We start from the raw sequence: 57,671 nt of genomic DNA on the forward strand, positions 1-57,671 counted from the left end.
CCGCCGTTAACCCTGGGTGGGCGTAAAACGAATAAAACGCGTGCCCTGCAGGGTAAGCTCCCCTTCCGTGCCCTTGTCCATCAAATGATAGTCGCCCTCGCTCACCCGCATTTTGATATCGCTTTCGCCGTTCAGCGGATGAAACCAGGCTTCATAGCGCATTTCGTCTCCGGCGATGACTTCACGCTCACGCGACCGGCGGCTGGAAACCGAAAACTCACGTTTGGTTTTCACTTCGACCGCCAGCGTACGTACCGGCGAAGCATCGTTAACGGCGGCCTCACGCCGCTGCTTGATGAACTGGCGGGTTGCTAAAACCGCAATAACAGCCAGTACAATAATTAAAAGGAGCGGTGGTTTCATACTATCCCAGCTTTATCAGGTTACAGAGGGTGTAGGTTACGTGCTAAAGCATACAACCAGACTTCACCGATTGTCACATCGTGCTGGCGTAACCTAGACTGATAGGAGTTTTTCAGGAACTGTCACCATTTTTGGTAAAAAGGGAGAAGCAATGCTCTGGTCCTTTCTCGCTGTACTTTTCTCCGGCTGGCTGTATGTGGATGCCTCTTACCGGGGGCCGCAATGGCAACGCTGGTTATTCAAACCGGTCACCTTACTGCTGTTAGTCGGGCTGGCCTGGCAAGCGCCGACGCGTAGCACCTCTGACTATCTGATTGTGGCCGGACTGGTCGCCACCCTCATCGGCGACACGCTGACGCTGCTGCCACGGCAGCAAACGCTCTATGCGCTGGGGGCGTTTTTCCTGTCGCATCTGCTCTATACGCTGTGCTTTGCCGCCAACATGACCATGAGTTTCTACTGGCCTATTCCGCTGACCTTTTTGATTATCGGGGTTGTCGTGATTGGTGTGCTGTGGAGTAAGCTGGAAACGCTACGCTGGCCGGTCTGTACGCTTATCGGTATGACGCTGGTCATGAACTGGATGGCAACAGAGCAGTATTTTTTCCGCCCGAGCGATTACAGCTTCTCGATTCTTGTCGGTTCTGCTCTGCTTCTGCTGGCCAATATTGTGTGGTTTATCAGCCATTACCGCCGCCGCTTTAGCGCGGACAGCGCCATCGTCGCCGCCTGCTATTTTGCCGGTCACTTTATGATTGTCCGTTCCCTGTGGATCGCCTAAGAAACCGTCACAATAAATCTGGAGATGGATGAAACCGTCGGGTGTAAGATAAGCTGTGGGCATGTTGCCCACGACTTCCGGAGGTTATATGCATCAACATCATGCTTGTGGCTGCGGTAAGCCCTGCGGCACGCACCGTGCCGCGAAACCGCTTTGTGCGATTCGCCCTGTCCGTTCCGGCACTCTCTCTATTATTGCTGCGACGCCCGAAACCGCTGACGGCAACGGTGGTGGTAGTGACTGCCCGTGTGCTGGCTCATCCGGCAGCGAAGCCGATGATGAAGGTGACCGACGACGGTCCTCTGATGCCTTTCAGTTCAGCTGGCTGGTCAGCGGTATGGACTGCCCCAGTTGCGCCCGCTCCATCGAAACCGCCGTTCGCCAACTGCCCGACGTTACTCAGGCCCGCGTACTGTTCACCAGCGAAAAACTGGTCGTTGACGCCCGTGCGCCGGTTCAGTCTGCAATAGAAGACGCCGTTAGAAAAGCCGGCTTCCAGCTCTCCTCAACCTCGGTTTCCGCCCCTGTGCCATCCCCATGGCAAACCTGTTTCCCCCTGATACTGCTTGCCGGGTTGATGCTAGCCAGTACGGCGCTCAGCCAGGTCAGTGCTGTGTGGGGCGATCGATTATTTATTCTGACCACGCTGGTTGGTCTGATTCCGGTAGCGCGTAAGGCATGGCAACGCCTGCGAACGGGTTCCGCCTTTACCATTGAAACCCTGATGACCCTGGCATCGGCAGGGGCGCTGTTGATTGGCGCTCATGCGGAAGCGGCTATGGTCCTGCTGCTGTTTCAACTGGGTGAACGACTGGAAGCCTATGCGGCAACCCGCGCACGCAGTGGTGTGAGCCAGCTGATGGCGCTGCGCCCCGAATCAGCCGTGCGCCTGCAAAACGGCATTCGCACTGAGGTTCCACTGACGGCGCTGCAGCCCGGCGACCGGATTGAGATTGCCGCCGGTGGTCGTCTGCCGGTAGATGGATGTTTAGTCGCTGAAAGCGCCAGTTTCGATGAAAGTGCCTTAACCGGGGAGTCGTTGCCGGTTCTGCGCTCGCGGGGCGAAAAGGTGCTGGCAGGCGCCACCAGTGTGGATCGCCTGGTGGAACTGGACGTGGTGTCAAAACCCGGCGAGAGTGCCATTGACCGCATCTTGCAACTGATTGAGGAAGCGGAAACCCATCGCGCACCGGTGGAACGTTTTATTGACCATTTCAGTCGACTTTACACGCCAGCGATTATGCTGTTGGCCCTGCTGGTCATGGTGTTACCGCCCCTGTTCGGCGCGGGCCCCTGGCTGCCATGGATCTATAAAGGCCTGACGTTACTCCTGATTGGTTGTCCCTGTGCGTTGGTGATCTCAACGCCCGCCGCCATTACCTCCGGCCTGGCGTCGGCGGCACGTCGTGGCGCACTCATCAAAGGTGGCGCGGCACTGGAGCGCCTGAGTACGGTGCAGACGATTGCGTTCGACAAAACCGGTACGCTGACAGAAGGTAAACCGCAGCTAACCCAAATTTTGCCGTTCGGCGATCTCACTGAAGAACAGATTCTGCTGCTGGGCGCAGCCGTGGAGCAGGGTTCAACGCATCCGCTGGCGACGGCCATCGTGGCCGCCGCACAGGCCCGAGGCTTGACTATCCCGTCAGCCACTCACCAACAGGCGATGGCCGGAAGCGGTATCAGGGCAGAGATTGAAGGCCAGCGCGTTGAACTGCTGGCACCGGCGCGCGTCAGCCTTCTGGACCCGCAGCAACAACGCCTGATTAGTGAGCAGGAAGCGCAAGGCGACACGCTCGTTATCCTGCTGCGTGAGGGCAAAGCGCTGGGTGCGCTGGCGTTGCGCGATCGCCTGCGCAGTGAAACCCCTGCCGCTTTGCAGGCGTTAAAAGCGCTTGGCATCAACAGTATTATGCTGACAGGGGATAACCCACGTGCGGCAGCCGTGGTGGCGCAGCAACTGGATATCGCATGGCACGCGGGCTTATTACCTGCCGACAAAGTTGAGAAGGTTCGCCAGCTCAGTCAGCAGCAGGTCGTCGCGATGGTGGGTGACGGCATCAATGATGCACCTGCCATGAAGGCGGCAACGCTGGGCATTGCGATGGGCAACGGCACCGATGTCGCGCTGGAAGCGGCCGATGCGGCTTTAACGCGCAATCAGCTTAGCCATCTGGCTCCGATGATCAGGTTGGCACGTCGTACCCGGGGCATTATTCGCCAGAATATTGGTATTGCACTGGGGCTTAAGGCACTGTTTCTGGTCACGACGCTGCTCGGTCTGACCGGATTATGGCTGGCGGTACTGGCTGATTCAGGTGCCACCGCGCTGGTCACGGCGAACGCGTTGCGGCTGTTGCGCTCGCGGGATTAACCCTCTGACGGCGGCAAACGCCGCCGTTATTCGCCCATCCCTTTCTTGATCAAAAACTGATAGGGCAGCGTTTCCGTTTGCGCGGCCAGCAGGCGATGTTCCATAAAACGGCAAAAACCGGGAATATCCCGCGTGGTTGCCGGATCGTCAGCGACGATCAGCAGCGTTTCCCCCTCCTGCATGCCGCGTACGGTTTTGCGCACCATCATGACCGGTTCGGGACAGCGCAGGCCTTTGGCATCCAGTTGATGGTCGGCGGAAGAAAATACATCACTCATGACGATCTCAATTCAGGTTGGCGGGCGCCTATTCTAGCGCGTCGGCCCTCTGACGCAAGGCGGTAACGATTGCGTTAAAATTAGCCATTGCATTAATAGCACAACAGGGTAAGATGCGGCCGTTTTTTGTTCATGAAACCGCCGGGCGCTGAATCCTCTACGCACGGCAATGGGTTCCCTCACCCCACCATTAAAAAGGCTTATTATGCTCGCATTTACACCGCGTCAGCGCACCTACGCGCTTCTTTGGCTGTCCCTGTTTCACCTGTTGGTGATTACCTCCAGTAATTATCTGGTGCAGTTGCCCGTTTCCCTGTTCGGCTTCCATACCACCTGGGGCGCGTTTAGCTTCCCGTTTATTTTCCTGGCAACCGATCTGACCGTTCGCATTTTTGGTGCGCCGCTTGCACGACGGATTATTCTGGCGGTGATGGTTCCTGCCCTGTTTATCTCCTATACCATTTCCAGCCTGTTTTATCAGGGCGAGTGGCAAGGCTGGCAGGCACTGCAACAGGTGAATCTGTTTGTCGCCCGTATCGCCTGTGCCAGCTTTATGGCTTATGCACTGGGCCAGATTTTGGATGTGCACGTATTTAATCGCCTGCGCCGTTTGCCGCAGTGGTGGGTAGCGCCGGGCTGCGCCATGTTTTTAGGAAATATCAGCGATACGCTGGCGTTCTTTTTTATCGCCTTTTACAAAAGCTCCGACCCGTTTATGGCGCAGCACTGGGTGGAAATCGCCCTGGTGGATTACAGCTTCAAGGTGCTGATCTGCATGGTGTTCTTCCTGCCCGCCTACGGTGTGTTGCTGAATGCGGCGCTGAAACGTCTGGCCGAACGCCAGGCTCAGCCACAGATACATTTCGGCTAACCGGCCATTCAGCCTTTCCTGACAATCCGCTAAAATCTTCTGACAATACTCAGGTTGCGTTTGCAACCTGATTCCTGTTGTATAAACGCCTGAGCGGAAATTTAAAAAGGGATTCTGATGCGTAATTTAGTGAAATATGCGGGAATTGGTTTGCTGGTCCTCGGCCTCGCGGCCTGTGACCAAAAGAAAGATGAAGCGGCAAACGACAACGGCGCATCTGCCAGTCAGTCGGCACAAACCGTGACGCTGATGGATGGCAAGTTAAGCTTCTCCTTACCACCGGGCATGTCCGACAAGAGCGGCAAGCTGGGTTCACAAAGTACCAACATGCACGTTTATGCTGATGAGAGCGGCGCGCGGGCAATTATCGTGATTGCGGGTGATCCCACCAACGAAGGTCTGGATGTTTTATCTCAACGTATGGAACAGCAGCAGCGTAACCGCGATCCGCAGCTACAGGTTGTCTCGAACAAAGCGGTGACGCTGGGCGGCGAACCCGCACAGCAGCTGGATACGGTGATTTCAGCTAACAACCAGACTTCATGGTCTTCGGTCGTGTTGGCCAAGGTGGACGGTAAGCTGATGACCATGCAGATTACGCTGCCGGGTCAGAATCAGCAGCAGGCACAAAGTGATGCTGAAACGGTAGTGAAGAGCATTGCACTGAAATAATTGCGGACGGGCGCTTGCCCGCCCTGCGCGTTATTGCCTGTTCCTGAACGCTAAGCCACGCACCGTGCGGAAGATATCACTCCGCACGGTGCGCTCATCATCTTGCCTGCTTTGGCTATCGCACCTGCTCGCGTGCCATGCGCCAGTATTCAATCAAACGCAGATAATTCTCTTTTACCGCCGTCACCAGCGCGTCGTCACCGATCTCATCCTGCAACCACTGGCGTGAAGGCTGAGCAAAGATAGTGCGTCCCACCGCGAAACCTTTTACCCATGGCGCTTGCGCAGCCTCGGCAAAACCGGCTTTCAGCTTCTCCTCTGGCGCATCCAGCCCAAGTAACAGGATGCCGCGACAGTGAGGGTCCTGCTCCTCAATCAGGGTGCCAATGGCCTGCCAGCTTGCCGTCGACAGAGGGGGTAATTTCCACCAGTCCGGCTTAATCCCCAGTCCATAAAAGTGGCTCATCAGCATCTGATAAAAGGCTTCATTATGATCCGGCTGGCTGTCTGGCAGAATCACCTCAAGCAGCAGTTCGTGCCCGCTTTTGTTGCAGCTTCTCCAGACATCCAGTAACAGGGCATCCTGCTCTTCCCGCAGTTCTGCACTGTCGTGAGGATGATAGAACACCAGACATTTCACCACGTGCTCTAACGGCCAGCTAATAAGCTGGGTGCCGATATTGCCGTGTTCAAGACGCAGGGGGCGCGATCCCGGTAGCTCTATCGGCCGCCCGATCCATCTGTTCTTGCCGGTAATGGCGTTAAGCGCCCTTTGACCAAAGGTCGTATCGGCCAGAATCCCGCTTTTCGTCTCTATGCCCGCCTGCTTTACCGCCTGCTCTGCGGCCTGCAACAGCAGAAGCTTGAGCTGCGAAATGCGGCTAACGTCAGCGCCCGCGGCCAGGGCCATATCGACCAGTTGCTTGCGATGGTCAAAGGCGAAAATATTGAGCTCAGGCCAGGCTTGCTGCCGGGACGTTACCCGGTGCAGGTGGGTCAGTTGGCTATCCAGATCAGGGCGTTTTACCGCCTTTTCACGGCTCAGGAAATCGTCCAGTTCCTCTCGGGTTGGCATCGCCGGGGCGCAACCGTGGCGTGAAACCACCAACGCACCACAGGCGTTGGCATAACGACAGGCCTGCTCCCAGCCCTCATCGTTTAGCCAGCCACGCAGCAGACCCGACATAAACGCGTCTCCCGCCCCCAACACATTTAACACCTCGACGCGTACGCCGCTGTGCAGCTTAACCTGATCCCAGCTTTCCGGAATCTCGTTTTCAAAGACAACGCATCCCATTGCGCCCCGTTTACAGACCAGCGTGGCACGGCTGACCTCGCGCACCTGTCTGAGTGCCGTCAGCGTGTCAGTGCTGCCGCCCGCAATATGAAACTCTTCTTCGGTGCCGACGATAAGATCGAAGTAATGGACGACCTCCTGCAGTTGCGCCGTCACCTCGGACGAGGCAATGAAACGTGTTTCACCATCACCCAGCGAGGTTAATCCCCACAGCACCGGGCGATAGTCGATATCCAGCGCCGTGCGCAGACCGTTTTTGCGGGCAAAATCCAACGCTTTCAGCACGGCGGCACGCGTTTGAGGATGCGATAAGTGAGTGCCGGTTACCGCCACTGAGCGTGAAGAAGCAATAAAGGCCTCATCAATGTCCTCTGGCACCAGCCCCATATCGGCGCAGTTATCGCGATAAAAGATCAGGGGAAAGGTCTCTTCATCTTTAATACCGAGAATGACCAGTGCGGTCAGACGCTTTTTATCGGTTATCAACGCATCCGTATTGCAGCCCACACGTTGCAGGCTCTCACGTAAAAACCGGCCATTATGCTCATCGCCAACGCGCGCCAGCATGGCCGATCGCAACCCCTGAATGGCCGTGCCGTAAGCGACATTACCCGACGAACCACCAAGATATTTGGCGAAGGACGTGGTGTCCTCCAGCCGCGCGCCAATTTGCTGACCATAGAAGTCGACGGCGATGCGTCCAATACAAATCACATCAAGACGCTTCTGTTGTGTACTCATACTTCTGGTTTCCTTCTGTGATGAGCAGACACTGCGGACAGGTTGAGGATCGAGGTCTGAAGGTGTCTGGTTAACGATAAATGCAGTATGAGGAACAAATATTCCAAATTCAATTCAAAATGAAACTTACAATGCGATTATGTGAACCAGTTAAAAATCTATTATTCCCTGACGACCGATCGTGCAGTCGGGCAACTTATCTCGCGATGCCCGTGCCACAAGGCGAGCGGCTTTGCGCTCGCTTTCGTGACGCGACAGCGGGGATGAAATGAAACGCCATAAAAATATGTAACTATTACTAAACATTCCAGTTCCCCCTGTAATCTGATTCGCCACAGATGATTCAGGAATGTAAATTTGATCCCACTCGCAAAATGAAATATTTCTTCTGTAATGGTGTTTTATGAAAAATGCATTTGTTTATAATCCACTGACATTTCAGTTTTCCAGATCGCGTTCTCCGTTCCGCCTCACCCGTTGCAGCGGATGGGCATAAACCGCCGGGCAAGAACGAGCACGGCATGTGGCATACGCATCTGGCGCAGGCCAAAAAAGCGTGATTTCCGGGCCGTTTAACGGCTCATGTGTCTTATCTCCGATTTAACCCTACAGGTGTAATTATGACGTTGAAACTTGGTGTGATTGGAACAGGTGCGATTGGTCAGGAACACATTCGCCGCTGCAACAATGTCTTACAAGGGGCAAAGGTAGTGGCGGTATCCGATATCAACGTTGAAGGGGCTAAGGCTGCACTGCAACGACTGAATATTGATGCAGAAGTGCACCAGGATGGCTTTGACGTGATTCACTCACCCAATGTCGATGCGGTGCTGGTGACCTCATGGGACCCGACCCATGAAGAATTTACCCTGGCAGCCATTGCGGCCGGTAAGCCGGTCTTTTGTGAGAAGCCGCTGGCGATGAGCGCAGAAGGCTGTCGTCGGGTGGTAGACGCAGAAATCCAACACGGCACGCGGCTGGTTCAGGTCGGGTTTATGCGACCTTACGATGCCGGTTACCGTGCGTTGAAGAAAGTGATTACTGACGGTGAAATCGGCGAGCCGCTGATGCTGCATTGCGCGCACCGTAACCCGACGGTGCCGGAAAATTACAATACCGAAATGGCCATCACCAATACCTTAATTCATGAACTCGACGTCCTGCGCTGGCTGACGAGTGACGATTACAAAAGCGTGCAGGTGGTTTTTCCACGCGTCACCGCCAAAGCCCATTCGCATCTGAAAGATCCACAAATCGTCCTGTTTGAAACGCAGAAAGGCGTGCGCATTGACGTAGAAATCTTTGTGAACTGTGCCTATGGCTACGATATCCAGTGTGAGGTTGTCGGTGAGGAAGGCATCGCCAGACTGCCAGAGCCTTCATCGGTGCAGCTGCGTAAGCAGGCCAAACTGTCCAACACGATTTTAGTCGACTGGAAAGACCGCTTTATTGAGGCTTACGACGTCGAGCTGCAGGCGTTTATCAACGACGTGAAAGCGGGCCAGTTAACCGGTCCTTCTGCCTGGGATGGCTTTGCTGCCTCGGTGGCTGCGGATGCCTGTATCAAAGCACAAAAAAGCGGTGCCATTGAACCTATTGAAATGCCCGCCCGTCCGGCATTTTACAACTAATCCCTATCGCCATAAGCAGGTAACCGATGAACAACGATAACGTTAAGCTGGCGATAGCGCCCATTGGCTGGACAAATGACGATATGCCGGAGCTGGGCAGTGAAAACACCTTCCAGCAAACCGTGAGTGAAATGGCGCTGGCAGGCTTTACCGGCAGTGAAGTTGGTAGCAAATACCCGCGCGATCCTGCCATTTTGAAACCGATGCTCGACATTCGTGGCATTCAGATCTGCAACGCCTGGTTCAGCACTTTCTTTGCTCAGGGGGATAAAGCTGAAACCCTTGAGGGATTCACGGCCCACATGAATTTTCTCTATGACATGGGTGCCCGCGTCATCGGCTGTTCCGAACAGAGTAAAAGTATTCAGGGCACAACGCTTGCGGTGCTGGACCATAAGCCTGTCTTTAATGACGATGAGTGGCAGCGCACGGCGGAAGGTTATAACGAGCTGGCCGCGCTCGCGGCCGCCAAAGGTATGCGTGTCTGCCTGCATCATCATATGGGTACGGCTATTCAGACGCCCGCCGAAATCGATCGTTTTATGGCGTTAACCCATGACGAGGTGGGCTTGCTCTATGACACCGGCCACATCTACTACTCCGAAGGTTCACAGGACGTCATGCTGACGGTGCTGAAAACCTACCTGCCGCGCATTTTTCACGTTCATCTGAAAGATGTGCGGGATGAGATTGTTGCTGAAGTACGGGACAAGCATCTGTCATTTCTGGATGGGGTAAAAAAGGGCACGTTTACCGTACCGGGCGATGGTGTTATTGATTTCAAACCGGTTTTCAAAATTCTTGATGACTACGGCTATAAAGGCTGGATGGTCGTTGAGGCCGAGCAGGACCCCGCGCTGGCCAATCCGTTTGAGTACGCGATTAAAGCCAGAAAGTATATTCGCGAGAACACCGGGCTGTAAGCCGGTATCGGTGCCTGAGCAACGCGTTATACGCTTATCAGGCTGCGCCCAATGTTGTCTCCGGGCGCAGCCTTTTCACGTCGGTAGAGCTGAAACCGCCGCTTTCGCCAGTGACGGCGAATCTGTGAGTCATTTCATAAACTAATGAAATAAATTCCGCCTATAAAACAAACAAATGAAATTTTCCAACCATCTGATATCATAACGTCCATTATCCAGCCACGCGTTACGCAAATGAGCAGACTTCATGAGCAATAATCCTTCCCAACTTTCACAGCTGCAGGACGAAATCCGCCGCCGTTATGAAACGCTGAGCAAACGGCTGAAGCAGGTGGCTCGCTATATTCTTGATAACAGTAACAGTATTGCTTTTGATACCGTGGCCTCCATTGCACAGCAGGCGGATGTACCGCCCTCTACCCTGATTCGCTTTGCCAATGCGTTTGGCTTTAGCGGTTTCAACGAAATGAAACAAGTTTTTCGTCAGCACCTGATGGAAGAAACCGTTAACTATACTGAGCGTGCGCGGCTATTCCGTCAGACGGCGGCCGATGATGCCGCCAACTCACCCGAAAGCCCAGCCGAAATCCTGAATGTGTTCACCATGGTTAACAGTCAGGCACTTCAGCAGTTGGCGATGCAGGTGAGTCCTGAGCAGTTAAACAAAACCGTAGAACTCCTGAATCAGGCCGAGAACGTTTACGTTATCGGCCTGCGCCGTTCGTTTAGCGTCGCCTCCTATTTGGTTTATGCCCTGCGCCATCTGGAACGCCGTGCTTTTCTGATTGACGGACTGGGCGGCATGTTTACTGAACAGCTTAATCTTGTGACCCCAAAAGACGTGGTGATAGCCATCAGCTGTTCGCCTTATGCCAGGGAAGCCGTAGAAGTGGTGGAACTGGGGGCGAAACGGGGTGCCAGCTTAATTGCGATTACCGACAGCCAGGTTAGCCCGCTTGCAGCGTTTAGCGACGTCTGCTTTGTGGTACGCGAAGCCCAGGTCGACGGCTTCCGCTCTCAGGTTGCCTCGCTGTGCCTGGCGCAGACGCTGGCAGTGTCCCTGGCATTGGCTAACGCCCAGACCGGTCAAATTTCCTGACAGGCCGCCGTCTGCGACGGCGTGGCTTGCCTGTTATACCTGTACGACTGACCCCACCTGAATAAAGCCGGGCGCATCCTGCCACCGCGCGTACAGCCTTTTGCGTCACAAAAAAGGCAGCCCGCAGGCTGCCCGTTGCTATCCGCAGTGATTAACCCGCCGGATAGTGATCGCTGTTAATCCAGGCGTGATCGCTTTCCCAGCTGAATTTCCACAAGCGAACCGGCCCTGCCATCACATTAAGATAGTAGTTGTTGTAGCCCGCTATCGTCGCCACGGGATGGTAACCGCGCGGCACCGTGACCACATCCCGGTTGTAAACGGCCATGCACGCATCCAGCGAACGATCGTCCGTGTAAACGCGCTGCATAGCGAAGCCCTGTTCGGGTTCAAAGCGGTGGTAATAGGTTTCTTCGAGATAGGTTTCGTTCTCGCTGTTTTCCTGATCGTGTTTGTGACTCGGATAGGAACTGGTGTTGCCCTCGTCGGTAAACACCTCTACCACCAGCAAGCTGTTTGCCGGTTCACTGTCCGGCAGAATGTTATGCACCAGGCGCTGGTTGTGTCCTTTGCCACGCCGTTCAACGCCGACATCTTCTGGCGCAATCAAGCGGGCGGGCAGTTTGTCGCCCTGGCCCGGAGCCTTACACACGGCCAGTTCCAGATCGCTGTCAGCCGTTACCGTTACGGCATCATCATGCGGGACGTACACGGAATAAGGCGGTATACGTTCAAACGGCGACATCCGCTTGCCAAGCCCCGGAAAGGTCGCATGGCGCGTGGTGACGGAAGCCAGGCCCGCGACCAGCACCAGACAAAGTTCAGTATCGCCGCTAGTGAGGTTGAGCGTTTGCCCTTTTTTCAACAGGTAAGACTCGAAACCTACATAGCGCCAGCCCGCACTTTCCGGCGTCACCTGCTGTATGCGCCCCTGGTTATCAGGCTGTTTTACCTTCGAGAGTAATGACATCCGCCGTCTCCTTATCCGCCGTCCTTCAGAGTAAACATGCTGTTAGCCAGCGCCCACGATCAGGCTAACTGGCCCATCCACTTAACCTAACGTTGGCATACTAAATTCAGAAACCGTTTGCTGACCGCTCGGCCAACGTACGGTAGCCGTTTTCATGCGCGTATAAAAACGCACGCCATCTGGCCCGTGGACGTTAAGCGCCCCGAATACCGACCGCTTCCAGCCACCAAAACTGTGGAACGCCATCGGCACCGGAACCGGCACGTTGACGCCGACCATGCCAGCTTCGACATCCTGCACAAACTCACGCGCAGTGTGACCATTACTGGTAAAAATGGCGCTACCGTTACCAAATTCGTGACTGTTAACCAGTTTCAGCGCACTGTCGTAATCCGCCGCGCGCATGATGCTCAGCACCGGGCCAAAAATCTCTTCGCGCCAAATCACCATCTCTGGCGTGACATTATCGAATAGCGTGCCGCCGACGTAGTAACCGTCCTCAAAACCCGCGACCTTTTGGTTACGCCCATCGACGACCAACGTTGCCCCTTCCTGCTCGCCACTATCGATATAGCCCAGCACTTTTTTCTGATGGGCGGCAGAGACGACAGGACCCATTTCATTTTCGTCGCTGCCCTTGTTGATGCCGGGACCGATGCGTAATGCTTTAATCAGCGGCGTCAGACGCGAAATCAGCTTATCCGCCGTGTCATCACCTACCGCCACCACCACCGGCAGAGCCATACAGCGCTCACCCGCAGAGCCAAATGCACCGCCCATGATGGCATTGACTGTGGCATCCAGATCCGCATCTGGCATCACGATGGCGTGGTTTTTTGCCGCGCCAAATGCCTGTACGCGTTTACCATGCGCACTGGCCGTTTTATAAATGTGCTCAGCCACACCCGACGAGCCGACAAAGCTGACGGCCGCGATACGGGAATCTTTGTAGAGCTGTTCTGCGTTGTCATTCGAACTGTGGACAACGTTGAAAACGCCGTCCGGCAAGCCCGCTTCCTTCAGCAGCTCCGCCATGCGTACCGCGGCTGACGGGTCCAGTGCCGGTGGCTTAAGAATGAACGTGTTACCGCAGGCCAGCGCAATAGGGAACATCCACAGCGGCACCATGGCAGGGAAATTGAAAGGTGTAATTCCGGCGACCACACCCACAGGCTGCATGAGCGAGTAGCTGTCTACCCCGCCTCCCACATTGGGTGAGTTCTCACCTTTAAGCAGGTGGGGAATGCCGCAGGCGAATTCAATGACCTCGATGCCGCGCGTCAGTTCGCCTAACGCATCGGACCAGACTTTACCGTGCTCAGACACGATCAATGCCGCCAGTTCATCACGATGCTGTTCCATTAAGGCTTTAAAGTTGAACATCACCCGGGCGCGACGCAGCGGTGAGGTTTTGGACCAGGCAGGAAAGGCAGCATGTGCCACGTCAATCGCCTGGGCCACTTCATCTGCGCTGCTTTGGGTCAGTTCACGGATAACCTTGCCGGTCGCCGGATCGAACACAGGAATGGTTTCGTTGCTGGCACTGAACGTGGTTTTACCGCCAATAAAATTTCCTACGATAGTCATGATGTTGCCTCTTTGGTGTGTACGGTTCCAGCAGGCAAAGCACAAGAAGTGGCATGCTGGCTGGGCAGATGAAGCCAAAAGCATGCTATGAAGCTATTACAATGAAACAAATTTTTCAAATAAATGTTTTTGGAAAATTACTTTTTAGTGGAGCAGATCGCATTTCTTCATTTTATCTCCGATGAGCCGCCAGCAAAGGCTGTTCTTTGGCTCGCCGCAGCGTCACATCTGCCGACGCGGCACATAACGAAACGCCCACCTGTTACGCTTTTTATCGATCTCTCAGCGAAGATGCCGGTTGCGGTCAGACAGACTGAAGCGAAAAAACACTCTTTTAAAATTTCAAATTTAACCAATTCGAAATAAAAGTTTCCTTTAGCGCCGTATTTCTTCCTTATCGGTGTGAGGAGATAAGCGTGCAGCATGCCATCGCGCTCCTTATGGATCGCCTCGTGACGCACTTCCATGGTGCAAAAAAACGGCTTAATGGCGATTTCATGAACCCATAATTTCTTACATGCCCAGTCAGGAATCATCTGTTTCATGTGCATCCGGGCGTAATGCACCAGGCAGAACCGCCCTATCCTGTTGATTTACTAACGTTAAAAGCATTCAGACATGATGAGTCAAAAAGCTGGCCTGCTTTATGCAACATCGAACCACTTCCCCGCACTGAGATGAGATAACCGTGTCTGACGAAAAAAACAGCGGCCTGCTTTACGGTCTGGACCAACGTATTCCGCCACTTCAGGCTTTTTTTAGCGCGTCACAGCATGTGCTGGCCGGCCTGGTCGGCATCATTACGCCCCCGTTGCTGATCGGCACGGCGCTGGGTCTGGACGCGTGGCTGCCGTATTTGATCAGCATGTCGTTGCTTGCCTCCGGCATCGGCACCTTCCTGCAGTCAAACCGCGTTTGGGGCGTGGGTGCGGGCATGATATGCATGCAGGGCACCAGCTTCGCCTTTCTCGGTGTGGCCATCTCCGGTGGCCTGTGGGTCAAAGCGCAAGGCGGCAAGCCAGAGGACATTATGGCGATGCTGTTTGGCGTCAACTTTGTGGCGGCGCTGGTTCCGGTTATCGTCAGCCGCTTTATCGACACCTTAAAGCGGGTCTTTACTCCCGTGGTGACGGGCAGCGTTATTGCGCTCATTGGTATCAGCCTGATTAAGGTCAGCGTCATAAACTGGTGCGGCGGTGAAAAGGCACCGGATTTCGCCAGCCTCAGCAACCTTGCACTCGGTGCGTTAACCCTGGGGGTGATAGTGCTGCTAAGTTGCGCCAGCAACCGTTGGCTGCGACTGTCCTCCATCGTAGTGGGCATCGTCACGGGCTGTATCGCCGCCGCGCTGAGTGGCAAATTTCATATTCAGGGTCTGGGTGACAGCACCTTCCGTTTACCGTCCCTGTTTCCGTTTGGCTTCCACTTCAGTAGCACCATTTTCATCCCCGTGGTGCTGGTCTCGCTGGTCTGTATTATTGAGGCAGTGGGCGACCTTACCGCGAACAGCCTGATCTCCGGCAAGTCGATTACCGATCGGACCTTCAGCGCCCGTCTCAAAGGGGGCATTCTGGCTGACGGGCTGAGCTGTATGATTGCGGCGATGCTCAGTGCCTTTCCCAATACCACATTTGCGCAAAATAACGGCGTGATCCAGATGACCGGCGTAGCAAGTCGTTTTGTCGGTCGCTATGTCGGTGTGATACTTATCCTGCTGGGGCTGTTTCCCCCCTTTAGCGAGGCGCTGCGACAGATCCCCACGCCGGTGCTGGGTGGCGCAACGATGGTGATGTTCGGCTGTGTGGTCACGGCAGGCATCCGCATCCTCAGCCAGACCGCGCTGACGCGCAGGGAGATGCTTATTGTCGGGCTGGCTTTTAGTTTCGGCCTGGGGATTGAATCCGTTCCTGCCTCGCTTTCCCATCTGCCGCTCATGATTGAGAACCTGTTTGGTTCGGCAGCCACCAGCGGCGGCCTTGTCGCCATTGTCCTGAACCTTCTTATTCCGGGTGGCGAAACCGCTGTGCGTGAAGAGGTAAAACAGGGTGAATCCGCGCAGTCGCTTTAACGCCGCATCCGCACCTACGCCAGCGTTGTCGTGGGTGCGTCGCCGTGCGCGCAGACGCACAGTGTCATAACGTGGCGTGCCTCACTCAGCGCCGATAGCGCGCTTTTATGCGCAAGCGTGAAGCCAGGTTATCGTGCCCGTAGCCAACCAGCCGCAGCGCCTGGTTTACCGTTTCCCTTAATGAATCAGACGGTTACTTTTCCTTCAGCTACACTTTCATCAGTTATTTATGCGTAGAGATAAAGAATGAACGCGTTGCAGCAGGAAAAAATTGGACAAAACATCTTAATTAAACTGGCGATGCTGGTGATTATTCTTGCGGGGATACGAGCCGCCTCCGACATTCTGGTGCCGCTACTTCTGGCGGCCTTTTTTGCCATCGTACTGAATCCGCTCGTGACGATACTGATGCGGCGCGGGCTGCGACGCGGGATGGCGATCGGGTTGGTGATTACGGTGATTTTTATCGTCATTCTGCTGCTGGGAGCCGTGCTGGCCAGCTCCATGAGTGAGTTTTCCGACCTTTATCCTCAACTGCGCACCATCCTGGAAAAGAAAATGGTGGTGGTTCAGCACCTGGCGGCCAGCATCCATCTTAATATCTCGACTAACTCCCTGGTTCAACGCTTTGACCCTAACACCGTCATGAACCTGGCCAGCGTGGCGCTGAGTGGGTTTTCCGGTGCCATGACCAATACCGTTTTACTGGTCCTCACCGTGGTCTTCATGCTGTTTGAGGTGCACCATTTGCCTTATAAAATGCGTAACTCCTTTGTGAACCCCAAAATTCGCATTGCCGGATTACACAAGGCACTCAAAGGTGTGACGCACTACCTGGCACTGAAGACGTTGATCAGCCTGATCACCGGGATAGCGGTGTGGCTGACGCTCTACCTGCTGGACGTGAAGTTTGCGTTACTGTGGGGCGTTGTGGCCTTTATTCTTAACTTTATTCCCAATATCGGGCCGATTATCGCCGGTATTCCGCCTTTCCTGCAGGCGCTGCTGCTCAACAGCGTCTTTGACGCGGCGATGGTGGCGGCGCTGTTCACTGCCATTCATATGGTATTTGGCAATATGCTGGAGCCGCGCATTATGGGGCGCGGCCTGGGTTTATCAACGCTGGTGGTGTTTTTGTCGTTGATATTCTGGGGCTGGCTGCTGGGCCCGGTGGGGATGCTGCTATCGGTTCCCCTGACCAGCATCACCAAGATCCTGATGGAAACCACGCCGGGCGGCAGCCGTCTGGCTATCATGTTGGGCACCGGCCGGCCCAAACCTTCGCGGCTGTTAACCAAGTAAGCGCTGCTGCACATGTTGCAAATGTTGCCTCATCGCCGCCTGTGCAGCCTGCTCATTCCCGGCAACAATCGCCTCAGCGATACGCTGGTGGTCGGCATTCATTTCCTCCGCAAAGGTATTGTCTGCATAGTGACTTTCCAGTCGGCGGACATGCGCGCTGTCGCGTTTGTTCCACAAATTTTCCATCATCTCCCGCAGCAGATCGTTGCCGCTCATCTCGCTAATCAGCAGATGAAACCCCTTGTCCTGCTCAATAAAAGCCGCGTCGTTTTCATTAAATGCCTGCAGCGCTGCGCTGAGGGACAGCAGTTGCTGACGCTGGGCTTCACTGCCGTTTCGCGCCGCCAGCCCGGCCAGCATACTCTCATAGGCTTCGCGCGCCTGTAGCAGGTCCTGCAGGCTGAAACTCTCTGTTTCTTTGCCGGGTGAGGGCTGGGGTAAGGTCTGAGCGACAAAAACCCCGGTGCCGGTGTAAATGTTGACGTAGCCCGTCATCTCAAGCGCAATCAGCGCTTCGCGCACCGACGACCGGCTGACGCCAAGCTGTTTAGCCAGTTCCCGCTCCGGCGGCAGCGCCCCGCCCGGCACGAAATCGCCACGATTAATGCCGTCAATAATGGCATTGGCAATCTGCCGATAAAGCCGCTCAGTTTTTAAGACCGGTAGCGCCATAACCCTCTCCTGTTGTCGACACGCTTTTAGGCTTTGGATGATACGTATTTACTATGCTGCGATCCGGATCACGGCCTTAATTTACGCGCTATCTTACTCTTGGTCCAGCGGCCTGACCACTGGGCCACACGTTCACCAAGGAGTAATAATGGAACATACATGGCGCTGGTACGGCCCAAACGACCCTGTGTCACTCGACGATGCTCGCCAGGCAGGTGCAACCGGGATTGTCACAGCACTTCACCACATCCCGAACGGCGAAGTATGGCCTGTCGCCGAAATCAAAGCACGTCAGGCGCTGCTGGCAGAAAAAGGGCTCACCTGGTCTGTCGTTGAAAGCATTCCCGTTCATGAAACCATTAAGACGCAACGCGGCGATTATCAGCACTATATCGCCAACTATCAGCAGTCGATTCGCAATCTGGCCGCGTGCGGGATTGATACCGTCTGCTACAACTTTATGCCGGTGCTGGACTGGACGCGTACCGATCTGGCCTGGTCACTGCCGGACGGTGCGAAAGCGTTACGCTTTGATGCCGATGCGTTTGCCGCCTTTGAACTGCACTTGCTACAACGCCCCGGTGCAGAAAAAGATTACAGCCCCGCCGAGCAAAAAGTTGCCGCAGAACGGTTTGCTGCGATGAGCGAAGAAGAAAAAGCCACGCTGGTGCGCAATATCATCGCCGGCTTACCCGGCGCGGAAGAGGGTTACACGCTTGAGCAGTTTCAGGCTCAGTTGGCCCAGTATGACGGTATCGACAAAGCCAAACTGCGCGAACACATGGCCACCTTTTTGCGGGCCATCGTCCCCGTAGCGGAAGAGGTCGGCATTAAGCTGGCCGTCCATCCTGACGATCCACCGCGTCCAATCCTTGGCCTGCCGCGCATCGTCTCTACCCAAGAAGATATGCAGTGGCTGAAAGAAACGGTAGACAGTCTGCACAACGGATTCTGTTTCTGTACCGGCTCCTACGGCGTCCGTGAAGATAATGCCCTTGTCGCAATGGCAGAAGCCTATGCCGATCGCATTAACTTTGTGCACCTGCGGGCGACAAAACGAGAAGCGAACCCCAACAGCTTCCACGAGGCGGGCCATCTGACCGGTGATGTGGATATGGTTGGCGTCATCAAGGTGATCCTGGCCGAGGAGCAGCGTCGCCGCCGGTCGGGCGAGCAACGTGCCATTCCGATGCGTCCCGATCACGGTCATCAGATGCTGGACGATCTGCACAAGCGCACCAACCCGGGCTACTCCGCGATTGGGCGGCTTAAAGGGCTGGCAGAGCTGCGTGGTGTGGAAGTGGCACTGAAGCAGATTTATTTTCAGGATTAACAGGTCGTTGCCCCGCGCTGTTCAGGCTGTCGGGGCACACATCCGTCTGACCTCGTTTTTATTTCACGGTTATCGCCTTATCCGCGCCCGCTATTTACCCGATTATCCGACGGCAACCGCCCTCCCGCCGTAAAAAGACAGTGCGCATTTTACCCCGCCGGGTTTGGGTTTCGCTCTGTATTGCCGCCCCACCGCGACCGTTTACAGGTCAGTCACCGTCCGTTCTTCCGCCTTACGCGATCACCGTTTTGCTGCAGCCATCAAACTAATCGCTGAACTTTCACCAATAGTATGAATTTTGTGTCAATTAAATGCCCACAAGGTCGATAATTGACCTTATCGGATGATAAGGGATTTCCGACCGTTCACCAGCGGCGTGAACTGGCGTGCTATGTTGCAGTGACCCTTAGCACCTCGCAAAACATCATAACGATTCAGAGGTTTTTACGGTGCCGCTAATAAAAAGAAAGCGCGATCACGCCAGATCGCTCATCGTCCTTGCAGGGCTTCTGCCCCTGCTTTTGGGTTTGCTATTTACTGCTATCGATGCCAGAAAGACAGTTAAAGAACAACAAGTGAATACGGCAGAGACCTTGCTGTCTCAGGCAGAAAAAATCAGCGATAACGCCTGGAGTATGATCGCTTCGCTTCGTCAATATGACGATCAATCATGCGATCAGGTCGAGAATACATTGCGCATCAATGGCACCCTTCATCCCTATTTTCGCGGTATCGGCAGGCTGGAAAGCGACATGGTCAGCTGCTCTTCCGCCTATGGCAACAAACCCGCGACCCTTGAAGCCATGATTGGTACTACGCCGCCGGTGACGGGCAAAGACCGGTGGAGTTTATCCCTCACCGGTTCTTACAGCGTGCCGGATCGGCCTGCGGTGATATTCGTGCGCCAGATTTCTGCGGACAAAGCACTTTGGGTGATGGTGGAAGGACAGTACCTGATTGATTTTATGAGTGCCCTGGGCAGCACCCATGAGTACAGGATCACCATGCGTTTTAATAACGGCGCGCCGATAGTGTCAGGCAATAGCGAAATGCCAGGCAACCACTGGCTTTCACCACAGATATACAAGGCGGCTTCCTCTCGTTATCCCATTAGTGTCACCCTGATTGCGCCGAGCGCCGAGCGGGTCAAGACGTGGGCACAGTTGCTTTTCGTGTTTATGCCAATGGCGGCGATTTTTTCCGTTCTGTTTATGATTCTGACGACATCCTGGTTACGCAGGCGCTTTTCATGGGGAGATGAAATGCGTCGCGCTATCCGCTCCCGGCAATTCAGCGTGCATTACCAACCAACCTACAGCTGCACACTGCAACGCTGCTCCGGTGCAGAGGCACTGCTGCGCTGGACGCTGCCCAATGGTGACAGCGTGCGCCCTGACACATTTATTACCGCCGCCGAAGCGGAAGGCATGATTATCCCGGTGACGCACCATCTGATGGATCTGATTGTGGAGGACACGCAACACTGGAAGCCCAATCCAGGCTTTCATCTGGCGATTAATGTGGCAGCCGAACATCTGCAGCACCCAGACTTCGTCAATGACATGCTGAACTTTGCTAAAAGGATGGCGAAAACGGAGTTTAACATTACCCTGGAACTGACGGAGCGCAGCCTGATTAAAGAAGGGAACGTGGTCGCCACTAAGCTGGCTCAGCTGCGTCAGGCCGGGATGAAAGTGGCGATTGATGACTTTGGCACAGGTCATTGCTCACTTAGCTACCTGCAAACCTTTGCACTGGACTATCTTAAAATCGACCAGGGTTTTATTAACGCAATCGAGTCGCTGGAGGGGGAAACGCCGGTGCTGGATGCCATTATCAGCCTGAGTCATAAACTGAAGCTGCAGGTCCTGGGAGAAGGCGTGGAAACGGCATTGCAGTTCCGCTATTTGCAGCAGCATGGCGTCACCTGCGTCCAGGGCTATTTTTATGCCCGACCCATGGATAATACGGCGACGATTGCGTGGATGGCGCAGTATGGTCATCTGCCCGTTGAGGTGGATAACCCCTGAACTGCGGACGCGACACGCAGAATCAGCCTGATGGCCACGGCGTTGACTGGCTTATTTTCGCTGCGACGCCCGTTGTTTACTCGCCGCCCGCAATGCCACCGCCACCGCGTCTTCCTGTTGGTCGCAAGAGGCCGTATCAGACGCCCGCCCGGCACGCTGATTCAGGCGTTGCAGCGTTGGCATCGACTGCTGTAACAGCTGCTGGCACACCTCATAGTCCGAGCACTGCTTGCCCGTGACCGTCGACGTTTGCAGCGTCTCGCTCAACTGTGTCAGTCGATCAATCCAGTATTTAGCCCGGCAGCTTAGCCATCCTGAATGGAGCGGCACGTGAGTGGCGACGTCAGTCTGCCGGGGAGCGCGACCCACCTCAGAAGAATCCATTAATTTTCTTTCTACACTATCGATCTGCGCCACCCAGGGGCTTTGGCAAGTGATGGATGCTTTCCTTGACATTCTTCCTCCAAATCAAGGTGAAAGAGTATTGCCGAAGGCGCTCCATTAGGCAAGTTTCAAACCCCATCCCGACAAATGCTTAAAATTTATTAATAACTTAAGCCAGGCGGCGACTGTCGTTCAACATCGAAGCGCTTATTTACCAGGCAAACGCGCGGGAAGACTGACTTTTTTTCGCGTCGTTTCCTGCTACAAACCGCAGGTGAAACTGCTCGCTTTCAGTTCAAACATGACAAATATCACACAAAAACGTTATACTCTTCCGCCGATAAACCAGATGACGGCAGTATTGGTTGTATTGGTGAGTCGACAGAGAATGCTGTTTTACGGCTATGCTTAAATTTCCTCAACGAAGCGGTCTGAACGCTATTTTCGGTTCGCGCCGTTGAGGACTTTCATGTTCCATTACAGGGTAATTCTATGAAATTGCGTAGGAAGCGTGTAAAACCAATTGGGATAGATGATGTCACCATCATTGATGATTCCCGTTTACGTAAAGCCATTACCGCCGCCTCTTTGGGTAACGCCATGGAGTGGTTCGATTTTGGTGTTTATGGCTTTGTGGCTTATGCCTTGGGTAAAGTGTTTTTCCCGGATGTCTCGCCAGGGATTCAAATGATTGCCGCCCTGGCAACCTTCTCCGTTCCATTCCTGATTCGTCCTTTAGGCGGCCTGTTCTTCGGCATGCTGGGTGACAAGTACGGTCGTCAGAAAATACTGTCGATTACCATCGTCATTATGTCGATCAGTACCTTCTGTATCGGCCTGATTCCCTCCTATGCCTCCATTGGCATCTGGGCACCGATTCTGCTGCTGCTGGCTAAAATGGCCCAGGGCTTCTCGGTCGGCGGGGAATACACCGGCGCGTCTATCTTCGTCGCCGAGTATTCGCCTGACCGCAAGCGCGGCTTTATGGGAAGCTGGCTGGACTTCGGTTCGATCGCCGGCTTCGTGCTGGGTGCCGGCGTTGTCGTGTTGATCTCGACCATTATCGGTGAACAAAACTTCCTTGAATGGGGATGGCGTCTTCCGTTCTTCCTGGCGCTGCCGCTAGGGATTATTGGCCTGTATTTGCGCCATGCCCTGGAAGAAACCCCCACGTTCCAGCAGCACGTGGATAAGCTGGAGCAAGGCGACCGCGAAGGTCTGCGTGACGGCCCGAAAGTCTCTTTCAAAGAGATCGCCACCAAACACTGGCGTAGCCTGTTAGCCTGTATCGGTCTGGTTATTGCAACCAACGTGACCTATTACATGCTGCTGACCTACATGCCAAGCTACCTGTCGCACAACCTGCATTACTCCGAAGATCACGGCGTTCTGATTATCATCGCCATCATGATAGGAATGCTGTTTGTCCAGCCGGTCATGGGGCTGCTGAGTGACCGCTTTGGCCGCCGTCCGTTTGTGATTATCGGCAGCATCGCCCTGATGATCTTCGCTATTCCCGCGTTCATGATGATCAACAGTGGCGTGCTGGGATTGATTTTCGCCGGACTGCTGCTGCTGGCCGTTATCCTTAACGCCTTTACCGGCGTGATGGCCTCATCACTGCCTGCCATGTTCCCCACCCATATCCGCTACAGTGCACTGGCCAGCGCCTTTAACATTTCGGTACTGGTTGCCGGTCTGACACCAACCGCGGTAGCCTGGCTGGTTGAGACCACCAATAACCTCTACATGCCGGCCTACTATCTGATGGTGGTCGCGGTGATTGGCCTGATTACCGGTCTTTATATGAAAGAAACGGCGAACAAGCCCCTGAAAGGTGCCACACCTGCCGCCTCTGACATGGAAGAAGCGCGCGAAATTCTTCAGGAGCATCACGATAACATCGAGCAGAAAATCGAAGATATCGACGAAGAAATCGCCCGACTGGAAGCGAAGCGTAAAAACCTGGTGCAGCAGCACCCGGATATCAACGAGTAACCTCCTCGTCTCCCGCCCCTGTGGCGGGAGACACATTCACTGTCTCGGCACACCGCACACAAACCTTCATCGCCTGCGCTTAATCGGAGTAGACTAGCCGTCTTATTTAATTTGGCCAGGTGAGTAACAATGTCTGATTTTTCCCTTACCCAACGTCCCAGAAGATTGCGTGCCAGCGCGTCACTGCGAGCAATGTTCCAGGAGTCCAGCCTTAGCCTGAACGATTTGGCGCTGCCCATTTTTGTTGAGGAAGGTATTGATGACTATAAAGACATTCAGGCTATGCCTGGCGTAAGACGTATTCCGGAAAAACGTCTGGCCTATGAAATTGAACGTATTGCTAAGGCGGGTATCCGCTCGGTGATGACCTTCGGGATTTCCCATCATACCGATGCGACCGGCAGCGATGCGTGGAATGAAAACGGCCTGGTGGCGCGCATGTCGAAAATTTGCAAAGACACCGTGCCTGAAATGATCGTGATGTCGGATACCTGCTTTTGTGAGTACACCAGCCACGGTCACTGTGGCGTGCTCTGTGATCACGGCGTCGATAACGATGCCACCCTGATCAACCTGGGCAAACAGGCCGTTGTCGCGGCCGCAGCGGGGGCAGATTTTATCGCGCCCTCTGCCGCAATGGATGGTCAGGTAAAAGCGATTCGTCAGGCGCTGGATGCCGCAGGCTTTACCCAAACGGCAATCATGTCCTATTCCACCAAGTTTGCGTCATCTTTCTATGGCCCTTTCCGTGAAGCAGCCGGCACGGCGCTGAAAGGCGATCGTAAAACCTATCAGATGAACCCGATGAACCGTCGTGAGGCCATTCGCGAGTCACTGATTGACGCCGCGGAAGGTGCTGATTCGCTGATGGTTAAACCGGCGGGTGCCTATCTGGATATTCTGCGCGATATTCGTGATCGCACTGAACTGCCGCTGGCGGCCTATCAGGTCAGCGGTGAGTACGCGATGATCAAATTCGCCGCTCAGGCGGGTGCCATTGATGAACGCAACGTCGTGCTGGAAAGTCTGGGGGCGATTAAGCGTGCTGGCGCAGATCTGATTTTCAGCTATTTTGCGCTTGAGCTGGCTGAAAACAAGCTGCTCTAAAGGCTAAATGACGGGCCTTCTGCGGCGGTGCTTGCGCCAACGCAGAAGGGGTTCTTCCCGTCTTGCAAGGCAGTAAATTCACCGCCCTCACAACGCTCATAATACAATAACATTACGCCTCGTCCTTCCTCATCTCAGAAACAAAAAGCACACATGCGGCTACCTAATATAATTATTCGACCTATAGCTCCACATGGCAGGAAATAACCATTCACTTCCTTAAGAATCTTTACGTTCGTAATGTTTTGAGAAACATAGGATAATTTACAATCACCTTCAAAATTTAAGGGGGTGTTATGAATGAGAATAAATACAATGAGAGCGTGATTATTTCTGTTACCGAATGGATTAATAAAAATTTGGATCAGCGTTTAAGCATCGATGATATTGCCGAAAAAGCCGGTTATTCAAAATGGTATCTGCAAAAATTATTTTCCCGTTACAACAATGAAACTCTGGCGCGTTATATTCGCAGAAAGAAATTAATTGCCTGTATTAATGATTTAAAATACAGCCGCGCGCCCATCATCAGTCTGGCGGTGAAATACCATTTCGAAAGCCAGCAGTCATTTACACGTTCATTTAAGCAGATGATGGGCTGTACGCCGAGCGTATGTCGTAAAAGACAGCTATTGGACGACAGCAATCAGGATGCGAATACGCATCCTTGCAGCTTATGTAGTCGGGCGGAAAACAGCGCAAAAAAGAAAGGATCTGGCGGAATAAAGGAAACCCGCAGTTTCGACAATATAGCCCGCCTGCTTTAACAAAAACCGTTAACGCGCGTTATCGTCAGGTTGATAGTACTGTACGCCAATCTGAATCCGTTCGCGGCCACTGGCGACACGATGACGATTTGTATCACGCAAGGAGTAAACACATCCGCAATATTCTTGCTGATAAAAACTCTCACGTTTACTGATTTCAATCATGCGCGCCGATCCCCCGCCTTTACGCCAGTTAAATTCCCAGTAGGTCAGATCGGGATAGTGGGCGGCAGCGCGTACGCCGCAGTCATTAATTTGCTGCATGTTCTTCCAGCGGGAAATCCCCAGGGAACTGGTTATCACCGGGAAGCCATTTTCGTGGGCGTACAGCGCCGTGCGCTCAAAACGCATATCGAAGCACATGGTACAGCGCTCACCTCGCTCGGGTTCCCACTCCATGCCTTTGGCGCGTTTAAACCAGTCGTCACGATCGTAGTCCGCATCCACAAAGGGCACACCAAACTTTTCGGCAAAGCGAATGTTTTCTTCTTTGCGCAGCTCGTACTCTTTAAGCGGATGAATATTCGGATTGTAAAAGTAAATGGTGTACTCGATGCCGGATGCCAGCATGGCCTCCATAACTTCTCCCGAACAGGGCGCGCAGCAGGAGTGCAACAGAACTTTCTTGTGACCGCCGGGCAGCGGTAGCGGTTCACGCTGGTAGGGCTGAGACATAAGCACCTTCAATCAATGGAATCAAAGAGGCAGTGTAATGCCGGGACGTAAATGTTGCAAAATTTCGCATAACAACGGGCTGACATGCGCCAGCCCGCCGGTCACGCCTGAGCGATGTGCTATCACCACTGCAGCGTTTTACCTGCATAGTCAAGATAGTGATGGCCGCCATGTCCACGGTGAGTGGTCAGCTGGGTAAAGATGCAGTTGGCACTCTCTTCAGGCGTCAGTGGTGCTGCATCGCCGCCCATATCTGTTTTGACCCAGCCGGGATGCAAGGTGATTAACGTCCCGTTCTGGGCATCCACCGTTCTGACCAGCGAGCGAGTGAGCATATTCAGGGCCGCTTTACTGGCAGAATAAAGCGGCGCGTCTGCGCTGCGATTCTCATTCAGGCTGGCAAGTTGAGAGGAGGTGAGTGCGAGTACGCCGTTTTGTTGGTTCAGTAACGGCAGCAGAATTTCCGCACTCCGAATCGGTGCCACGGCATTGGTCATAAACAGCTGGGCCAGTTCAGCGTCGTCGCTTTCCGACAGCTTTTGATGGGCCGGGCCATAAATACCGGCATTAATCAGAATGGCGTCAAAAGGCTGTCCGCTCAGTCCAACAGCAAAATGCTTAACCGCTTCGGTCTGCGTCATATCAAGCCGGTGCCAGTCAACCTGAGGGATATCACCTTGCGGTGGATGATCCCCGCGATGGGTCGCCGTCACCTGCCAGTCATGGGCGGCAAACGCCTTTACGACGGCCAGTCCTATGCCACGTGATGCGCCAATCACTAAGATTTTCCCTTGATAAGCCATACGGTTTCCTCGTTGATGAAGTCAGTAATCAGAGTAGAGGTTGATCGACGAACACACTGCATCCTGAATGCTTTTTTGGATTAACACAGCAATACTGACGCCGTGCATTCTCCCTGTGTTATTCGATTTGCTGATCTGGCGGTGATGACTTGTCACCTTCACGACTCTTCTCGACGCTCTGCGGATGGTCTTCCCCTATTGAGAGGGCGGTAGCGCTGGCGGGATCGAATAGCGAGAAGCTTTCAATCTGGTCCACCATAATGACTTTGCGGAATGCCATCGCATTCTTCGGCTCAGAATCCAGCGTAATGCCATGCTCGGCATACCAGCTGCTGTAATTGTGTTCCACCGACAGCTTCAGCGTATGGCTGTCGCGGTAGCCGCTCAGCATCGGAATAAGCACGATATTGGCTGTGCTTTCGTATTCAAAGGTGGCGGCATGCACCATACCGATATAAATCCGTCGGGATTTTAAGGTGATCCACGCCAGCTCCCCCTCTTCCATACACTGAAACAGCATCTGTTCGACACCATTAGATCGAGAGAGTTTTTGATAGAGATCTTTTCGGCCTGAAACGTTCAGTTGCGCACTGCCCGCCCAGTTTGATCGATAAAGGCAAAACAGGATGGCAAAGGCCAGCATAATCACCACAGGTGCCTGGATACCCAGAAAACTCCAGTTCATAAACTTCATTTGCAGCTGCAGATGATCGCCGGGAAACACATACAGGAAATTAGAAACGGTTGAAATAATAAACAAGATAAACCAGATAAAGGCGGTGACGAAAACGCCCTGAAGCACAAAAATACAACCGTAAAGTGCGACCAGAAAATAGACATCCCAGCCTGAAGAACGGCGCATTTTAAAACGGCTGGACAGATCCCGGCTGGTATACCAGTAACCACTCACCATCAATACCATAAAAATTGCGGTTCCCACCTCAGACTCCTTTTAAGGTATTGACGTGTCGATTGAAATCGTCTTTCACTTCATCACTGAGAATATTGACGGCAGCATTGCCGTTTTCATCGATAATTATGCGTTCACCATCCGCAATGGAGTCGTTTATGTCCTGGCGGCTCATTATCTGGAGGAATTTATCCGGGCTGGCGAACAAAGAACGAACAAAGCTAATCATGGTGTGTCACTTAACGAGTTAAAAGAACAAGTATGTGACCGAATCGTGTTTACTGCCATTTTATAGTCGGTAAACATTCCTAAAAGATGATTAACGAAGCGGTAAAAAAGCATAATTATTGCGGCCAGTCATTTGTGCCACATTGATAAAATCCTGCTGAGAAACTCAATATTTCATTCTTGTTCGATAATTGTGGCAGGCCCGTTTCTGTTAACACCGAGGCGTGCGCATCTCCGCATATTCATGAGAATCCTGGCGGTTTCAGCGTAGTGCCCTGCCGACTTGCCTTCTCTACGGTCAGTCAGCGGTCACCGTCCCGTGCGGCCTCAACCTCACCGGCTCTGCGTTACGGTGGAAAGGCGCGTCGGTTTATCCACCTGCATCACATATCCTGGCGATATTGTTGCACTAGTGTGATGCAGGTTTTAAATATGTTGCACCCCAATTGCGCTTACCTGATGAACGGGATATCAACTTCTCGCAAACCCCTTCACTGAATCATCTGACGTGCGGCCTGTTTTTATGCACCTTAGAAATATGGCATGCATTGTGCTTGTTACTTAACTAACAACATGGCGATCAATGACAGCCAGGTAACATTGAGGACGAGATGAGCGCTAACGCAGACCTGTTCAAAAAGATTGAGGCCGCTTTTAGCCTGCAAACGCCAAGCGAAAAGCGAATTAGTTCGTGGCTGTTAAGTCATCCCGAGCAAATACCGTTTGAAACGGCCGACAGCATTGCCCAGTCAACCGGGACCAGCGGTATTACCGTAGGGCGTTACCTGCGCAAGCTGGGTTTTAAAAATCTTGATGATGTGAAAAACCTGCTGCGCGATGTGCCTAACACGCCCTACAAGCAATGGGGCGTTATTGATCGTCTTGACTCATGGGAACAGCAACGCACGCTGCCCGATCCCTCCAGTCAGTCGCTACAAATGGAGTTAGATGCTATCCGCTATGTCTATCAACTGGCTCAGACAGATACGTTTCGCCATATCAGCCAGCAAATCGCGGATGCTGAAACGGTCATCGTGCTGGGTATTCAGTCTACCCGCGGTATCGCTAACACCTTTTTCAGTCATCTGGAATATTTACGCCCGCGCGTCACCTACGCCGATGGCAGCTCAGGCAGTTGGCTCGAGTCGCTGAATTCTGAGTCTGCCAAACCTTATGTGATTCTGACGGATACGCGCGCCTATTCCACCGTGGCAAGACAGTTTTGCCGGGTTGCCACCGAGCGCAAGGTTGCAACGGCACTCGTCACCGATATCTGGTGTCCCTGGGCACGTGATTACCCGGTGGATTTGCTTCAGGTCAAAACGGACACCGCCAATTTTTGGGACTCACTCGCGCCCCTGAGTTGCCTGTTCAACCTGCTGCTGTCCGCCGTTGTTGAACGCCTTGGCCCCGCGCTTTCTCAGCGACTGGCACAAAACCGACTGTTACAGCAGGAATTTGGTCAATTTGAACATTAATAAAACAGGGATCACCGCATGATGCAGGAAACAGAGTTGGTCGATATTGCAGCAGCCTTTCCTGAGCTCAGTATCGACCTGAAATATGCCACCGCCGACAACATTACGGGCCAGCCTATCTACAGCGTCGCCCGCTGCCTGCTGCACCCTGATGCCGTGAAAGCGCTGGAGAAAAGCATGGCGATTGCAAAAGTGGCTGGATTCACCCTGCTGGTGCTGGATGCCTATCGCCCGCAAAAAGCGCAGGAGCTGCTGTGGCACGCCTGCCCTGACCAGAATTACGTCGTGCCGTTATCGCAAGGCTCCAACCACAGCCGTGGCACCGCCATTGACGTCACGCTGGTCGATGCGACAGGGCAGACGCTGGATATGGGCACCGGGTTCGATGACATGCAGGCGCTATCCCATCCTTATCATCCCGACGTACCGCTTGCTGCCCAACGCAACAGACTGCTGCTTAATGCCGTGATGTTTGGTGGCGGCTTTACTGGCATTGCCACGGAATGGTGGCATTTCGAATTACCGGAAGCGGCCCGTTACCCGCTTCTCAACGATGTTTTCACCTGCATATCCCCAGCCCAGACTGACGGAGTATTACCATGAAAATGACGCACACAGCCCCCGGCTATTTTCGCCCTTTGTTACTCGCCATCACCCTGGCCGCCACGACGACGTCCGTTTTGGCGGCGGTACCCAAAGATATGTTAGTGATTGGTAAAGCTGCCGATCCTCAGACGCTTGATCCTGCCGTCACCATCGATAATAACGACTGGACCATTACCTACCCTGCCTATCAGCGATTGATCAAATACAAAACCGAAGGCGGTAAGGGTTCTACAGACGTTGAAGGCGATCTGGCGGAAAGCTGGCAGAGCAGCGAGGAGGGTAAGGTATGGACGTTTACATTACGCCCAGGCGCTGCGTTTGCGGACGGTTCAGCCGTGAATGCTGAGGCCGTTAAGCTGTCATTTGAGCGCCTGCTGCGTATCAAACAGGGCCCTTCCGAAGCCTTCCCGGCCGACCTTAAAGTCGAGGTGGTAGATCCGCTAACCGTGCGTTTCACCCTGAGTACGCCTTTTGCGCCTTTCCTGTACACTCTCGCTAACGACGGTGCCTCCATCATTAACCCGGCCGTGCTCAAGGCTAACGCGACTGACGACGCGCGCAGTTACCTGGCGGAACATACAGCAGGTTCGGGCGCTTATATGCTGCAGCGCTGGCAGAAAGGTCAGCAACTTGTGCTGGTGCCTAACCCACACTTTGCCGGGCCAAAACCGGCGTTTAAACGGGTGTCGGTGAAGATCATCAGTGAAAGCTCAGCCCGACGCCTGCAGCTGGCCAAAGGGGATGTGGATATTGCTGATGCCTTGCCGGTGGACCAGTTTGCCGCGCTGAAAAAGCAAAATGATGTGGCCGTGATGGATTATCCCGCCCTGCGGGTCACCTATCTCTACCTGAACAACAGCAAAGCGCCGCTCAATCAGCCAGATTTGCGCCGGGCGATATCCTGGGCCACCGATTATCAGGGGATGGTGCAAGGCATTCTGGGTGGCAACGGAAAACAGATGCGTGGACCGATCCCGGAAGGCATGTGGGGTTACGACGCGAAGGCCATGCAGTACAGTTTCAATATCGCAAAAGCCAAAGCTGAACTGGACAAGGTTGCCAGTAAGCCGCAGTCGCTGTCGTTTCTCTATTCTGACAGCGACCCAAACTGGGAGCCGATTGCCCTGTCGATGCAGGCCAACCTGCAGGCTATTGGGATCAAGGTAAAGCTGGAAAAACTGGCTAACGCCACCATGCGCGAGCGCATCGGCAAGGCGGACTATGACATTGCGATTGGTAACTGGAGCCCAGACTTCGCCGACCCCTATATGTTTATGAATTACTGGTTTGAATCTGACAAAAAAGGGCTGCCAGGTAACCGCTCGTTTTATTCCAACCCGGACGTGGATGCGCTGCTGAAAAAAGCGGTATCAACCCCGAATCAGGCTGAACGGACGACCGACTACCAGCAAGCGCAAAATATCGTGATTAAGGATGCGGCTTACGTTTATTTATTCCAGAAGAATTATCAGGTGGCGATGAATAAATCGGTTAAAGGCTACGTGTTTAACCCGATGCTGGAGCAAATCTTTAATATCGCCACCATGCACAAAGAATAACACCCCTCACGCCCGTTCATGCAGGGCCTGCCCGGCCCTGCTGAGGAAGACATGATGAGTTACTGGAGTTTAGTAAGACAGCGTAGCTGGGGACTGCTGTTGGTGGTCGCCGGCGTCTGCGTCATTACGTTTATTATTTCGCATCTTATTCCCGGGGACCCCGCCAGGCTTCTGGCAGGTGACCGCGCCAGTGATGAAATCGTCCAGCATATCCGTCAGCAGTTGGGGCTGGATTTACCGTTATGGCAACAATTTATTCGTTATGTGGAACAGCTGTTACATGGCGATCTGGGTACCTCTATCCGGACAGGCCGCCCTGTGTTAGAGGATTTACGGGCGTTTTTTCCCGCAACGCTGGAGCTGGCCAGTTGCGCCCTGTTGATCGCCCTGCTCGTTGGCGTGCCGTTGGGCGTGCTCTCTGCGGTGTATCGTAACCGCTGGCTCGATCATCTGGTGCGCCTGCTGGCGCTGACCGGGATTTCAACCCCGGCGTTCTGGCTGGGCCTGGGCGCGATTGTGCTGTTTTATGGCAAGTTAAACCTGCTGCCCGGTGGCGGACGCCTGGATGACTGGCTCGATCCCCCCACGCGCATCACCGGTTTCTATTTGGTTGATGCCTTGCTGGAAGGCAACATCGAGGTCTTTTTTAATGCGCTTCAGCATCTGATTCTGCCTGCCTCCACCCTGGCCTTTGTTCATCTGGGCATCGTGGCGCGCCAGATTCGCTCGGCCATGCTGGAACAACTGAGCGAAGACTATATTCGCACCGCGCTGGCCAGCGGCCTGCCGAAATGGACGATCGTCGTACGTTATGCCCTGCCCAATGCCCTGATTCCCTCCGTGACGGTCCTGGGGCTGGCATTAGGCGACCTGCTGTATGGCGCGGTATTAACCGAAACCGTGTTTGCCTGGCCCGGCATGGGCGCTTATGTGGTGTCCTCTATTCAGGCGCTCGATTTCCCGGCGGTGATGGGCTTTGCCATCGTGGTTTCCTTTGCGTACGTATTGGTAAACCTGTTCGTGGATCTTCTTTATCTGTGGATTGACCCGCGCATGGGTCGGGGAGCGTAGAACATGATGATAACGCAAGAACAGCCTGCCGTGCGTCAGGTCAAACCCGGCCTGTTCGCCTGGAAACGCCGCCTGTGGATGCTGAGCAAAAGCCCACTGACGCTGCTGGGTGCCGCCATCATCATTCTGATGCTGGGGTTAATGGTGTTTTCACCCTGGATTGTCCCCCACGATCCCAATGCCATCAGTTTGACCGATCGCCTCCGGGCACCCAGTGCCGCGCACTGGTTCGGTACTGATGAAGTGGGCCGGGACTTATTCAGCCGGGTACTGGTCGGCAGCCAACAGTCGGTGGCGGCAGGCCTGGCTGTCGTGCTGCTGGCAGGCATAAGCGGTTCGTTACTGGGCTGCCTGTCCGGTGTGCTAGGCGGGCGCAGCGATGCGATGATTATGCGCCTGATGGACATCATGCTGTCGATTCCTTCGCTGGTACTGACCATGGCGCTGGCTGCGGCGTTGGGGCCAAGCCTGTTTAACGCCATGCTGGCTATCGCCATTGTGCGCATCCCCTTTTATGTCCGGCTGGCGCGGGGTCAAACGTTAATCGTCCGGCAGCATACCTTCGTGGAAGCGGCAAAAACCTTTGGTGCCTCGCGCTGGCACCTGATTAGCTGGCATATCCTGCGCAATGCCCTGCCGCCGTTGGTGGTGCAGGCCTCGCTGGATATTGGCAGCGCGATTTTGATGGCGGCTACGTTGGGTTTTATTGGCCTGGGCGCTCAGCAACCCACAGCGGAATGGGGCGCGATGGTGGCTAACGGCCGCAACTACGTTCTGGATCAGTGGTGGTACTGCACCTTTCCCGGGGCCGCGATTTTAATCACGGCGGTGGGATTCAATCTGTTTGGCGATGGCATCCAGGACCTGCTGGATCCGAAAGCGGGAGGACGTAACTGATGCAAGAGAGAATCCTGACGATTGAGGATCTACGGCTGAGTTTCCCGGTTTTTCAGGGAGAGGTAAACGTGCTGAACAGCGTATCGATGCACATCAATCGTGGCGAAATTGTGGGCGTGGTTGGCGAATCGGGTTCGGGGAAATCCGTCACCGCCATGCTGGCGATGCGGCTGATTCCAGAACACAGCTATCACATCAAGAGCGGCAAGCTGGAGCTGGCTGGGCAGGATGTGCTTGCCGCCAGTGAAGTCGACATGCGCAAGCTGCGCGGCAATCGCGTTGCCATGATTTTTCAGGAGCCCATGACCGCCCTGAATCCGACCCGTCGAATCGGTAAACAGATGGTGGATGTGATTCGTCAGCATCGTCCTCTGTCTGCCCGTGAAGCAAAAGCCCGCGCGCTTACATTACTGGGCGATATGCAAATCGCGGACGCGAAGAACGTCATGGAGCGCTATCCTTTTGAACTTTCAGGCGGAATGCGTCAGCGCGTCATGATTGCCCTGGCCTTTTCCTGTGAGCCTGACCTGCTGATTGCGGATGAACCCACAACCGCGCTGGACGTTACCGTTCAGCGCCAGGTGCTGCGCCTGCTGAAACAAAAAGCCGAAGCGACCGGCACCGCCGTGCTGTTTATCAGCCATGATATGGCTGTGGTTTCCCAACTGTGCGATCGGATTTACGTCATGTATGCCGGGGCCGTCATTGAAAGCGGCGTGACTGACACCGTCCTGCGTTCACCGTGCCATCCCTATTCCATCGGCCTGCTGGCCTGCTCGCCGGACGCGATTGAACCGCGTGCGCCGCTGGCATCGATTTCCGGAACCGTACCCAATCTGGCCTGCTTGCCCGCAGGCTGTGCCTTTCGCGAGCGCTGTTTTGCGGCGNCGGGAGAACGCTGCAGCAACCCGCCGCGACTTCATGCCACAGGCGACACCGCCCAGCAGGTCGCGTGCTGGTATCCACAACAGGAGACGCGTCATGTCTGATGCTCTGCTTACGCTGCAAAACGTGCATGTCACCTTCCCTGCCAAAAAGAACTGGCGCGGCAAAGTGACGGAACGGGTTCATGCGCTGAATGGCCTGGATATTCAGGTCCGACAGGGCGAAACACTGGGGATTGTAGGCGAATCCGGCTGTGGGAAAAGCACCCTGGCGAAACTGTTGATGGGCATGCTGAGTCCGACCTCAGGCCAGCTTGAACTGGCAACGGCACCCGCCGGTCATCGGGGACGTCGTATGCAGATGGTGTTTCAGGACCCCCTCTCTTCCCTTGATCCTCGCCTGCCCGTCTGGCGCATCATCACCGAGCCGGTCTGGATTCAGTCGCGTCCGTCAGAAAAAGCGCGGCGGGCGTTGGCGGAATCACTGGCAAACCAGGTCGGTATTCGTCCCGAATACCTGGACCGGCCGCCGCATGCGTTTTCCGGCGGGCAGCGTCAGCGCATCGCCATCGCCCGGGCCCTGTCATCCGAGCCTGATATTATCGTCCTGGATGAACCGACCTCCGCGCTGGATATTTCTGTTCAGGCGCAGATTCTGAATCTGCTGGTGGACCTGCAAAAACAGCAAAACCTCACCTACATCCTGATCTCGCATAACGTGTCGGTGGTGCGCCATATGAGCGATCGCGTCGCGGTCATGTATCTGGGGCAGATTGTGGAGCTGGGCGAAACACAGCGCGTTCTGGATGCGCCCCAGCATCCTTATACCCAGTTACTGATGGAGTCGGTACCGCGCATCGGCGCGGCGCTGGACGGCGCGCCGGTCAACACCGAGCTACCGGGTAACCGTCACCTGCCGACGGGATGCTATTTTCGCGATCGCTGTCCACAGGCAACACGCGGCTGCGAGGCGCCCCAGCCACTGTTATTACAGGAAAAAGGCAGTGCGGTGAGATGTTGGCAGGCGCAAAACCCCATCCAGGCCTAAGCCATACCGAACACAGACCGCGCGGACAACGTCCGCGTGGTTGAGCGATAACGCGTTCAGGATAAATATCAAGATGAAAATTATTGTACTCGGTAGTGGTGTCGTGGGCGTGACAACCGCCTGGTATCTGCAGCAGGCCGGGCATCAGGTGACCGTGATTGAAAAAGAAGCCGGTCCGGCATTAGGCACCAGCGCCGCCAATGCCGGGCAGATCTCCCCTGGCTACGCCGCGCCCTGGGCCGCGCCGGGTGTTCCCTTAAAGGCGGTGAAGTGGATGGTGCAACGCCACGCGCCCCTTTCCGTGCGTCCGGACGGCTCCCGCTTTCAGCTCGCCTGGATGATGCAAATGCTGAAAAACTGCAATCCGCAAAGCTATGCCGAAAATAAGGCCAGGATGGTCAGGCTGGCAGAGTACAGCCGCGACTGCATCAAGGCACTGCGGGCCAGCACGGGCATTGAATATGAAGGACGTCAGGGAGGTACGCTGCAGCTGTTTCGCACCGCTCAGCAGTTTGACAATGCGGCACGCGATATCGCCGTGTTGCAAGACGCCGGCGTTCCTTATCAACTGCTGGAAGCCTCACAACTGGCCGAAGTTGAACCGGCGCTGGCGGCGGTTAAGCATAAGCTGACCGGCGGGCTGCGACTGCCTAATGACGAAACCGGAGATTGCCAGTTATTTACCCAGCAGCTTGCGGCGAGGGCGCACAAGGCTGGCGTCGACTTCCGTTATCACACCAACGTCGATGCGCTGCTGACACAGGGAGACAGGATAAGCGGGATTGTCTGTGGCGCTGAAACGCTGACGGCGGACGGATACGTCATGGCTTTGGGCTCATACTCCACGCAATTGCTCCGGCCGCTGCTGTCTGTTCCGGTTTACCCACTAAAAGGCTATTCACTGACGATTCCGATTGTCGATGCGTCCGGCGCGCCGGTATCCACGGTGCTGGATGAAACCTATAAAATTGCCATTACGCGTTTTGATAATCGTATTCGCGTGGGCGGTATGGCGGAAATCGTGGGATACAGCAAAACCCTGCTGCCCGCCCGGCGGCAAACGCTGGAGATGGTTGTCAACGATCTCTTTCCAGATGGCGGACAGGTGAGTCAGGCAACCTTCTGGACCGGATTACGCCCAATGACGCCGGACGGCACGCCCATCGTTGGCCCGACGCATTTCACCAACCTGTGGCTGAATACCGGGCACGGCACGCTGGGCTGGACGATGGCCTGCGGCTCCGGCCAGCTGTTGAGTGATGTAATTTCAGGCAAACCGCCGGCGATTGCCCATGCAGACTATGCCGTGTCGCGCTATGCCTGAGCCATACAGTGCAAATAATCCGGATGTTCTAAAGCAGGAAGCCCTAAAAAAGATTAATTTTCAGGCAGGATCACATAGAGATCATTGTTGTAAACGTTGATATTCTGGTCCGCACTCACGGACCAGAGAGACTTTACATGTCTGAATATACCCTGCAGGACTGCAACATAACGGTGCCCGATGTATTTCGCGATCGCACCATGAACCTCTTTACGCTCAGCCATACGAATGCCAATGAATTCACCTTCGTGATTTCACGTGCAACAGCGGCTGCAGAAGACACGCTTCAGTCAGTATCCCAGAGGCTGTCATCCGAACTGCAGGCTACTCTGCAGGACCTCTCACTCAACCATGCCCGGCTCACTGAGCTAAGCGGAAGGCAGGCTCTGGAACTGTTTTACAGTTTCAAAGCCGGGGAAAGAATTATCTTTCAGAAGCAAAGGGTGGTGCTGACATCTGAAAACAGTACGGGAAAAAAGCTCCTCTGTTTCATTGGCACCTGCCCGGATGCGTTTGACGATTACCATAGCCGGATTTATGACAGCATCACGGACAGCATTACGTTTCCGGACGATACACTCGGTTCGCCCGCACGGGGCAGCCAGATTCCCGCCGACAGTCATGAAATCTTCTTCAGCTTTGGTTGGGTTACCGCGCTTAATGGGCAATGATAAAGTCACTAAAATTACGACAATTGATCCGATGACTCAGTCCGAAAAAGTCATTTTTGTGAGGGATAACTGATATGAAAGTCTCAGGCACCAGTTCGCATGTGTACCTTGATATGGATGGCCAGATAATCAAGGCCGAGGGTGAAATGATTGTGGGTGGATTCGTCGCTTACAAAAGCACGATGAAATTCGAGCCTCCCTATGAAAATGAACCGGTTACTGAAGCAATCCGTCAGAAATACATTGATGAAGCGTTAAGAGAAACAAAAGACTCATATATGAAGCTGGAATTCGAATAATTTACCAGGTCCTCAATTTAACATCCCCCTGAAAAGAAAAAACAAAATAAGTCAGACGACCAGGGATATTCCAGGGAACAGGTCACTCCAGTTTTCGAAATCCTGAAATGACCCATGACCCCATCATTGGCGACATGGCAGAGTCTAATCAGTGTACAAACTTTTTATGCAATCTGGCTCTTATGTACAAAGGTATATTATTCCAGAACAGTTACAGAGCCTGGGCGCAAGCCCAGGCCGAACTCCAGGCCCACTGGAAATTGTATCCCCCCAGCCAGCCGGTCACATCGACCACCTCGCCGATGAAATAGAGCCCCGGCACGTCGCGCGCTTCCATGGTTTTGGATGAAAGCTGAGTTGTGTCAACGCCGCCGAGGGTGACTTCGGCGGTGCGGTAACCTTCCGTGCCGTTAGGCTGCACCTGCCAGCCGTGCAGCGTCTGCACCAGTTCTGTCTGCTGTTTGCTATTGAGTTGCTTCAGCGTGACATCCGGCACGACTTTCATTTCCTGCAAGACTTCGACCAGGCGCTTAGGCAGAATTTTGGCCAGGCTGTTTTTCAGGCTCAGATTCGGATGCGCCTCTCGCTGAATCGACAAAAAATCATCCAGACGGGTGGCCGGAGAGAGATCCACCGTGAGGAACTCGCCGGGCTGCCAGTAGCTGGAAATCTGCAACACCGCCGGGCCGGACAGACCGCGATGGGTGAACAGCATCGCCTCTTTAAATAGCGTGCCGTCCTTTGCCGCAATGGTCGTATCCAGCGCGACGCCAGACAGCGTCTGCAGTTGGTCTAATAGCGGTTTGTGCAGGGTAAAAGGCACCAACGCCGCGCGCGTTGGCAACACACTAAGCCCAAACTGCTCAGCAATTTTATAGCCGAACGGCGATGCGCCCAGGCCCGGCATGGAAAGCCCGCCGCTGGCAATCACCAGTTTCTCTGCCTGCACCGCGCTGCCGTTGAGCTGCAGATGGTAGCCCGCGTCATCCCGGGATACGCTCAGAATGTCGCTGCGCAGGCGAACGGTGACGCCACCGTTGTCACACTCGGCCATTAATAAATCCACCATCTGCTGGGCAGAATCATCGCAGAACAGCTGTCCCAGGGTTTTCTCATGCCAGGCAATGCCGTGACGATTCACCAGATCGATAAAATCCCATTGGGTATAGCGCGCAAGGGCCGACTTACAAAAGTGGGGATTATTCGACAGATAGGCGGCGGGTTCAGTGTAGAGATTGGTGAAATTGCAGCGTCCGCCGCCGGACATCAAAATCTTGCGGCCCGGCTTCTTGCCGTTATCCAGCAGTAATACACGGCGACCACGCTGTCCTGCCTGCGCAGCACAAAAAAGCCCGGCAGCGCCTGCCCCAATTACGATAACGTCAAACTGTTCCACTGCAATTGCCCACCTGGTAAGAGAGGGGCAGATTGTAGTGATCTGCTCCTGTGGATGCCAGTGTCAAAATTTTGCCGTAAATATGTCACAATGTAACTGGTTAATTTATATAGACTTTGTACCTGTTAACCGGGTTAATTGACATTTTTAGTCCAAATCATGACTATATTTTCCTTTCCCAGACCGCATGTTGTCGCGGATAATGCGCCGCGTTCATGTCCTCCAAAATGGCGTAACGTCTATGCTACATCTGTTTGCTGGTCTAGATCTTAGCACCGGCCTGTTACTGATACTTGCTCTGCTGTTTGTATTGTTTTACGAAGCAATTAACGGCTTTCATGATACGGCCAACGCGGTTGCGACGGTCATCTACACCCGTGCCATGCGTGCTCAGCTTGCCGTTTTGATGGCGGGGGTTTTCAACTTCTTTGGTGTATTGCTCGGCGGATTAAGCGTGGCTTACGCTATCGTGCATATGCTGCCTACCGATCTGCTGCTGAATGTTGGCTCGGCTCACGGTCTCGCCATGGTGTTTTCCATGCTGCTGGCGGCGATTATCTGGAACCTGGGCACCTGGTATTTGGGGCTTCCGGCTTCCAGTTCCCACACGTTAATCGGCGCGATTATCGGCATCGGCCTGACCAATGCATTAATGAACGGCACCTCGGTCGTCGATGCGCTTAACATTCCTAAAGTGCTGAATATCTTCCTGTCTCTGATCCTTTCTCCCATCGTCGGCCTGGTGATTGCGGGCAGCTTAATCTTTCTTCTTCGCCGTTACTGGAGTAACACCAAGAAGCGTGCGCGTATTCATATGACGCCCGCAGACCGGGAGAAAATTGATGGCAAGAAAAAGCCGCCTTTCTGGACGCGTACCGCCCTGATTATCTCCGCCATTGGCGTCAGCTATTCACACGGTGCAAACGACGGGCAAAAGGGGATTGGCCTGATCATGCTGGTTCTGATTGGCGTTGCGCCAGCAGGCTTTGTGGTCAATATGAATTCATCGGGTTACGACATCACGCGCACGCGCGATGCGGTTAACCACCTTGAGCAATATTACCAACAGCATCAGGCGTCATTGACCCATATCATCCAGATGGCTCCGCCTAAACTGCCCACGCCAGAAGAAGTCGCCCCGGCAACGTCAACCGAGTTTCATTGCGACAGCGCGCGTGCGCTGCAGGCCGTGCAGCGTGCTCAGGTGTTGCTGAACAATCTGCAAAGCTATGGCGATCTGTCCGTCGATCAGCGTAGTCAGATGCGCCGCCTGTTGCTGTGTATTTCCGATACCGCCGATAAAGCGGCGAAGCTGCCGGAAACCTCCGCTGACGATAAACGCTTCCTTGGCAAGCTCAAAGGCGATCTACTGAACACCGTTGAGTACGCACCGGTATGGATTATCATGGCGGTTGCGCTGGCTTTAGGCATCGGCACCATGATTGGCTGGCGTCGTGTTGCCACCACCATCGGTGAGAAAATTGGTAAGAAAGGCATGACCTATGCGCAGGGCATGTCCGCACAGGTAACGGCCGCCGTATCGATAGGCATTGCCAGCTACACCGGCATGCCGGTCTCCACCACGCATATCCTGTCCTCTTCCGTTGCCGGTACAATGCTGGTAGACGGCGGTGGATTGCAGAGCAAAACCATCAAAAACATCGCCATGGCGTGGGTATTTACGCTGCCGGTCTGTATTTTGTTGTCGGGTTCGCTCTACTGGATCGCGCTCAAGCTCATCTGAGACAGCGGCAAATCAGGGCGACTTCGGTCGCCCTTTTTAATGCCAGATGGCCAGCGCAATCAGGCTGATCACCACTAATCCGCACAGCGAACTGGCCAACATAAACAAGCCTCTCACCCGCTCACACCGGCGAATAAATTCGTCATCATGATGATCAAGATAGCGTCTTGCCCAGATATAGCGCACCAGCCTGACCTGCTTGCCGGGCTGACCATGGGCGGTGAAAAACCCTGCGCCGTCAACGTACTGATACAGCAACGGATCGCAGCCACGCAAAACCACCAACAGCGCACGCAACGAAGAGAAATAGCGCGCCATATTCACAATACATACCACACAGAGAGCCCAAAAAAGCGCGATAGTGCTGATCATCTACCCCTCCTTACCGGTACTGCAGAAAAGTGCTGAACGCGCACCCTGCTGAACAGTCCCTGCAGAATTAGCCAACAACCCCATTAAATGATTTGTAGTTTTATTTTTGAAATATCTGAACAGACGCAGCAATGTGACGAAGGCTGCTTTTTCAGTTTAGGAGCAATGTTCAATTTTTTACCAGCAAGGATTTTCGTTTTATACGAGTAAAAATCGTTCATCATTGATCTTATTCACAACCCAGACGGCTTCAGACGCATTTGTTAACACAGATGACTATACTTTCAGGTATAACAACATTATCGCCTGTGCTGTACGTTAACCATTTCGGTGGCGCGCATCGCCCGTTCGCGCAATGGATTTCGCAGCTATGACGCGTCTGGAAACCGCTGCCATTCTGAATCTCGTGGAAGGAGTTATATCATGGCTTACAAACATATCCTGATTGCAGTCGATCTTTCGCCAGAAAGCCAGTTGTTAGTCGATAAAGCTGTCTCGCTCGCGCGTCCTTATGACGCAAAAATTTCGTTGATTCATGTCGATGTGAATTACTCTGATCTCTATACTGGCCTGATTGATGTCAACCTGGGCGATATGCAAAAGCGGATTTCTGAAGAGACACATCAGGCGCTTAAAAGCCTGTCGGATGCCGCGGGCTATCCTATCACCGAAACCCTGAGCGGCAGTGGCGATCTCGGTCAGGTGCTGGTGGATGCGATTAAGAAATACGATGTGGACATGGTGGTGTGCGGTCATCATCAGGACTTCTGGAGCAAACTGATGTCGTCTGCCCGCCAGTTGATCAATACGGTGCATATCGACATGCTGATTGTGCCGCTGCGCGACGAAGAGGAAGAATAATTCGCCTGCGTTAAGCCGGTGCGGCTGACGTGCCCACCGGCTTCACAAACCCCGCTACTCAGCCAGTGGCGGATAGATATCGAAGCGGTGGCTTTTGGTAAGCACCGCAGACTGCGTAACAACCCCTGCCAGCGGTGGCGCGTAATCCGGGCGTTTCACCACGATACGTTTCTTTGCCAGACGGCGAGCCGGTGCCAGCAGAGCATCAGCGTCCTCATCCGCCCCAACCAGCGACTGAAAGACCCGCATCTCTTTTTTCACCATGGCGCTTTTTTGCCGATGGGGATACATCGGGTCGAGATAAACCACATCCGGCTGCGGGGTGATATCGGTTAAGGCCTGAACGCTGGAGGCATGAATCAGCGTCAGGCGCTCACGCAGCCAGTCGCCAATCTCTGCATCCTGATAACCGCGCGTCAGCCCATCATCCAGCAGTGCGGCGACCACCGGATGACGCTCCAGCATCCGTACCCGGCAACCGAGCGCGGCCAGCACAAAAGCATCCCGGCCTAATCCGGCGGTGGCATCCACGACATCGGGCAGATAATCGCCTTTGATCCCGACCGCTTTGGCTACCGCTTCCCCACGACCGCCACCAAAACGGCGACGGTGCGCCATCGCGCCAGAGACAAAATCCACGAAGATACCGCCCAGTTTAGGCTCATCCCGTTTACGCAGTTCAAGATGTGTGGCGGTTTTGACCAGCGCCAGCGTCGCGTCTTCACAGTGTGTCAGTTGCCAGCGCCCGGCTAAAACAGTTAAGGCGCCGTCACCGGCGCCTGTCTCATCAAGCAAACAGATTTTCACGTACGGCTTATCCCTGAATACCGTAGTGTTCCAGCATGGCATCCAGCTGTGGTTCACGACCGCGGAAGCGTTTAAACAGTTCCATCGGCTCTTCTGAACCGCCGCGCGTCAGAATGTTGTCGAGGAAGGACTGCCCGGTTTCCCGGTTGAAAATCCCTTCTTCTTCAAAGCGCGAATAGGCATCCGCCGCCAGCACGTCGGCCCACAGGTAGCTGTAATAGCCTGCCGCATAACCTCCGGCAAAGATATGGCTGAAGGCATGAGGGAAGCGGCCCCATTCCGGGCTGGGCACGACGGCCACTTTGCTTTTCACCTCACGCAGGGTTTCCAGAATCTGTGCACCTTTTTCCGGGTTGAACTCGGTATGCAGGCGGAAGTCGAACAGGCCGAACTCCAGCTGACGCAGAATAAACAGCGCCGCCTGGTAGTTTTTCGCCGCCAGCATTTTATCCAGCAGCGCTTTTGGCAGCGGCTCACCGGTTTCGTAGTGACCCGAAATAAACGCCAGCGCTTCTGGCTCCCAGCACCAGTTTTCCATGAACTGGCTTGGCAGCTCAACGGCATCCCAGGGCACACCGTTGATGCCGGAAACGCCTGCCGCTTCAATGCGCGTCAGCATATGGTGCAGGCCGTGACCGAACTCATGGAACAGCGTGATCACTTCGTCATGCGTAAACAGCGCAGGCTTACCACTTACCGGACGATTGAAGTTACAGGTGAGGTAAGCCACCGGTTTTTGCAGGCTGCCGTCCGCTTTACGCATTTGCCCAACGCAGTCGTCCATCCATGCACCGCCGCGTTTGTGCTCGCGAGCATAGAGGTCGAGGTAGAAACTGCCACGAAGCTCGCCGCTTTCATCGAACAGATCAAAGAAGCGGACATCCGGATGGTAAACATCGACGTCAGTGCGCTCTTTGGCGGTAATACCGTAAATGCGCTTCACCACTTCAAACAGGCCGGACACTGCACGAGATTCGGGGAAGTAAGGGCGCAGCTGCTCATCGCTGATGGTATAAAGATGCTGCTTCTGCTTTTCGCCGTAGTAGCTGAGATCCCATGGGTTCATGGTTTCTACGCCAAACGCTTTTTGCGCAAAAGCGCGCAGCTGAGCCAGCTCTTTCTCACCCTGTGGACGGGCGCGATCGGCCAGATCGTTCAGAAAATCGATCACCTGTGCCGGGCTCTGTGCCATCTTGGTGGCCAGGGATTTATCCGCGAAGGAGTCGAAGCCCAGCAGTTGCGCCAGCTCGTGTCGCAGCGCCAGCTCTTCCGCCATAATCGGACCGTTATCCCATTTACCCGCGTTAGGGCCTTGATCGGAGGCACGGGTCGAATAGGCGCGGTACATCTCTTCACGCAGAGCGGCATTATCGCAGTAGGTCATCACCGGCAGATAGCTCGGGATATCCAGCGTCAGCAACCAGCCTTCCTGCCCTTTAGCTTCCGCCTGGGCTTTGGCTGCGGCCAGCGCGCTTTCCGGCATGCCGGCCAGCTCGCTTTCGTCCGTAATCAGCTTGCTCCAGCCCATTGTGGCATCAAGCACGTTGTTACTGTAGGCCGAACCCAGCTCGGAAAGGCGGGCCGCAATTTCGCCGTAGCGTTTCTGCTTGTCTTTTTCCAGACCAATACCGGAAAGCTCAAAATCACGCAGGGCGTTATCGACGGCTTTCTGCTTTGCCTGATCCAGCGAAGCATAGTGACTGCCTTCTTTCAGATTGCGGTAGGCCTGATAAAGACCTTCGTGCTGGCCAACCCAGGTGCTGTATTCAGAAAGCAGCGGCAACGTTTGTTCATAGGCTTCGCGCAGTTCCGGGCTGTTTTTGACCGAGTTCAGATGGCTGACCGGCGAAAAAATCCGGCTCAGGCGATCGTCGGTCTCCGCCAGTGGCTGTACCAGATTGTCCCAGGTGTAAGGTGCGCCTTGCGCCACTACTTTTTCCACCATTGCACGGCATTCATTCAAAACGTCGGTCACGGCGGGCACCACATGTTCAGGCTTAATCGCTGAAAACGGGGGAAGTGTGAACGAGGTGAGTAACGGATTGGTCATAGCGCAGTCCTTTAACAATGTGTGGGGCGCGATGAGTCGCGCAACGCAATTCAATTAACATGCGGTCGGATACCGCGAAAATCAATGGCGCGACTTGTCGTGATGTAAACAATGGCGCGGATTATGATCCTACAGACGATGAGATCAAGCATAGCTGAGGACAACGCAGGCTATCACTTTCCTGTCGCGGCATGGTTAACAGATGTTAACAGCCTGTGTCAGCCTCCTGATTAGCGTGTAAAGCGGACTGAACAGCGCAGGCAGGATGCCCGGACCACGGCTGCGCGCGAAATGCCAGCAATTATTCCTGTCTGTCGTTATAATCGGGCCAACGTTATCATTTTTAGCTTCAACCGCGGACATCCCCTTTTTTATGCTGAGTTATCGCCACAGTTTTCACGCCGGCAACCATGCCGATGTGCTTAAGCACACCGTACAAAGCCTCATCATCACCGCCCTGAAAGAGAAAGAAAAACCCTTTCTCTATCTTGATACCCATGCCGGTGCAGGCCGTTATCAACTGAGCGGCGAGCATGCAGAGCGTACCGGCGAATATCTGGAAGGCATTGGCCGCGTCTGGCAGCAGCCGGATGCGCCCGCATTGCTGCAACCTTATTTTGATGCCATTCATGCCCTGAACCGGAGCGGTACGCTGCGTTACTATCCGGGCTCGCCGCTGATCGCCCGTCATTTGCTGCGTCCAGAGGATAAGCTTCAGCTTACCGAACTGCACTCCAGTGATTACCCCCTGCTGCGAACCGAATTCAGTAAAGACAGCCGCGCGCGCGTTGAAAAGGCCGATGGTTATCAGCAGTTAAAGTCAAAGCTGCCGCCGTTGTCACGTCGTGGTCTGGTACTGATCGATCCCCCATACGAAATGAAGAGCGATTATCAGGCGGTCGTCAAAGGCATTCAGGAAGGCCACAAGCGCTTTGGCACGGGCGTTTTTGCCCTGTGGTATCCGGTGGTTATGCGTCAGCAAATCAAACATATGCTGCGCGATCTGCAGGCAACCAACATTCGTAATATCCTGCAAATTGAGCTGGCCGTGCGTCCTGACAGCGATCAGCGCGGTATGACGGCTTCCGGGATGATTGTGATCAATCCACCGTGGAAACTGGCCGATCAGATGAATACATTGCTGCCGTGGTTGCACCAGAAACTGGTGCCAACCGGTACAGGCCATTTCAGCGTAAACCAGATCGTACCGGAATAACGCCCTTCTCAGATTAGCGCCACCGCGTCTGGTGCGGCGGCGTTATACCTCAGGTCATTTTTATGTGGATCATCCTGGCAGGTGCACTGGCTGCCCTGCAACCGGCGAAACGCCTCTCACTGTTATTACTGGCACTGGCAACGGCGCTGGGGGTTTACCAGAACGTTCTCGACTGGCCTGTTACCCTCGTTTTTGCTGCTGTTGCCGCACTGGTCGCGTTTCGTATTTACGACCGTCGGAGCCAAGTGTGGCAGAGCATCAGCGAGGCGCTTCTGGTGTTGATTGCCCTCGCGCTAATGCTGCATCTTATTCCTGGCTTCAACAACCCACGCCAGATTGATGCCGTTCGGGCTGGCGCGCACAGCCTGCCCTTCTCTTTTTCATTTAATTTCGATAAAGCCCTGATTCCTTTCTTGCTGCTGGCCTGTATGCCGACGCTGTTTAAAGCCGAGGCGCACCCACCGCGCATGCCTGTGTTATGGCTGCTGCCCGTAGCGGCGATTCCACTGCTGTTAGTCAGCGCGGTATGGCTGGGTGGCCTGGCGTTTGAGCGACACGTTCCTGACTGGCTGGGGGCCTTTGCCCTGGCAAACCTGTTTTTTGTCTCGCTGGCTGAAGAAGCATTTTTCCGCGGCTACCTGCAGCAGCGCCTGCGCCAGAAATGGGGCAGCACAGTTGCCCTGCTGGTCACCGCCTTGTTGTTTGGCCTGGCGCATGCGCCAGGCGGCGTGCTGCTGATGGTCTTTGCCGGACTGGCCGGGCTGATTTATGGCCTGGTCTGGCACTGGAGTGGTCGCTTATGGCTGGCCACGGCGTGCCATTTTGCGCTCAATATGGTCCACCTGCTGTTTTTTACCTATCCGGCACTGGCGCACTGACCATCACAGCCTGAATACCGCCAGGTCCTGGGCCATCTCCGTTTCAGGGAAGATGGCCTGGCACTCGGCCAGTAAACGGGCCATATCTCGGGCAAGATAGCGCGAACTGAAATGGGTGGCGATCATCCGTTTTGCACCGGCCTGCTTTGCCACTTTTGCGGCCTGCACGGTGGTTGAGTGACCGCGTCCGTTGGCTTTTTCAGCCAGTGCATCCTCCAGCGTGGTTTCATGTACCATCACATCCACATTCGCGGCCAGCTGTAACGCCACCTCGGTAGGCGCGGTATCGCCAAAAATCGCCAGCGTTTTGCCTTTGGTGGGCGGCCCTAAATACTCAGCACCATGAACCGTGCGACCATCCTCCAGCGTGATGCTGTCCCCCAGCTTTAGCTGTTGATACCACGGGCCACGCGGCACACCTTCTGCCTTCAGACGTGCGGCATCCAGAAAGCCGGGCTTGTCTCGCTGTTCAATACGATAGCCAAAGCAGGCAATGGTGTGATTCATCGGCCAGGCCGTAACACGAAACTCGCCATCATCCAGCACCTCGCCCGCCTCGATTTCAATCACCTCCAGCGGATAATCGGTGTACGAGCTGGACAGAGACAGAGCGTTATCGACAAAGGCTTTCAGGCCTTTGGGGCCATAAACCGTCATCGGCGTGGTAAGTCCCGCCATTGAACGGCTGGTAAGCAGGCCGGGCAGACCAAAAATATGGTCACCGTGCAGATGCGTAATAAAGATTTTATCGAGCTTGCCGGGTTTAAGATCGGAGCGCATAAACTGAAGCTGTGTCCCTTCACCGCAGTCAAACAGCCAGGTGTCGCCACTGTCTGCATGGGTAAAGGCAATGGCAGTGACGTTACGCTGCAAGCTCGGCGCGCCACCGCCCGTGCCAAGAAAAGTCAGGTGCATGCTATGCTTCTCTGTAAGTAGTGGAAAACAATGGCCTGTTACAATCATAGGCGCAATTTTTGCGACACCCTGCCCTGCGGCGTTACACTCTATGTCAATTTCCATGTAACCGGATGATACTTCAATGACCCGACATTATGACTATCTCGCCATCGGCGGCGGCAGCGGCGGTATTGCCTCGATTAACCGTGCAGCAAGCTATGGCCAGAAATGTGCCCTGATAGAAGCCAAAGCACTGGGCGGAACCTGCGTCAACGTGGGCTGTGTGCCGAAAAAAGTCATGTGGCATGCCGCGCAAATCGCCGAGGCGATTCATCTTTACGGCCCCGATTATGGTTTTGACACCACGGTAAACCGCTTCGACTGGGGCACGCTGGTCAAAAACCGTAGCGCCTATATCGACCGTATTCACCAATCATACGACAATGTGCTGGGGAAAAATAAGGTCGATGTCATCCACGGCTTTGCCCGTTTTATTGATGCGCATACCGTTGAAGTCAATGGCGAAACCATTACGGCCGACCATATTTTGATCGCCACCGGTGGACGTCCAGGCCATCCCTCTGTCCCCGGTGCGGAATACGGAATTGATTCAGACGGTTTCTTTGAACTGGACGCGCTGCCAAAACGCACCGCGGTGATTGGCGCCGGTTATATCGCCGTCGAACTGGCGGGCGTGGTGAACGCACTCGGCTCCGAAACCCATTTATTCGTCCGTAAACATGCCCCGCTGCGCAGCTTTGATCCGCTGATCACCGAGACGCTGGTTGAAGTCATGAACGCGGAAGGCCCGACGCTGCACACTCAGGCGACGCCAAAAGCGGTGGTAAAAAATGCCGACGGCAGTCTGACGTTACAGCTGGAAGATGGCAGCGACTACACCGTCGATTGCCTGGTTTGGGCCATTGGTCGTGTACCGGAAACCGACAGCCTGAATATCCAGGCGGCAGGCGTTACGCTGGATGAGAAAGGTTATATCAAGGTCGATAAATTCCAGAACACCAATGTGTCAGGCGTTTATGCCGTAGGCGATAACACCGGTGCCGTTGAGCTGACCCCGGTGGCCGTGGCAGCAGGTCGTCGCCTGTCTGAGCGTTTGTTTAATAACAAACCGGATGAGCATCTGGATTACAGCAACATTCCTACCGTGGTATTCAGCCATCCGCCGATCGGCACCGTGGGCCTGACGGAACCGCAGGCGCGCGAACAGTACGGTGATGATCAGGTTAAAGTCTACAAGTCGTCCTTTACCGCGATGTACACCGCAGTCACCCAACATCGCCAGCCGTGCCGCATGAAATTAGTCTGCGTCGGCCCGGAGGAGAAGATTGTCGGTATTCACGGCATTGGTGGTGGAATGGACGAGATGCTGCAGGGCTTTGCGGTGGCGTTGAAAATGGGCGCAACCAAAAAAGACTTCGATAACACCGTGGCGATTCACCCGACCGCAGCGGAAGAGTTTGTGACGATGCGTTAATGTAGAAAAAACACACCTACATCTTTCACTTATCTGAAACTGGCCCTTATGCGGCCAGTTTTTTATGCAATTAAGAATATTTTGATTACGCTCTCCAGTTTTTCATTCGATAGAATATGCTCAGCAATACCGCAGGTTTCTGGGGCATACTTATGGGCATAAATAATATTGACCTGCTCCCCGTTGATTAGTACACCCCGATATTAGTAATGTCTTCATAAGCCACATGAGGACATCCCCATGACGAAGCTTTTTTCCAATGAACACATTGCCATCGTTTTTCTGCCAGCGAAGAAATGGCTTAACATACTGGGGACTGATCACTTTTACTTTATGCCCCAGTTTTTCAAATTCCCTATGCCAGTAAAATGCTCTCGTGCATGCTTCAATGCCAATCAGGTAGGCGGGTATAATGACCAGTTTCTAAAGTAATATTTTTCGCTCAACACGTCGGGTATAAACCGGCTTGCCTGCTGGATGAATTATGTTCAGTTAAGCGTAGAGGGAAGTAGTAGTCCATCCCATTACCTGGCGCAAGAAGTTTGGTGGAATGGAAGTGCCTGGGGTGAAGCGTCTAAAGTCGCCTGAAGAGGAGAACGCCCGCCTCATGAAGCTGCTTGCTGAAGCCATGCTTAATAAGGAGGTGCTTTAGGTGGCTCTCAGGCGAAAGTAATGACAACAGACCAGAAGCGGGAAGCTGTGGTATTGATGTGTTATGCGATCTGTCGCAACTTCGTACCTGCAGGCTACAGGTTTTTCCCTGTCAACCTGCCGTTATGATGCTCAGCGTCTATCTGCTGATTCACATTTATCAAGGCGTATCACTGAGATGGTGCTTGAGCGCAGACGTTTTGGTTACCGGCGCATCTGGCAGCTATTGCGTCGGAATGGCCTTCACGTCAATCACAAACGGGTATACCGCATTTACCACCTTAACGGACTGAGCGTAAAACACAGACAACGCCTTAAAGGGCTGGCGACCGGACAGTTTCCGCTTCTGCGTCCGGATGCTCCCAACCTGACTTGGTCGATGGATTTCGTTATGGACGTACTGGCCAGCGATCGCAGGATCAAGTGCCTGACTTGTGTGGATGATTTCACGAAGGAGTGTCTAACAATTACCGTCGCATTCGGGATATCAGGCGTACAAGTTACGTGTATTCTGAACAGTATTGCGCTATTTCGTGGTTATCCGGCCACGATAAGAATCGATCAGGGGCCTGAATTCACCTGCCGCGCGCTTGATCAGTAGGCCTTTGAGCATGGCGTGGAACTGCGTCTTATCCAGCCAGGCAAACCGACTCAGAACGGATTTATTGAGAGTTTTAACGGACGATTTAGAGATAAATGCCTGAACGAGCACAGGTTCAGCAATATTGTTCATGCCAGGAAAACGATTAATGGTTGGTGGCAGGATTATAACGAGTGCCGTCCACATTCATCACTGAATCACCAAACTCCAGTTGAATTTGCTGCGGACTGGCGAAACGGGAAATATGAAGAAAAACCAACAGAAACTACTAACTGAAAAGTTGTATCTGATTCTTAGGGCAGGTAACTTAAGCTTTAAATTACCATAAACCTTTATATTTCAACCAGTCACCCTTATGAAGGCGGTTTATCCCCTGAAAACGCTGGGTCATTTGCGCACTGTGTTAATTGGTTTTCGCAAAGCTAACGGATGGACGCAAAAAGAACTGTCAAAACTGTTGGGGGTAACTCAGCAAACGTATGCTCGCCTTGAAGCAAATCCCGCGAGCGCCAGCTTTGATCGTTTATTCAAAGTATTTAGCATATAGGGTGTTGAAATTGAAGTATTTTTGCGAGAGCCTTTACCACAGGCGAAACCAGAATTAACGACACAACAATATTCATCGTTACCCGCAAGGCAGGAAAATTGTAAGGACCTAAAAATATAAATATTGATGATAAAGTTTTTCCTCACCTATTTAACAGATACGTCATTATCTACATTGGTTTCCTATGCATATCTGCATCAGCTTCATTCTGAATTTCCGCGAGATGCACTAGCATTGACAATGTCTCGTGAATCAATGTTATTGCAATGAACTGCTTCAGTATTGTCTCTGTGTCTATTTATTTTTTTACATTTAAAAAATAGAGCATATATTCCTTATGACTGAATTGAATCGTCGATAAAATAGCAGAGTTTAATTTACCCTCTGGCTTCAAACTGTACCTGCCACTGTTTGCTGATATTCTCTTCACATTCACATGTTTTTGTCGAAAGTCATGTTGTCAAAACGATCACGCTTTGACCTCATACTGGCTCTACCATAGTCGTTTCTCAGAATCGGCGTTTCATATTATTGTATGTTTTACTTGAAATTATCGATCCTGATTTTCATCGCATATAAACATTTTCGGAGCAACAGCTGTATCTTGGCTTCGTTCGTAATCTGAATGCGCTGTCAACTTTACTGAGCAATGAGCTCATCATTCCTGCGATCCCAGACTGCGTACACACTCTCAAACAACCCATTTGTACTGCGCTAATTACGGAGCACTAAATCGACGTCATACACTCATATTGACAGGCTAATTAACTTGCCAAAATCATCAAATTTGATAGATTTTTCTTCATTTTTTTGTTAACTTAATTGTAAATAAATCAATGTTAATTTATTGTTCATGAATCAAAAAATTGGCTATTCGAGAGTCTCTTCGATAAACATTAAAACGAGCAGTCAGTGTGAAAGCCTGAAAGCCGCAGGCTGTGATTTGATTATCGTAGATGAAGAAAAAGAACCTCAGCCATTCAGTTTATGCCTGGAGATTCTCAAACCCGGAGATGTGCTGGTGGTAACGAGCCTTGAAATGTTGGGACGTAACCTTGCCGGTGTACTTAAGGCCATAACGTCCATCAATGAGCGGGGTGCATCCCTGATCAGTCTCAGTGAAGGCCTTGACTCAGCCAGTGAATCAGGGGAACCGCTGGTAAGAATGTGCCATTTACTTATGGGGTGTCAGCAAGCCTTCGTTCGTGAAAAAAACCAGAAAGGACTTACGGCCAGCAGGGCGAGAGGCCGTCTTGGTGGGCGAAAAAAGAAATTGAGTCAGAAAGATATTATTCAAATCAAAGAATTATTAAGCCGCCCCGAAAGTAGTGTGAGTGATGTTGCAAAAAAGTACGGCGTTTCCAGAACGACCATCTACAAATATGTCGGGGTTATCGTTCCAGAACATGCGCTTTAGACCACATTTCATCGTGCATTTAAGAACTAATATTTATACTATCAACGCACCAAAGGAGAGTTGATAATGGCAACCGCAGAACAGTTTAAAGCGCTTTTAAAGAGCCACGCTGACGGTGATGAAGCGCGTTTTTACTCTATTGCTCTCCAAGTAGCAGCTAAAGAAGCACGTCAGGGTCACAGTAAGCTCGCAAATGACATCAAGCAAATCGTTGAAAAATCGCAAAAAAATGATGAAAAAATGAGTCATTTGACGACAGCAAAAACGCTTCAATTTGTTCATCAGCCAAAAAGCGAACTTCAGGGCTTGCTTGAACTGACGCCCAGTGATGTGCATGTTGAGGAGTTAGTATTATCTGCTGATGTCAAAGAGCGACTGGAGAAAGTCGTTACTGAGCAACGACAGTCAGATAAGTTAAAACGCTTCGGATTATTGCCACGGCGTAAACTCCTCTTTACCGGACCACCCGGAACAGGTAAAACGATGTCAGCTCTCATGCTGGCTACTGAACTTCGTTTGCCGCTTTATACCATAGTCTTGGATAGCCTTATTACACGTTATATGGGAGAAACTGCGGCAAAATTACGTCTTATCTTTGATCACATAAGACAGACCCGGGCGGTCTATCTGTTCGATGAATTTGACGCGATTGGCACACAACGTGGTGCATCAAATGATGTGGGCGAAATCAGAAGAGTATTGAATTCCTTTCTGATATTTGTAGAGCAGGATTATTCAGAAAGCGTAATCGTTGCAGCAACAAACCACCCGGAACTACTTGACCAGGCTCTTTATCGCCGTTTCGACGATATTATTCAGTTCGAGAGGCCACAAGAAGCACAGATTGTCATGTTGATGAAAAATCGACTTTCCTTGTTCGATATTAACCATCTTAACTGGGAAGCAATCATAACAGAGGCTCTGGGCCTGAGTTCTGCCGAAATTACGCGCTCCTGTGATGATGCTGCAAAAGATGCCGTTATATATTTTGACGGAAAACTTGAAACGTCGGTGATCATCAAAGCCCTCGCCAGAAGACATAAAGGCGGTGGCGCAAACCGGGAATAACATAGCAGAGGACATAATGGCAAATGACAGGATGCATTTGAATGTCAGGCAGTTTGTTACGAGTGAAAGATTTAGGTCAAGAAATACAGCAAGAAGTATTCAAATCGCTCCCCGGGACAGACAAACTCATGGCGAAGGACTGAGGCTGCAATATCAGGAAATATTAGACCGGTATGATGGTATGGCAGCCAATCGGGAAACACCTGTAACAGATGATATTGGTATTTATATTGAGGTCATTGGTCAGGAAAGAATCAAGCTACCCCTGGAAAAGCTGGATAATACTGATTTCAAACTTTGCCTTCTTAAGACAGAAGGGCACCGTGAAGTCGCAACCCTATTTATCCCCGAAGCCAGGCGCGGGGCCTTTCTACGAAAAGTAAATCAGTATTTGGACCCTGACAAAGACCGCTATAAAGAAAGTGAAGATACATATTACCCTGCAAATCATGCTTTGATTGCAAGTATTGCCGAAGTAAGGTTTGCACGGATTCGTTCTTTCTGGACAGATGAACCAAGCCTTTTCCCTGATGATCCCGAAAGACAGTTTTGGTGGGAGCTTTGGCTCAAAAAGGAGCAAAACAGCGATCCTCTCCTGATTGGCAGACAGTTAGCAGAAAGACTTAATGCTGAGATGGGAAGCTCTTCTCTAAATTTCTTTAAATCTGTTGTTCTATTAATCAAATGTTCCCTTAACCAGCTTGAACGCGCTCCTGAACTGATAGCGAATCTCGAAGAGCTCAGGAGAGCAAAAGATACCCCGTTCCCTATTGTTTACTCTTCCCCTTTCGATCAAGCTCAGTGGGTCGATGATATTTCCCAACGTTTCGTGCCTAATACCGATGCTAATTGCGCAGTTACAATACTTGATACTGGGATAAATTATCATCATCGACTTCTGCAACATGTCACTGCAGGCAGCTACTCAGAATGCTGGCTCCCTCAGTGGCCGCACTACTCTATTCCGGGCGGCATTGAAGTCCAGCATGGTTCTATGCAGGCAGGTCTGGTTGCCTTTGGCAATCTGCTTGATGTCAGCCAGAGTAGCTCATCTGTACATACGCCATTCGTTATCGAATCAGGGAGAATCATCCCTCCTACAGGAATAAATCCTCCTGAGCTCTACGGCGATATTACTGTGAGCACAGCTTACAAACATGAAACTGAACGGCCAGAGTATAACCGGGTCTTTAGCCTGGCGATTACTTCACCTGAAAGTTCTGTAAGCGGGATGCCATCTTCCTGGTCTGCAGAAATCGACCGTTTTACATGTGGTGTTGACGAAGATATCAGTAGGTTATTCGTTATATCCGCTGGTAACAACCGTGATGTAAGACATGACTCAGATTACTGGGATCAGGTAGCCCTTTCGCCCATCGAAGATCCTGCGCAATCCTGGAATGCGCTTACCGTTGGTGCTTACACAGAGTTGTCTACAATTGATGACCCGGTTTTTGATGGCTGGACAGCATTTGCGATGCCTGGAGACGTTTCTCCATCAAGCCGATCTTCTGTGAACTGGTCATGGCGAAAACAGGCTCCTCATAAACCTGATGTCGTTGCCGAGGGTGGAAACCATGTTATTTCTCCCGACAGGACTGCGGTTGATAACTGCTCTGATGTATCTTTGCTTACCACATCGGGAAAAACGACAGGTTCTGCTTTTGAAAGTCATGGGGACACAAGTTCTGCATGTGCGCTGATATCCAGAGATGCAGCTCTTCTGCGCACACAATACCCTGAGCTATGGCCTGAGACTATTCGAGGCTTGATCGTTCATTCAGCAGAATGGACACCCCGGATGATGATGCGTTTTGAACAGCTATGCAGACAGCATTCTCCGAGTGTGGCAAAAGATTGCCTGCTGCGTACTGTAGGCCACGGTGTTCCTGATATTAATCGGGCAAGATACAGCGCTGATCACGCTCTGACATTGATAGCTGAAAGCGAGCTACAGCCGTTCATCAAAGAGACCAATGCGGCTGCATCGGCTGATCCAAAAAACAACATGATGAATCTGCATCAATTACCATGGCCTGTAGCTGCTTTACAATTACTTCCTCCGGAAACTCCGGTGAAAATGCGGGTTACGCTTTCATACTTCATCGAACCTAATCCAGGCCGTCGTGGGTATCGGTCAAGATACAGCTACCAGTCTCATGGGCTGCGATTTACGACCATACGTCCAGGACAGACCCTAGAAAACTTTCGATCAATGGTTAATGGATTGGCGTTAACAGACGATTATACCGGTCCGGAGGGCGATAATGAGGGATGGTTCCTCGGTACACAATTAAGAACCAGAGGCTCTGTGCACTCTGACCGGTGGAATGGTTCGGTGGCTGAACTTCTCGACATGCATACTATTGCTGTCTTCCCGGTAAGTGGATGGTGGAAGTACCGCTCAGGAGAAGAGCGCTGGAGAAATAAAGTTAAGTATTCTTTATTGATTAGCATTGAAGTACCTGACGAAACTGTAAATATCTACACTGAAGTTGAAAATGTAGTCGATATCTCGGTCTCTATTTAAGATCTGATAAGACTGCGGGTTTTTCCGCAGTCTTGACTAACAGACTCAGCAACACGTGTGGCCTCGCCAGCCACTCTTCCAGCGTCAGCATGCCGTTCTCTGGCATAAAACGCCTGTCAGCGAGGCAGTTAAATTGTTCCGGAAAGAGTGTTTATATCTGAATGTCACCCGCCACGCCGGTAAAATGCCCAGCGCCAGATCCACTTCCCCGAGATCAGTCAGGCCAGCATGATCTCTCTGCTGGCCTGACTGATCTAGGAATATAAGATAGCGTCCGGGATTTTCTCGCCGTTATCGCTATCATGTCTGCATACATTCACATCAAACAAGGTACTGAAATGACAGTTAATACTAAAGCTACAAAGTTCGCTCCGGATACGCTGTTCTTTGGGCAAAAGCCGCTTTTGAACGATGGGGCAATTCTGGATAAAGCTAACGAATTATTAGAGGAACTTAAACCTCAGTTTCCTAGGTGTGAAGCCAATACAAAAGTCACTGATACGAAAAATGCGCGGAAGACTGTGAAGGAAATGATGAGCTTTGGGATAGGCGAACAACAATATCCTGCGTTTGTTAAGACAGAATCCTATAAGCAGTTAGTGGCATTGGTTGGCGCATTAAACCTGCTCGCCCCAAAATGGAAACTTCAAATTAAGCCCTACCAGGATGAGCGCGATCTGACACTGGGATTCTATGATTACCTGGATGACAGGTATCACCCCAGTCGGCTCGCTGGCGAGATTTTAAAAAGCTATTTTTATTGCCTTGGCCAATTTAACGCATCGGCCGCTGTTCGTCTTAGTACAACTGAAAATCATATCATTGAAATCATGCGTATGAGACCCCGCGTTAAAGAGGACCTTTTTAGCAAGGATTTTGATTACAAAACTGGAACAGCAGAAGCCCGTGGGTGGTTGAACAGTATCATTGACCCCTTGCTCCTCCGTTATCCAGAAACACAGCACGATACGCAGGCAGAAAGTTTAACGCTCGCGTTTCACAGGCACATCAGCAAGAACATGGTGTTAAATGATTTCATTAATAGTGGTCATTATCACCAATCGGAAAGTGAGCAGCTCACCGGCGTGATCAATGCTTTCAATCAATGGACTGAAGCAGAAGACCTGTCCGCAGTGCCGGCAGCGGATGAGGCAGATTTACATATTGCTTTGACTTTTGCGGTCATCCACGCGGTGGATCGCCCCAGTGGTTTCGACTGGCAGTCTCAAATCCAGAATAATCTTCAGGATAAATACATCAGTCGCTTGCTGAAATTTGTGCGTTACGTTCGGTACGCCAAAAAAGAGCAAAACAAAAAGATTTCCCTGCGACTAATACGTCGCGGCAGTACCAACCGAGACCTGATGCTCTACCCGGCTCTGCTCGAACTCAGTGATGAAATCCACGACCCGAATTATCAAGTAATGTGCAGGAATGCCA

General features: G+C 53.0%; 50 protein-coding genes and 3 pseudogenes (1 of these 53 running past the window's edge). 35 read left to right on the forward strand and 18 right to left on the reverse strand.

Annotated features, from left to right (window positions below; genetic code table 11):
* Nucleotides 1-6 precede the first annotated feature (6 nt).
* The gene (locus tag CMR03_RS22245; protein WP_096012676.1) at nucleotides 7-363 is read right to left on the reverse strand and encodes a DUF2500 domain-containing protein; all 357 of its coding nucleotides are present in this window, start codon (nucleotides 361-363) and stop codon (nucleotides 7-9) included.
* Between the two features lie 151 nt (nucleotides 364-514).
* On the opposite strand from CMR03_RS22245, the gene CMR03_RS22250 reads away from it, so the two are divergent.
* Together CMR03_RS22250 and CMR03_RS22255 are read left to right on the forward strand one after the other, a co-directional pair.
* Nucleotides 515-1,144 carry a lysoplasmalogenase gene (locus tag CMR03_RS22250; RefSeq protein ID WP_096012677.1) on the forward strand — a complete coding sequence of 210 codons (630 nt, stop codon included), beginning with the start codon at nucleotides 515-517 and terminating at the stop codon, nucleotides 1,142-1,144.
* 88 nt (nucleotides 1,145-1,232) lie between these two features.
* Nucleotides 1,233-3,518 carry a zinc/cadmium/mercury/lead-transporting ATPase gene (locus tag CMR03_RS22255; RefSeq protein WP_096012678.1) on the forward strand — a complete coding sequence of 762 codons (2,286 nt, stop codon included), beginning with the start codon at nucleotides 1,233-1,235 and terminating at the stop codon, nucleotides 3,516-3,518.
* Between the two features lie 26 nt (nucleotides 3,519-3,544).
* On the opposite strand, the gene tusA is transcribed toward CMR03_RS22255, so the two are convergent.
* On the reverse strand, nucleotides 3,545-3,796 hold the full coding sequence (gene tusA, locus CMR03_RS22260; RefSeq protein WP_063877562.1) for a sulfurtransferase TusA: 252 nt from the start codon (nucleotides 3,794-3,796) through the stop codon (nucleotides 3,545-3,547).
* Nucleotides 3,797-4,001: 205 nt separating this feature from the next.
* Here tusA and CMR03_RS22265 point away from each other — a divergent pair, with 205 nt between their 5' ends.
* A complete protein-coding gene (locus CMR03_RS22265) occupies nucleotides 4,002-4,667 on the forward strand; it encodes a 7-cyano-7-deazaguanine/7-aminomethyl-7-deazaguanine transporter (protein WP_063877563.1) in 666 nt (221 codons plus the stop codon).
* 117 nt (nucleotides 4,668-4,784) lie between these two features.
* Nucleotides 4,785-5,339 carry a DcrB family lipoprotein gene (locus CMR03_RS22270; protein WP_063877564.1) on the forward strand — a complete coding sequence of 185 codons (555 nt, stop codon included), beginning with the start codon at nucleotides 4,785-4,787 and terminating at the stop codon, nucleotides 5,337-5,339.
* A 115-nt stretch (nucleotides 5,340-5,454) separates the two neighbouring features.
* On the opposite strand, the gene CMR03_RS22275 is transcribed toward CMR03_RS22270, so the two are convergent.
* On the reverse strand, nucleotides 5,455-7,377 hold the full coding sequence (locus CMR03_RS22275; protein ID WP_096012679.1) for a bifunctional 5-dehydro-2-deoxygluconokinase/5-dehydro-2-deoxyphosphogluconate aldolase: 1,923 nt from the start codon (nucleotides 7,375-7,377) through the stop codon (nucleotides 5,455-5,457).
* Between the two features lie 620 nt (nucleotides 7,378-7,997).
* On the opposite strand from CMR03_RS22275, the gene iolG reads away from it, so the two are divergent.
* The 3 genes from iolG to CMR03_RS22290 all read left to right on the forward strand — a co-directional run bounded on the left by iolG (nucleotide 7,998) and on the right by CMR03_RS22290 (nucleotide 11,030).
* Nucleotides 7,998-9,008 (forward strand): bifunctional inositol 2-dehydrogenase/D-chiro-inositol 1-dehydrogenase, encoded by a 1,011-nt coding sequence (gene iolG, locus CMR03_RS22280; RefSeq protein ID WP_063877567.1) that lies wholly within the window; start codon nucleotides 7,998-8,000, stop codon nucleotides 9,006-9,008.
* Nucleotides 9,009-9,034: 26 nt separating this feature from the next.
* Nucleotides 9,035-9,931, forward strand: coding sequence for a myo-inosose-2 dehydratase (iolE, locus tag CMR03_RS22285; RefSeq protein ID WP_096012680.1), 897 nt, complete (start codon nucleotides 9,035-9,037; stop codon nucleotides 9,929-9,931).
* Between the two features lie 247 nt (nucleotides 9,932-10,178).
* Nucleotides 10,179-11,030 carry a MurR/RpiR family transcriptional regulator gene (locus tag CMR03_RS22290; protein ID WP_063877569.1) on the forward strand — a complete coding sequence of 284 codons (852 nt, stop codon included), beginning with the start codon at nucleotides 10,179-10,181 and terminating at the stop codon, nucleotides 11,028-11,030.
* A 151-nt stretch (nucleotides 11,031-11,181) separates the two neighbouring features.
* Here CMR03_RS22290 and iolB read toward each other — a convergent pair whose 3' ends face one another.
* From iolB to CMR03_RS22305, 3 genes are all read right to left on the reverse strand, one after another.
* Nucleotides 11,182-12,000, reverse strand: coding sequence for a 5-deoxy-glucuronate isomerase (gene iolB / locus CMR03_RS22295; RefSeq protein WP_096012681.1), 819 nt, complete (start codon nucleotides 11,998-12,000; stop codon nucleotides 11,182-11,184).
* An 81-nt stretch (nucleotides 12,001-12,081) separates the two neighbouring features.
* On the reverse strand, nucleotides 12,082-13,587 hold the full coding sequence (locus tag CMR03_RS22300; protein WP_063877571.1) for a CoA-acylating methylmalonate-semialdehyde dehydrogenase: 1,506 nt from the start codon (nucleotides 13,585-13,587) through the stop codon (nucleotides 12,082-12,084).
* A 167-nt stretch (nucleotides 13,588-13,754) separates the two neighbouring features.
* On the reverse strand, nucleotides 13,755-14,132 hold the full coding sequence (locus CMR03_RS22305) for a hypothetical protein (protein WP_128604219.1): 378 nt from the start codon (nucleotides 14,130-14,132) through the stop codon (nucleotides 13,755-13,757).
* Nucleotides 14,133-14,275: 143 nt separating this feature from the next.
* On the opposite strand from CMR03_RS22305, the gene CMR03_RS22310 reads away from it, so the two are divergent.
* Nucleotides 14,276-15,655, forward strand: coding sequence for a nucleobase:cation symporter-2 family protein (locus CMR03_RS22310; RefSeq protein WP_096012683.1), 1,380 nt, complete (start codon nucleotides 14,276-14,278; stop codon nucleotides 15,653-15,655).
* 246 nt (nucleotides 15,656-15,901) lie between these two features.
* A complete protein-coding gene (locus CMR03_RS22315; protein WP_096012684.1) occupies nucleotides 15,902-16,957 on the forward strand; it encodes an AI-2E family transporter in 1,056 nt (351 codons plus the stop codon).
* Here the strand turns inward: CMR03_RS22315 and CMR03_RS22320 are convergent.
* The gene (locus tag CMR03_RS22320) at nucleotides 16,946-17,629 is read right to left on the reverse strand and encodes a FadR/GntR family transcriptional regulator (RefSeq protein WP_096012685.1); all 684 of its coding nucleotides are present in this window, start codon (nucleotides 17,627-17,629) and stop codon (nucleotides 16,946-16,948) included. The two genes, CMR03_RS22315 and CMR03_RS22320, sit on opposite strands and share 12 nt — an antisense overlap.
* 148 nt (nucleotides 17,630-17,777) lie before the next feature.
* On the opposite strand from CMR03_RS22320, the gene uxuA reads away from it, so the two are divergent.
* Together uxuA and CMR03_RS22330 are read left to right on the forward strand one after the other, a co-directional pair.
* On the forward strand, nucleotides 17,778-18,962 hold the full coding sequence (gene uxuA, locus CMR03_RS22325; RefSeq protein ID WP_096012686.1) for a mannonate dehydratase: 1,185 nt from the start codon (nucleotides 17,778-17,780) through the stop codon (nucleotides 18,960-18,962).
* Between the two features lie 449 nt (nucleotides 18,963-19,411).
* Nucleotides 19,412-20,992 (forward strand): EAL domain-containing protein, encoded by a 1,581-nt coding sequence (locus CMR03_RS22330; RefSeq protein ID WP_096012687.1) that lies wholly within the window; start codon nucleotides 19,412-19,414, stop codon nucleotides 20,990-20,992.
* 51 nt (nucleotides 20,993-21,043) lie between these two features.
* On the opposite strand, the gene CMR03_RS22335 is transcribed toward CMR03_RS22330, so the two are convergent.
* Nucleotides 21,044-21,376 carry a hypothetical protein gene (locus tag CMR03_RS22335; protein WP_096012688.1) on the reverse strand — a complete coding sequence of 111 codons (333 nt, stop codon included), beginning with the start codon at nucleotides 21,374-21,376 and terminating at the stop codon, nucleotides 21,044-21,046.
* 492 nt (nucleotides 21,377-21,868) lie between these two features.
* Here CMR03_RS22335 and proP point away from each other — a divergent pair, with 492 nt between their 5' ends.
* The 3 genes from proP (at nucleotide 21,869) to CMR03_RS22350 (ending at nucleotide 25,248) form a co-directional block, all read left to right on the forward strand.
* Nucleotides 21,869-23,374, forward strand: coding sequence for a glycine betaine/L-proline transporter ProP (proP, locus tag CMR03_RS22340; protein ID WP_063877579.1), 1,506 nt, complete (start codon nucleotides 21,869-21,871; stop codon nucleotides 23,372-23,374).
* 129 nt (nucleotides 23,375-23,503) lie between these two features.
* The gene (hemB, locus tag CMR03_RS22345) at nucleotides 23,504-24,481 is read left to right on the forward strand and encodes a porphobilinogen synthase (protein WP_096012689.1); all 978 of its coding nucleotides are present in this window, start codon (nucleotides 23,504-23,506) and stop codon (nucleotides 24,479-24,481) included.
* 296 nt (nucleotides 24,482-24,777) lie between these two features.
* Nucleotides 24,778-25,248 (forward strand): helix-turn-helix domain-containing protein, encoded by a 471-nt coding sequence (locus CMR03_RS22350; protein ID WP_096012690.1) that lies wholly within the window; start codon nucleotides 24,778-24,780, stop codon nucleotides 25,246-25,248.
* 9 nt (nucleotides 25,249-25,257) lie between these two features.
* Here CMR03_RS22350 and CMR03_RS22355 read toward each other — a convergent pair whose 3' ends face one another.
* The 4 genes from CMR03_RS22355 to CMR03_RS25705 all read right to left on the reverse strand — a co-directional run bounded on the left by CMR03_RS22355 (nucleotide 25,258) and on the right by CMR03_RS25705 (nucleotide 27,865).
* Nucleotides 25,258-25,923: an epoxyqueuosine reductase QueH gene (locus CMR03_RS22355; RefSeq protein WP_063877582.1), complete on the reverse strand. Its 666-nt coding sequence runs from the start codon at nucleotides 25,921-25,923 to the stop codon at nucleotides 25,258-25,260.
* Between the two features lie 122 nt (nucleotides 25,924-26,045).
* Nucleotides 26,046-26,726, reverse strand: coding sequence for an SDR family oxidoreductase (locus CMR03_RS22360; protein WP_096012691.1), 681 nt, complete (start codon nucleotides 26,724-26,726; stop codon nucleotides 26,046-26,048).
* A gap of 118 nt (nucleotides 26,727-26,844) precedes the next feature.
* The gene (locus CMR03_RS22365) at nucleotides 26,845-27,666 is read right to left on the reverse strand and encodes a hypothetical protein (RefSeq protein ID WP_063877584.1); all 822 of its coding nucleotides are present in this window, start codon (nucleotides 27,664-27,666) and stop codon (nucleotides 26,845-26,847) included.
* A gap of 1 nt (nucleotide 27,667) precedes the next feature.
* Complete coding sequence (locus CMR03_RS25705; RefSeq protein WP_074180982.1) at nucleotides 27,668-27,865, reverse strand: hypothetical protein; 198 nt, start codon at nucleotides 27,863-27,865, stop codon at nucleotides 27,668-27,670.
* 610 nt (nucleotides 27,866-28,475) lie between these two features.
* On the opposite strand from CMR03_RS25705, the gene CMR03_RS22375 reads away from it, so the two are divergent.
* From CMR03_RS22375 to CMR03_RS22420, 10 genes are all read left to right on the forward strand, one after another.
* Nucleotides 28,476-29,342 carry a MurR/RpiR family transcriptional regulator gene (locus CMR03_RS22375; protein ID WP_063877586.1) on the forward strand — a complete coding sequence of 289 codons (867 nt, stop codon included), beginning with the start codon at nucleotides 28,476-28,478 and terminating at the stop codon, nucleotides 29,340-29,342.
* Between the two features lie 18 nt (nucleotides 29,343-29,360).
* A complete protein-coding gene (ddpX, locus tag CMR03_RS22380) occupies nucleotides 29,361-29,945 on the forward strand; it encodes a D-alanyl-D-alanine dipeptidase (protein WP_063877587.1) in 585 nt (194 codons plus the stop codon).
* Nucleotides 29,942-31,507 carry an ABC transporter substrate-binding protein gene (locus tag CMR03_RS22385; protein ID WP_096012692.1) on the forward strand — a complete coding sequence of 522 codons (1,566 nt, stop codon included), beginning with the start codon at nucleotides 29,942-29,944 and terminating at the stop codon, nucleotides 31,505-31,507. The genes ddpX and CMR03_RS22385 overlap by 4 nt, the downstream gene beginning before the upstream one ends.
* Before the next feature lie 54 nt (nucleotides 31,508-31,561).
* Nucleotides 31,562-32,578, forward strand: a complete 1,017-nt coding sequence (locus CMR03_RS22390; protein ID WP_096012729.1) for an ABC transporter permease — start codon at nucleotides 31,562-31,564, stop codon at nucleotides 32,576-32,578.
* 3 nt (nucleotides 32,579-32,581) lie between these two features.
* A complete protein-coding gene (gene ddpC / locus CMR03_RS22395) occupies nucleotides 32,582-33,475 on the forward strand; it encodes a D,D-dipeptide ABC transporter permease (RefSeq protein WP_096012693.1) in 894 nt (297 codons plus the stop codon).
* Nucleotides 33,475-34,464, forward strand: a complete 990-nt coding sequence (locus CMR03_RS22400; RefSeq protein WP_096012694.1) for an ABC transporter ATP-binding protein — start codon at nucleotides 33,475-33,477, stop codon at nucleotides 34,462-34,464. Before ddpC ends, CMR03_RS22400 begins: the two co-directional genes overlap by 1 nt.
* Nucleotides 34,457-35,407, forward strand: a complete 951-nt coding sequence (locus tag CMR03_RS22405) for an ABC transporter ATP-binding protein (RefSeq protein WP_096012695.1) — start codon at nucleotides 34,457-34,459, stop codon at nucleotides 35,405-35,407. Before CMR03_RS22400 ends, CMR03_RS22405 begins: the two co-directional genes overlap by 8 nt.
* 73 nt (nucleotides 35,408-35,480) lie before the next feature.
* A complete protein-coding gene (locus CMR03_RS22410) occupies nucleotides 35,481-36,731 on the forward strand; it encodes a D-amino acid dehydrogenase (RefSeq protein WP_096012696.1) in 1,251 nt (416 codons plus the stop codon).
* Between the two features lie 137 nt (nucleotides 36,732-36,868).
* A complete protein-coding gene (locus CMR03_RS22415; RefSeq protein WP_244181417.1) occupies nucleotides 36,869-37,402 on the forward strand; it encodes a DcrB-related protein in 534 nt (177 codons plus the stop codon).
* 74 nt (nucleotides 37,403-37,476) lie between these two features.
* On the forward strand, nucleotides 37,477-37,701 hold the full coding sequence (locus CMR03_RS22420) for an Imm74 family immunity protein (RefSeq protein ID WP_063877593.1): 225 nt from the start codon (nucleotides 37,477-37,479) through the stop codon (nucleotides 37,699-37,701).
* Between the two features lie 211 nt (nucleotides 37,702-37,912).
* On the opposite strand, the gene CMR03_RS22425 is transcribed toward CMR03_RS22420, so the two are convergent.
* Complete coding sequence (locus CMR03_RS22425; protein ID WP_096012697.1) at nucleotides 37,913-39,097, reverse strand: BaiN/RdsA family NAD(P)/FAD-dependent oxidoreductase; 1,185 nt, start codon at nucleotides 39,095-39,097, stop codon at nucleotides 37,913-37,915.
* Nucleotides 39,098-39,338: 241 nt separating this feature from the next.
* On the opposite strand from CMR03_RS22425, the gene pitA reads away from it, so the two are divergent.
* The gene (gene pitA / locus CMR03_RS22430) at nucleotides 39,339-40,841 is read left to right on the forward strand and encodes an inorganic phosphate transporter PitA (RefSeq protein ID WP_063877595.1); all 1,503 of its coding nucleotides are present in this window, start codon (nucleotides 39,339-39,341) and stop codon (nucleotides 40,839-40,841) included.
* Between the two features lie 36 nt (nucleotides 40,842-40,877).
* Here pitA and uspB read toward each other — a convergent pair whose 3' ends face one another.
* On the reverse strand, nucleotides 40,878-41,213 hold the full coding sequence (uspB, locus tag CMR03_RS22435; protein WP_063877596.1) for a universal stress protein UspB: 336 nt from the start codon (nucleotides 41,211-41,213) through the stop codon (nucleotides 40,878-40,880).
* A gap of 423 nt (nucleotides 41,214-41,636) precedes the next feature.
* Between uspB and uspA the strand changes: the two genes are divergently transcribed.
* Nucleotides 41,637-42,074 carry a universal stress protein UspA gene (gene uspA, locus CMR03_RS22440; protein WP_063877597.1) on the forward strand — a complete coding sequence of 146 codons (438 nt, stop codon included), beginning with the start codon at nucleotides 41,637-41,639 and terminating at the stop codon, nucleotides 42,072-42,074.
* Between the two features lie 54 nt (nucleotides 42,075-42,128).
* Here uspA and rsmJ read toward each other — a convergent pair whose 3' ends face one another.
* Nucleotides 42,129-42,881, reverse strand: a complete 753-nt coding sequence (gene rsmJ / locus CMR03_RS22445; protein ID WP_279627547.1) for a 16S rRNA (guanine(1516)-N(2))-methyltransferase RsmJ — start codon at nucleotides 42,879-42,881, stop codon at nucleotides 42,129-42,131.
* A 7-nt stretch (nucleotides 42,882-42,888) separates the two neighbouring features.
* On the reverse strand, nucleotides 42,889-44,931 hold the full coding sequence (prlC, locus tag CMR03_RS22450; protein ID WP_063877599.1) for an oligopeptidase A: 2,043 nt from the start codon (nucleotides 44,929-44,931) through the stop codon (nucleotides 42,889-42,891).
* Nucleotides 44,932-45,304: 373 nt separating this feature from the next.
* Between prlC and CMR03_RS22455 the strand changes: the two genes are divergently transcribed.
* Both CMR03_RS22455 and CMR03_RS22460 read left to right on the forward strand, forming a co-directional pair.
* Nucleotides 45,305-46,147 carry a 23S rRNA (adenine(2030)-N(6))-methyltransferase RlmJ gene (locus CMR03_RS22455; protein WP_063877600.1) on the forward strand — a complete coding sequence of 281 codons (843 nt, stop codon included), beginning with the start codon at nucleotides 45,305-45,307 and terminating at the stop codon, nucleotides 46,145-46,147.
* Nucleotides 46,148-46,209: 62 nt separating this feature from the next.
* Nucleotides 46,210-47,025: a CPBP family intramembrane glutamic endopeptidase gene (locus CMR03_RS22460; RefSeq protein WP_096012698.1), complete on the forward strand. Its 816-nt coding sequence runs from the start codon at nucleotides 46,210-46,212 to the stop codon at nucleotides 47,023-47,025.
* Between the two features lie 3 nt (nucleotides 47,026-47,028).
* Here the strand turns inward: CMR03_RS22460 and rnz are convergent, their stop codons facing one another.
* On the reverse strand, nucleotides 47,029-47,940 hold the full coding sequence (gene rnz / locus CMR03_RS22465) for a ribonuclease Z (RefSeq protein ID WP_096012699.1): 912 nt from the start codon (nucleotides 47,938-47,940) through the stop codon (nucleotides 47,029-47,031).
* 124 nt (nucleotides 47,941-48,064) lie between these two features.
* On the opposite strand from rnz, the gene gorA reads away from it, so the two are divergent.
* On the forward strand, nucleotides 48,065-49,417 hold the full coding sequence (gorA, locus tag CMR03_RS22470; RefSeq protein ID WP_096012700.1) for a glutathione-disulfide reductase: 1,353 nt from the start codon (nucleotides 48,065-48,067) through the stop codon (nucleotides 49,415-49,417).
* Between the two features lie 267 nt (nucleotides 49,418-49,684).
* Here gorA and CMR03_RS22475 read toward each other — a convergent pair.
* A pseudogene (locus CMR03_RS22475) lies at nucleotides 49,685-49,909 on the reverse strand (IS110 family transposase); the annotation flags it as partial.
* Between the two features lie 34 nt (nucleotides 49,910-49,943).
* On the opposite strand from CMR03_RS22475, the pseudogene CMR03_RS22480 reads away from it, so the two are divergent.
* The 6 genes and pseudogenes from CMR03_RS22480 to CMR03_RS22505 form a co-directional block, all read left to right on the forward strand.
* A pseudogene (locus tag CMR03_RS22480) lies at nucleotides 49,944-50,945 on the forward strand (IS3 family transposase); the annotation flags it as partial.
* A 79-nt stretch (nucleotides 50,946-51,024) separates the two neighbouring features.
* Nucleotides 51,025-51,336 (forward strand): annotated as a pseudogene (locus tag CMR03_RS25825) (helix-turn-helix transcriptional regulator).
* Nucleotides 51,337-52,069: 733 nt separating this feature from the next.
* Nucleotides 52,070-52,633, forward strand: coding sequence for a recombinase family protein (locus CMR03_RS22490; protein ID WP_096012702.1), 564 nt, complete (start codon nucleotides 52,070-52,072; stop codon nucleotides 52,631-52,633).
* 66 nt (nucleotides 52,634-52,699) lie between these two features.
* Nucleotides 52,700-53,701: an AAA family ATPase gene (locus CMR03_RS22495; RefSeq protein WP_096012703.1), complete on the forward strand. Its 1,002-nt coding sequence runs from the start codon at nucleotides 52,700-52,702 to the stop codon at nucleotides 53,699-53,701.
* Between the two features lie 16 nt (nucleotides 53,702-53,717).
* On the forward strand, nucleotides 53,718-56,231 hold the full coding sequence (locus CMR03_RS22500) for a S8 family peptidase (protein WP_096012731.1): 2,514 nt from the start codon (nucleotides 53,718-53,720) through the stop codon (nucleotides 56,229-56,231).
* 338 nt (nucleotides 56,232-56,569) lie between these two features.
* On the forward strand, nucleotides 56,570-57,671 hold the 5' portion of the coding sequence (locus CMR03_RS22505; protein ID WP_096012704.1) for a hypothetical protein. The gene runs 305 nt beyond the window's last position; only the first 1,102 of its 1,407 coding nucleotides appear in the window; it begins with the start codon at nucleotides 56,570-56,572; the stop codon falls past the right edge of the window.

This window comes from Pantoea allii, assembly GCF_002307475.1.
GTDB lineage: Bacteria > Pseudomonadota > Gammaproteobacteria > Enterobacterales > Enterobacteriaceae > Pantoea > Pantoea allii.

Excerpts from the sequence above, each read along its gene's own strand:
- CMR03_RS22305 (WP_128604219.1), bottom strand. The coding sequence starts at position 14,132 with ATGAAACAGATGATTCCTGACTGGGCATGTAAGAAATTATGGGTTCAT.
- CMR03_RS22385 (WP_096012692.1), top strand. The coding sequence starts at position 29,942 with ATGAAAATGACGCACACAGCCCCCGGCTATTTTCGCCCTTTGTTACTC.
- rnz (WP_096012699.1), bottom strand. The coding sequence starts at position 47,940 with ATGCACCTGACTTTTCTTGGCACGGGCGGTGGCGCGCCGAGCTTGCAG.
- prlC (WP_063877599.1), bottom strand. The coding sequence starts at position 44,931 with ATGACCAATCCGTTACTCACCTCGTTCACACTTCCCCCGTTTTCAGCG.
- hemB (WP_096012689.1), top strand. The coding sequence starts at position 23,504 with ATGTCTGATTTTTCCCTTACCCAACGTCCCAGAAGATTGCGTGCCAGC.
- uspA (WP_063877597.1), top strand. The coding sequence starts at position 41,637 with ATGGCTTACAAACATATCCTGATTGCAGTCGATCTTTCGCCAGAAAGC.
- CMR03_RS22320 (WP_096012685.1), bottom strand. The coding sequence starts at position 17,629 with ATGGCGCTACCGGTCTTAAAAACTGAGCGGCTTTATCGGCAGATTGCC.
- ddpX (WP_063877587.1), top strand. The coding sequence starts at position 29,361 with ATGATGCAGGAAACAGAGTTGGTCGATATTGCAGCAGCCTTTCCTGAG.
- ddpC (WP_096012693.1), top strand. The coding sequence starts at position 32,582 with ATGATGATAACGCAAGAACAGCCTGCCGTGCGTCAGGTCAAACCCGGC.
- CMR03_RS22420 (WP_063877593.1), top strand. The coding sequence starts at position 37,477 with ATGAAAGTCTCAGGCACCAGTTCGCATGTGTACCTTGATATGGATGGC.
- gorA (WP_096012700.1), top strand. The coding sequence starts at position 48,065 with ATGACCCGACATTATGACTATCTCGCCATCGGCGGCGGCAGCGGCGGT.
- CMR03_RS22375 (WP_063877586.1), top strand. The coding sequence starts at position 28,476 with ATGAGCGCTAACGCAGACCTGTTCAAAAAGATTGAGGCCGCTTTTAGC.
- CMR03_RS22350 (WP_096012690.1), top strand. The coding sequence starts at position 24,778 with ATGAATGAGAATAAATACAATGAGAGCGTGATTATTTCTGTTACCGAA.
- CMR03_RS22270 (WP_063877564.1), top strand. The coding sequence starts at position 4,785 with ATGCGTAATTTAGTGAAATATGCGGGAATTGGTTTGCTGGTCCTCGGC.
- CMR03_RS22335 (WP_096012688.1), bottom strand. The coding sequence starts at position 21,376 with ATGGATTCTTCTGAGGTGGGTCGCGCTCCCCGGCAGACTGACGTCGCC.
- CMR03_RS22300 (WP_063877571.1), bottom strand. The coding sequence starts at position 13,587 with ATGACTATCGTAGGAAATTTTATTGGCGGTAAAACCACGTTCAGTGCC.
- CMR03_RS25705 (WP_074180982.1), bottom strand. The coding sequence starts at position 27,865 with ATGATTAGCTTTGTTCGTTCTTTGTTCGCCAGCCCGGATAAATTCCTC.
- proP (WP_063877579.1), top strand. The coding sequence starts at position 21,869 with ATGAAATTGCGTAGGAAGCGTGTAAAACCAATTGGGATAGATGATGTC.
- uxuA (WP_096012686.1), top strand. The coding sequence starts at position 17,778 with ATGGAACATACATGGCGCTGGTACGGCCCAAACGACCCTGTGTCACTC.
- CMR03_RS22265 (WP_063877563.1), top strand. The coding sequence starts at position 4,002 with ATGCTCGCATTTACACCGCGTCAGCGCACCTACGCGCTTCTTTGGCTG.
- pitA (WP_063877595.1), top strand. The coding sequence starts at position 39,339 with ATGCTACATCTGTTTGCTGGTCTAGATCTTAGCACCGGCCTGTTACTG.
- iolE (WP_096012680.1), top strand. The coding sequence starts at position 9,035 with ATGAACAACGATAACGTTAAGCTGGCGATAGCGCCCATTGGCTGGACA.
- CMR03_RS22390 (WP_096012729.1), top strand. The coding sequence starts at position 31,562 with ATGAGTTACTGGAGTTTAGTAAGACAGCGTAGCTGGGGACTGCTGTTG.
- uspB (WP_063877596.1), bottom strand. The coding sequence starts at position 41,213 with ATGATCAGCACTATCGCGCTTTTTTGGGCTCTCTGTGTGGTATGTATT.
- CMR03_RS22500 (WP_096012731.1), top strand. The coding sequence starts at position 53,718 with ATGGCAAATGACAGGATGCATTTGAATGTCAGGCAGTTTGTTACGAGT.
- iolB (WP_096012681.1), bottom strand. The coding sequence starts at position 12,000 with ATGTCATTACTCTCGAAGGTAAAACAGCCTGATAACCAGGGGCGCATA.
- CMR03_RS22490 (WP_096012702.1), top strand. The coding sequence starts at position 52,070 with ATGAATCAAAAAATTGGCTATTCGAGAGTCTCTTCGATAAACATTAAA.
- CMR03_RS22415 (WP_244181417.1), top strand. The coding sequence starts at position 36,869 with ATGTCTGAATATACCCTGCAGGACTGCAACATAACGGTGCCCGATGTA.
- CMR03_RS22455 (WP_063877600.1), top strand. The coding sequence starts at position 45,305 with ATGCTGAGTTATCGCCACAGTTTTCACGCCGGCAACCATGCCGATGTG.
- CMR03_RS22275 (WP_096012679.1), bottom strand. The coding sequence starts at position 7,377 with ATGAGTACACAACAGAAGCGTCTTGATGTGATTTGTATTGGACGCATC.
- CMR03_RS22290 (WP_063877569.1), top strand. The coding sequence starts at position 10,179 with ATGAGCAATAATCCTTCCCAACTTTCACAGCTGCAGGACGAAATCCGC.
- CMR03_RS22245 (WP_096012676.1), bottom strand. The coding sequence starts at position 363 with ATGAAACCACCGCTCCTTTTAATTATTGTACTGGCTGTTATTGCGGTT.
- CMR03_RS22460 (WP_096012698.1), top strand. The coding sequence starts at position 46,210 with ATGTGGATCATCCTGGCAGGTGCACTGGCTGCCCTGCAACCGGCGAAA.
- CMR03_RS22255 (WP_096012678.1), top strand. The coding sequence starts at position 1,233 with ATGCATCAACATCATGCTTGTGGCTGCGGTAAGCCCTGCGGCACGCAC.
- tusA (WP_063877562.1), bottom strand. The coding sequence starts at position 3,796 with ATGAGTGATGTATTTTCTTCCGCCGACCATCAACTGGATGCCAAAGGC.
- CMR03_RS22405 (WP_096012695.1), top strand. The coding sequence starts at position 34,457 with ATGTCTGATGCTCTGCTTACGCTGCAAAACGTGCATGTCACCTTCCCT.
- CMR03_RS22360 (WP_096012691.1), bottom strand. The coding sequence starts at position 26,726 with ATGGCTTATCAAGGGAAAATCTTAGTGATTGGCGCATCACGTGGCATA.
- CMR03_RS22250 (WP_096012677.1), top strand. The coding sequence starts at position 515 with ATGCTCTGGTCCTTTCTCGCTGTACTTTTCTCCGGCTGGCTGTATGTG.
- CMR03_RS22355 (WP_063877582.1), bottom strand. The coding sequence starts at position 25,923 with ATGTCTCAGCCCTACCAGCGTGAACCGCTACCGCTGCCCGGCGGTCAC.
- iolG (WP_063877567.1), top strand. The coding sequence starts at position 7,998 with ATGACGTTGAAACTTGGTGTGATTGGAACAGGTGCGATTGGTCAGGAA.
- CMR03_RS22495 (WP_096012703.1), top strand. The coding sequence starts at position 52,700 with ATGGCAACCGCAGAACAGTTTAAAGCGCTTTTAAAGAGCCACGCTGAC.
- CMR03_RS22410 (WP_096012696.1), top strand. The coding sequence starts at position 35,481 with ATGAAAATTATTGTACTCGGTAGTGGTGTCGTGGGCGTGACAACCGCC.
- CMR03_RS22315 (WP_096012684.1), top strand. The coding sequence starts at position 15,902 with ATGAACGCGTTGCAGCAGGAAAAAATTGGACAAAACATCTTAATTAAA.